The organism is Spirosoma flavus (assembly GCF_054778555.1).
Genome location: NZ_BAAGZL010000008.1, coordinates 1 through 57179 on the forward strand (window position 1 = coordinate 1; position 57179 = coordinate 57179).

General features: G+C 46.3%; 59 protein-coding genes and 2 pseudogenes. 38 read left to right on the top strand and 23 right to left on the bottom strand.

Annotated elements, in window-relative coordinates; translation table 11 throughout:
- Positions 1–139 precede the first annotated feature (139 nt).
- Entirely contained in the window at positions 140–448 is a 309-nt protein-coding gene (locus ACYVF1_RS28520; protein WP_461085439.1) for a hypothetical protein, read from the bottom strand.
- 165 nt (positions 449–613) lie between these two features.
- Between ACYVF1_RS28520 and ACYVF1_RS28525 the strand changes: the two genes are divergently transcribed.
- A complete protein-coding gene (locus ACYVF1_RS28525) occupies positions 614–904 on the top strand; it encodes a hypothetical protein (RefSeq protein WP_461085441.1) in 291 nt (96 codons plus the stop codon).
- Positions 905–1041: 137 nt separating this feature from the next.
- Here the strand turns inward: ACYVF1_RS28525 and ACYVF1_RS28530 are convergent, their stop codons facing one another.
- From ACYVF1_RS28530 to ACYVF1_RS28540, 3 genes are all read right to left on the bottom strand, one after another.
- Entirely contained in the window at positions 1042–1506 is a 465-nt protein-coding gene (locus tag ACYVF1_RS28530) for a hypothetical protein (protein WP_461085443.1), read from the bottom strand.
- Between the two features lie 78 nt (positions 1507–1584).
- A complete protein-coding gene (locus ACYVF1_RS28535; protein ID WP_461085445.1) occupies positions 1585–2328 on the bottom strand; it encodes a hypothetical protein in 744 nt (247 codons plus the stop codon).
- A gap of 44 nt (positions 2329–2372) precedes the next feature.
- A complete protein-coding gene (locus ACYVF1_RS28540) occupies positions 2373–2855 on the bottom strand; it encodes a DUF6624 domain-containing protein (protein WP_461085447.1) in 483 nt (160 codons plus the stop codon).
- Between the two features lie 252 nt (positions 2856–3107).
- On the opposite strand from ACYVF1_RS28540, the gene ACYVF1_RS28545 reads away from it, so the two are divergent.
- The 3 genes from ACYVF1_RS28545 to ACYVF1_RS28555 all read left to right on the top strand — a co-directional run bounded on the left by ACYVF1_RS28545 (position 3108) and on the right by ACYVF1_RS28555 (position 7661).
- On the top strand, positions 3108–5483 hold the full coding sequence (locus ACYVF1_RS28545; protein ID WP_461085449.1) for an ABC transporter permease: 2376 nt from the start codon (positions 3108–3110) through the stop codon (positions 5481–5483).
- Positions 5484–6501: 1018 nt separating this feature from the next.
- Positions 6502–7236 (top strand): DUF4369 domain-containing protein, encoded by a 735-nt coding sequence (locus tag ACYVF1_RS28550; RefSeq protein WP_461085451.1) that lies wholly within the window; start codon positions 6502–6504, stop codon positions 7234–7236.
- A gap of 11 nt (positions 7237–7247) precedes the next feature.
- Entirely contained in the window at positions 7248–7661 is a 414-nt protein-coding gene (locus tag ACYVF1_RS28555) for a TlpA family protein disulfide reductase (protein ID WP_461085453.1), read from the top strand.
- Positions 7662–7723: 62 nt separating this feature from the next.
- Here the strand turns inward: ACYVF1_RS28555 and ACYVF1_RS28560 are convergent, their stop codons facing one another.
- Positions 7724–7951 (bottom strand): helix-turn-helix domain-containing protein, encoded by a 228-nt coding sequence (locus ACYVF1_RS28560; protein WP_461085455.1) that lies wholly within the window; start codon positions 7949–7951, stop codon positions 7724–7726.
- Positions 7952–8012: 61 nt separating this feature from the next.
- Between ACYVF1_RS28560 and ACYVF1_RS28565 the strand changes: the two genes are divergently transcribed.
- Entirely contained in the window at positions 8013–8261 is a 249-nt protein-coding gene (locus ACYVF1_RS28565) for a hypothetical protein (RefSeq protein ID WP_461085457.1), read from the top strand.
- 180 nt (positions 8262–8441) lie between these two features.
- On the opposite strand, the gene ACYVF1_RS28570 is transcribed toward ACYVF1_RS28565, so the two are convergent.
- The gene (locus ACYVF1_RS28570) at positions 8442–8786 is read right to left on the bottom strand and encodes a hypothetical protein (protein ID WP_461085459.1); all 345 of its coding nucleotides are present in this window, start codon (positions 8784–8786) and stop codon (positions 8442–8444) included.
- A 180-nt stretch (positions 8787–8966) separates the two neighbouring features.
- Between ACYVF1_RS28570 and ACYVF1_RS28575 the strand changes: the two genes are divergently transcribed.
- The 14 genes from ACYVF1_RS28575 to ACYVF1_RS28640 all read left to right on the top strand — a co-directional run bounded on the left by ACYVF1_RS28575 (position 8967) and on the right by ACYVF1_RS28640 (position 15725).
- Positions 8967–9302, top strand: a complete 336-nt coding sequence (locus ACYVF1_RS28575) for a hypothetical protein (protein WP_461085461.1) — start codon at positions 8967–8969, stop codon at positions 9300–9302.
- A gap of 48 nt (positions 9303–9350) precedes the next feature.
- On the top strand, positions 9351–9566 hold the full coding sequence (locus ACYVF1_RS28580) for a hypothetical protein (protein WP_461085463.1): 216 nt from the start codon (positions 9351–9353) through the stop codon (positions 9564–9566).
- Positions 9567–9642: 76 nt separating this feature from the next.
- Entirely contained in the window at positions 9643–10248 is a 606-nt protein-coding gene (locus ACYVF1_RS28585; RefSeq protein WP_461085465.1) for a hypothetical protein, read from the top strand.
- 51 nt (positions 10249–10299) lie between these two features.
- A complete protein-coding gene (locus tag ACYVF1_RS28590) occupies positions 10300–10533 on the top strand; it encodes a hypothetical protein (RefSeq protein ID WP_461085467.1) in 234 nt (77 codons plus the stop codon).
- Positions 10534–10615: 82 nt separating this feature from the next.
- A complete protein-coding gene (locus ACYVF1_RS28595) occupies positions 10616–10975 on the top strand; it encodes a DUF3846 domain-containing protein (protein WP_461085469.1) in 360 nt (119 codons plus the stop codon).
- A 51-nt stretch (positions 10976–11026) separates the two neighbouring features.
- Positions 11027–11686, top strand: coding sequence for a PD-(D/E)XK nuclease-like domain-containing protein (locus tag ACYVF1_RS28600; protein WP_461085471.1), 660 nt, complete (start codon positions 11027–11029; stop codon positions 11684–11686).
- A 255-nt stretch (positions 11687–11941) separates the two neighbouring features.
- Complete coding sequence (locus ACYVF1_RS28605) at positions 11942–12346, top strand: hypothetical protein (RefSeq protein ID WP_461085473.1); 405 nt, start codon at positions 11942–11944, stop codon at positions 12344–12346.
- 3 nt (positions 12347–12349) lie between these two features.
- On the top strand, positions 12350–12727 hold the full coding sequence (locus tag ACYVF1_RS28610) for a hypothetical protein (protein WP_461085475.1): 378 nt from the start codon (positions 12350–12352) through the stop codon (positions 12725–12727).
- Positions 12727–13074 (top strand): hypothetical protein, encoded by a 348-nt coding sequence (locus ACYVF1_RS28615; protein WP_461085477.1) that lies wholly within the window; start codon positions 12727–12729, stop codon positions 13072–13074. Before ACYVF1_RS28610 ends, ACYVF1_RS28615 begins: the two co-directional genes overlap by 1 nt.
- Positions 13075–13453: 379 nt before the next feature.
- A complete protein-coding gene (locus ACYVF1_RS28620) occupies positions 13454–13585 on the top strand; it encodes a hypothetical protein (protein WP_461085479.1) in 132 nt (43 codons plus the stop codon).
- A gap of 78 nt (positions 13586–13663) precedes the next feature.
- Positions 13664–13825, top strand: coding sequence for a hypothetical protein (locus ACYVF1_RS28625; protein WP_461085481.1), 162 nt, complete (start codon positions 13664–13666; stop codon positions 13823–13825).
- Between the two features lie 146 nt (positions 13826–13971).
- Positions 13972–14337 (top strand): hypothetical protein, encoded by a 366-nt coding sequence (locus tag ACYVF1_RS28630; RefSeq protein ID WP_461085483.1) that lies wholly within the window; start codon positions 13972–13974, stop codon positions 14335–14337.
- A gap of 29 nt (positions 14338–14366) precedes the next feature.
- Positions 14367–15050, top strand: coding sequence for a recombinase family protein (locus ACYVF1_RS28635; RefSeq protein WP_461085485.1), 684 nt, complete (start codon positions 14367–14369; stop codon positions 15048–15050).
- A 174-nt stretch (positions 15051–15224) separates the two neighbouring features.
- A complete protein-coding gene (locus ACYVF1_RS28640) occupies positions 15225–15725 on the top strand; it encodes a recombinase family protein (RefSeq protein WP_461085902.1) in 501 nt (166 codons plus the stop codon).
- Positions 15726–15967: 242 nt separating this feature from the next.
- On the opposite strand, the gene ACYVF1_RS28645 is transcribed toward ACYVF1_RS28640, so the two are convergent.
- Together ACYVF1_RS28645 and ACYVF1_RS28650 are read right to left on the bottom strand one after the other, a co-directional pair.
- Positions 15968–16753, bottom strand: coding sequence for a LytR/AlgR family response regulator transcription factor (locus ACYVF1_RS28645; protein WP_461085487.1), 786 nt, complete (start codon positions 16751–16753; stop codon positions 15968–15970).
- A gap of 30 nt (positions 16754–16783) precedes the next feature.
- Positions 16784–19162, bottom strand: coding sequence for a sensor histidine kinase (locus ACYVF1_RS28650; RefSeq protein WP_461085489.1), 2379 nt, complete (start codon positions 19160–19162; stop codon positions 16784–16786).
- A 269-nt stretch (positions 19163–19431) separates the two neighbouring features.
- Here ACYVF1_RS28650 and ACYVF1_RS28655 point away from each other — a divergent pair, with 269 nt between their 5' ends.
- The 5 genes from ACYVF1_RS28655 (at position 19432) to ACYVF1_RS28675 (ending at position 21994) form a co-directional block, all read left to right on the top strand.
- Positions 19432–19818 carry a hypothetical protein gene (locus ACYVF1_RS28655; RefSeq protein ID WP_461085491.1) on the top strand — a complete coding sequence of 129 codons (387 nt, stop codon included), beginning with the start codon at positions 19432–19434 and terminating at the stop codon, positions 19816–19818.
- Positions 19819–19929: 111 nt separating this feature from the next.
- The gene (locus tag ACYVF1_RS28660; protein WP_461085493.1) at positions 19930–20058 is read left to right on the top strand and encodes an IS3 family transposase; all 129 of its coding nucleotides are present in this window, start codon (positions 19930–19932) and stop codon (positions 20056–20058) included.
- A gap of 80 nt (positions 20059–20138) precedes the next feature.
- Positions 20139–21155: a hypothetical protein gene (locus ACYVF1_RS28665; protein ID WP_461085495.1), complete on the top strand. Its 1017-nt coding sequence runs from the start codon at positions 20139–20141 to the stop codon at positions 21153–21155.
- 145 nt (positions 21156–21300) lie between these two features.
- Positions 21301–21762 carry a YpsA SLOG family protein gene (locus ACYVF1_RS28670; protein ID WP_461085497.1) on the top strand — a complete coding sequence of 154 codons (462 nt, stop codon included), beginning with the start codon at positions 21301–21303 and terminating at the stop codon, positions 21760–21762.
- Between the two features lie 40 nt (positions 21763–21802).
- Positions 21803–21994, top strand: coding sequence for a hypothetical protein (locus ACYVF1_RS28675; RefSeq protein WP_461085499.1), 192 nt, complete (start codon positions 21803–21805; stop codon positions 21992–21994).
- A 114-nt stretch (positions 21995–22108) separates the two neighbouring features.
- Here the strand turns inward: ACYVF1_RS28675 and ACYVF1_RS28680 are convergent, their stop codons facing one another.
- Positions 22109–22597 carry an FKBP-type peptidyl-prolyl cis-trans isomerase gene (locus ACYVF1_RS28680; RefSeq protein ID WP_461085501.1) on the bottom strand — a complete coding sequence of 163 codons (489 nt, stop codon included), beginning with the start codon at positions 22595–22597 and terminating at the stop codon, positions 22109–22111.
- A gap of 99 nt (positions 22598–22696) precedes the next feature.
- Positions 22697–22939 carry a hypothetical protein gene (locus ACYVF1_RS28685; protein WP_461085503.1) on the bottom strand — a complete coding sequence of 81 codons (243 nt, stop codon included), beginning with the start codon at positions 22937–22939 and terminating at the stop codon, positions 22697–22699.
- 171 nt (positions 22940–23110) lie between these two features.
- Here ACYVF1_RS28685 and ACYVF1_RS28690 point away from each other — a divergent pair, with 171 nt between their 5' ends.
- Both ACYVF1_RS28690 and ACYVF1_RS28695 read left to right on the top strand, forming a co-directional pair.
- The gene (locus ACYVF1_RS28690; RefSeq protein ID WP_461085505.1) at positions 23111–23998 is read left to right on the top strand and encodes a DNA/RNA non-specific endonuclease; all 888 of its coding nucleotides are present in this window, start codon (positions 23111–23113) and stop codon (positions 23996–23998) included.
- A 154-nt stretch (positions 23999–24152) separates the two neighbouring features.
- Positions 24153–26531 carry an NACHT domain-containing protein gene (locus ACYVF1_RS28695; RefSeq protein ID WP_461085507.1) on the top strand — a complete coding sequence of 793 codons (2379 nt, stop codon included), beginning with the start codon at positions 24153–24155 and terminating at the stop codon, positions 26529–26531.
- 88 nt (positions 26532–26619) lie between these two features.
- Here the strand turns inward: ACYVF1_RS28695 and ACYVF1_RS28700 are convergent, their stop codons facing one another.
- From ACYVF1_RS28700 to ACYVF1_RS28710, 3 genes are read right to left on the bottom strand one after another with little or no spacing between them, the layout of a single operon-like run.
- Positions 26620–27900 carry a Y-family DNA polymerase gene (locus ACYVF1_RS28700; RefSeq protein ID WP_461085510.1) on the bottom strand — a complete coding sequence of 427 codons (1281 nt, stop codon included), beginning with the start codon at positions 27898–27900 and terminating at the stop codon, positions 26620–26622.
- A gap of 19 nt (positions 27901–27919) precedes the next feature.
- On the bottom strand, positions 27920–28693 hold the full coding sequence (locus ACYVF1_RS28705; protein ID WP_461085512.1) for a tetratricopeptide repeat protein: 774 nt from the start codon (positions 28691–28693) through the stop codon (positions 27920–27922).
- Between the two features lie 3 nt (positions 28694–28696).
- Positions 28697–29146: a LexA family protein gene (locus tag ACYVF1_RS28710; RefSeq protein ID WP_461085514.1), complete on the bottom strand. Its 450-nt coding sequence runs from the start codon at positions 29144–29146 to the stop codon at positions 28697–28699.
- A 421-nt stretch (positions 29147–29567) separates the two neighbouring features.
- On the opposite strand from ACYVF1_RS28710, the gene ACYVF1_RS28715 reads away from it, so the two are divergent.
- The 3 genes from ACYVF1_RS28715 (at position 29568) to ACYVF1_RS28725 (ending at position 33628) form a co-directional block, all read left to right on the top strand.
- Complete coding sequence (locus tag ACYVF1_RS28715) at positions 29568–30248, top strand: AAA family ATPase (RefSeq protein ID WP_461085516.1); 681 nt, start codon at positions 29568–29570, stop codon at positions 30246–30248.
- A 71-nt stretch (positions 30249–30319) separates the two neighbouring features.
- Complete coding sequence (locus ACYVF1_RS28720) at positions 30320–30637, top strand: hypothetical protein (protein ID WP_461085518.1); 318 nt, start codon at positions 30320–30322, stop codon at positions 30635–30637.
- 1002 nt (positions 30638–31639) lie between these two features.
- Positions 31640–33628 (top strand): tetratricopeptide repeat-containing sensor histidine kinase, encoded by a 1989-nt coding sequence (locus tag ACYVF1_RS28725; protein WP_461085520.1) that lies wholly within the window; start codon positions 31640–31642, stop codon positions 33626–33628.
- A gap of 274 nt (positions 33629–33902) precedes the next feature.
- On the opposite strand, the gene ACYVF1_RS28730 is transcribed toward ACYVF1_RS28725, so the two are convergent.
- The 5 genes from ACYVF1_RS28730 to ACYVF1_RS28750 form a co-directional block, all read right to left on the bottom strand.
- Positions 33903–35006, bottom strand: coding sequence for an alpha/beta hydrolase (locus tag ACYVF1_RS28730; RefSeq protein ID WP_461085522.1), 1104 nt, complete (start codon positions 35004–35006; stop codon positions 33903–33905).
- Positions 35007–35065: 59 nt separating this feature from the next.
- The gene (locus ACYVF1_RS28735; protein WP_461085524.1) at positions 35066–35689 is read right to left on the bottom strand and encodes a cupin domain-containing protein; all 624 of its coding nucleotides are present in this window, start codon (positions 35687–35689) and stop codon (positions 35066–35068) included.
- Positions 35690–35779: 90 nt separating this feature from the next.
- Positions 35780–36607: a helix-turn-helix domain-containing protein gene (locus tag ACYVF1_RS28740; RefSeq protein ID WP_461085526.1), complete on the bottom strand. Its 828-nt coding sequence runs from the start codon at positions 36605–36607 to the stop codon at positions 35780–35782.
- Between the two features lie 372 nt (positions 36608–36979).
- Positions 36980–37450: a transposase gene (locus tag ACYVF1_RS28745; protein ID WP_461085528.1), complete on the bottom strand. Its 471-nt coding sequence runs from the start codon at positions 37448–37450 to the stop codon at positions 36980–36982.
- A gap of 21 nt (positions 37451–37471) precedes the next feature.
- Positions 37472–37906: a hypothetical protein gene (locus ACYVF1_RS28750; RefSeq protein ID WP_461085530.1), complete on the bottom strand. Its 435-nt coding sequence runs from the start codon at positions 37904–37906 to the stop codon at positions 37472–37474.
- Positions 37907–37989: 83 nt separating this feature from the next.
- Here ACYVF1_RS28750 and ACYVF1_RS28755 point away from each other — a divergent pair, with 83 nt between their 5' ends.
- Positions 37990–38229 carry a hypothetical protein gene (locus ACYVF1_RS28755; protein WP_461085532.1) on the top strand — a complete coding sequence of 80 codons (240 nt, stop codon included), beginning with the start codon at positions 37990–37992 and terminating at the stop codon, positions 38227–38229.
- A 137-nt stretch (positions 38230–38366) separates the two neighbouring features.
- On the top strand, positions 38367–39455 hold the full coding sequence (locus tag ACYVF1_RS28760; RefSeq protein WP_461085534.1) for an alpha/beta hydrolase: 1089 nt from the start codon (positions 38367–38369) through the stop codon (positions 39453–39455).
- 517 nt (positions 39456–39972) lie between these two features.
- Here the strand turns inward: ACYVF1_RS28760 and ACYVF1_RS28765 are convergent.
- A pseudogene (locus ACYVF1_RS28765) lies at positions 39973–41379 on the bottom strand (IS3 family transposase); the annotation flags it as partial.
- Positions 41380–42706: 1327 nt separating this feature from the next.
- Between ACYVF1_RS28765 and ACYVF1_RS28770 the strand changes: the two are divergent.
- The 7 genes and pseudogenes from ACYVF1_RS28770 (at position 42707) to ACYVF1_RS28800 (ending at position 51456) form a co-directional block, all read left to right on the top strand.
- Positions 42707–43867 (top strand): zinc-dependent alcohol dehydrogenase, encoded by a 1161-nt coding sequence (locus ACYVF1_RS28770; RefSeq protein WP_461085536.1) that lies wholly within the window; start codon positions 42707–42709, stop codon positions 43865–43867.
- An 11-nt stretch (positions 43868–43878) separates the two neighbouring features.
- On the top strand, positions 43879–44424 hold the full coding sequence (locus ACYVF1_RS28775; RefSeq protein WP_461085538.1) for a hypothetical protein: 546 nt from the start codon (positions 43879–43881) through the stop codon (positions 44422–44424).
- A 137-nt stretch (positions 44425–44561) separates the two neighbouring features.
- Complete coding sequence (locus tag ACYVF1_RS28780; RefSeq protein ID WP_461085540.1) at positions 44562–45590, top strand: SMP-30/gluconolactonase/LRE family protein; 1029 nt, start codon at positions 44562–44564, stop codon at positions 45588–45590.
- 24 nt (positions 45591–45614) lie between these two features.
- Complete coding sequence (locus ACYVF1_RS28785) at positions 45615–46469, top strand: SRPBCC family protein (protein WP_461085541.1); 855 nt, start codon at positions 45615–45617, stop codon at positions 46467–46469.
- Positions 46450–47616 (top strand): zinc-dependent alcohol dehydrogenase, encoded by a 1167-nt coding sequence (locus ACYVF1_RS28790; RefSeq protein WP_461085543.1) that lies wholly within the window; start codon positions 46450–46452, stop codon positions 47614–47616. Before ACYVF1_RS28785 ends, ACYVF1_RS28790 begins: the two co-directional genes overlap by 20 nt.
- Positions 47617–47848: 232 nt before the next feature.
- Positions 47849–50347, top strand: a pseudogene (uvrA, locus tag ACYVF1_RS28795) (excinuclease ABC subunit UvrA).
- Between the two features lie 260 nt (positions 50348–50607).
- Positions 50608–51456: a hypothetical protein gene (locus tag ACYVF1_RS28800; RefSeq protein ID WP_461085545.1), complete on the top strand. Its 849-nt coding sequence runs from the start codon at positions 50608–50610 to the stop codon at positions 51454–51456.
- Positions 51457–51600: 144 nt separating this feature from the next.
- On the opposite strand, the gene ACYVF1_RS28805 is transcribed toward ACYVF1_RS28800, so the two are convergent.
- The 4 genes from ACYVF1_RS28805 to ACYVF1_RS28820 all read right to left on the bottom strand — a co-directional run bounded on the left by ACYVF1_RS28805 (position 51601) and on the right by ACYVF1_RS28820 (position 57125).
- Positions 51601–52428 carry a sugar phosphate isomerase/epimerase gene (locus ACYVF1_RS28805; RefSeq protein WP_461085547.1) on the bottom strand — a complete coding sequence of 276 codons (828 nt, stop codon included), beginning with the start codon at positions 52426–52428 and terminating at the stop codon, positions 51601–51603.
- Between the two features lie 3 nt (positions 52429–52431).
- On the bottom strand, positions 52432–53493 hold the full coding sequence (locus tag ACYVF1_RS28810) for a glycoside hydrolase family protein (protein ID WP_461085549.1): 1062 nt from the start codon (positions 53491–53493) through the stop codon (positions 52432–52434).
- 272 nt (positions 53494–53765) lie between these two features.
- A complete protein-coding gene (locus ACYVF1_RS28815; protein ID WP_461085551.1) occupies positions 53766–56258 on the bottom strand; it encodes an alpha-L-rhamnosidase-related protein in 2493 nt (830 codons plus the stop codon).
- Positions 56259–56312: 54 nt separating this feature from the next.
- On the bottom strand, positions 56313–57125 hold the full coding sequence (locus ACYVF1_RS28820; RefSeq protein ID WP_461085553.1) for a phytanoyl-CoA dioxygenase family protein: 813 nt from the start codon (positions 57123–57125) through the stop codon (positions 56313–56315).
- Positions 57126–57179: the final 54 nt, after the last annotated feature.

A 57179-nucleotide genomic window follows, 5' to 3' on the forward strand; every position in this document is an offset into this window, starting at 1 on the left:
GAAGTGATTAATCAGTTCAGCATTATCTTTGAAGAGCGGATTAACTCCCATCGCTTCGAATAAAATCCTGTTGACACAGTTCAGCGAGCACTCCCAAAAACTGCTATCTTGATTATTAACTTTGTTAACATATTGGCACTTATATAACAACTCTATTTTCGTTAATCTCCAATATTTCTGCCAGCCCAATGGCGCTCTGCGCAGCTCCAATTTCTATAATTTCCCCTATTTGTAAAGTGGTACTAACTGGTCCATCAATCACTATTATATCTATTACCTTCGTTTCTCCTAAACAGATTGCTCCTTCTGGCAACGCTACAATCTTACCTGATGACATATAATGTGAATGTCCTTTCTTCCAGTATGAAAATCGAAATTCTTCGAACGCTGGGCCCAAAAAACGAAGAGAGTTTTCAGTATAGAGAGATGCCCGAACTTTGAGATACATAAATTGAATATTTTGGACAAAAGCGCATTATAGTTCCTTTAGTTCTAACTTGTCTAATTCACATAACATAAGTGTAGTTATATAACAGGCCTAGGTAATATGCTATAAATGAGCCTTTTGTAGTCGTCTTTCTATTATAACTTTTACAACATTATCTTTCTGTAAATGAGCCTTTCTAGTATAGATACTTTGCAGTGTATCATTGGCAAACTCACCGAAAGGTCGATCACACATGAGGTTCATAGCTTTGCCTCAGGTGCGAGGATGCTTGATATTTGGTATGATAACCGTTTCTACGTGATTCAGATCGACTCTGATTTATCTGATTCAATTGGCTTTTCAGAGATTACTGAGGACAATCCCGGATTTGATACAATACCAGATGAGGTATATTATACTTCTGAAGATGCCCTAGAAAAGTTAGAATCTATTCTCATAGTTAGAGAAAAACTCTGAAAACTCTAAAAACTCCCGTTCGCTTTTTTGACCCTTTTATATAAGTATTTTTAGCTCTGTTATATAACTTAGATTATGTAAAGGGATAAAAAAAGTATTGGACTAATTGGCTCCTATCTTTCGATTCTGAAAATAATTTACTTTTGAGCCGAGATAATTATACCTGCCGGAGAAGGAACATAGGTGCTTTTTGATGAGTCAGCAAGCGGAATAAGCAATCCCGCACTTACACTTCGTTCGGTGAATGTGTTTCCTTCTATAATTCCCTGATAACCCGAAGCAACATAGTTAATAGCTGATAATTGAAGCCTGCCACTGGCTTCAGTAACACGAACATCTTTTATAAAACGGACGGGCAAGCTCTTACGGGTGTAAAATGTCCCTACTCGTACTGAATCAGGCCCCTTCCGGTCAACGACTATATAAAAGTCGCTCACTCCAATCTTATTGACACCTCTGGTGGAGTACATTGTGTCACCGAACACAGTGTATGATTGAACTATGTATTTGCCCGAAGCGCGAGCAGTCACGTCTGTGGGTTGATCTTCCGATTTACAGCTAAAAAGCCCCAATAGTGGTAGAATTAGAAATAGCTTGTTCATGAGGTTGAGTGTTTACTAGGTAAACGAACATGTACTTTTTTGTTGTACAAGTGCCATTATGATTACAAACATGATCTTTCATCGTATGCGTAGATACAGCTCGTTGCTACTGATCGACTTAGGTTCGATCATGCTAAACTGACCTACTCTACAAACTGATCCATGTAAATTAATGTCAGGTAACGCCAGAACGATCTTGTAATCGCCTGGCTGCTGGTAAAGAAAGGTAATGTTGGTGAAGTCCTGACAACGTTCTTGGGACTTCATCAGGGTAAATAAGGCGGTTCGCTTTTCTAAGCCAGTCACTTGGGTAAAGTGCTCTAGGTCCGTTTCACTGATAGTTTTGGCATACTGGGTATTGTTATAATCGTAATTGTACCACAGTGAATCATCCCGAACGAACTGTTGATATAGCTCAGACTTTGCATTATAATTCTGTTGGCCAAAGGAATCAACAATTGACCCGGTTGTCCTATATAGACTATCTTTCAAAGCCCTTTCCTGCTCGAATTCCTGATCAAGAGGGTGCTTAAGCTCAATGTATTGGTTAGTGAGTGGATTCCACTTATAATACTTGACGTGACGTATCAGGCTACCCCTAGGCGATGGCGTGTACAGCCCTACATCGTGTTCTGATTGGTTCTTAGCCTCGAGCAGAAGCCCCACATCTTGACCAGTCGTGCCTGAAGCTTGTCGGCAAACGATAACCAACTGAATAGAAATGCTTTTTTGAGCACAGGCTGTAGCGCTAATCAAAAGCATAGCCAGCAGCCATTTTGAGCCAAGAGAGCTAACAGTCCTATGAACTAATTCAATCGACATCTTAGGAGGTTTCTTTCCTGTTGTATAATTGGGTATATGTAAAGTTAATGCTTAAGTCGCTCAGCTAGCTCAAGAGGATTATCCGTAATTGTTCCCCTTTCAAAAGACTGCTTAATCAGTGGGTAGTATTTGCGCCGATAGGTAACATCGGCATGCCACACAATCAAATAGGCCGTTTCAGAGCCCTGTTTTCCATACTGTTTAATGGTAGGCCAGCCGTAACGGGTAATGATCTTAGTAAGTAAAGCCTGGTTAGTTTTATCGTTGGCTATAATTTTTCGCCAGTAGAAATTCTGTTTCTGTTTCGTTTGGGAGCCGTTGATAAGGCTGTCCCTGTAGCGTTGATCATTCTCATAAAGCCGGTTAAGCAACTGTTTGCAATCAGTTAGCGAGTAGTGCTGAACAGGCAGTAAACTATCCATGTCCGCAACGCGTCCTTTATCAGCTAGGTAAGCAGCCCACTCCACCATTAATTTGTTGCTGCCTTGAGGATGGGCTGACTGAGCTTTCAGTGTGGGCAAACTCATGCCTAGCATGGCTGTCACTATTGCCAGTAAGCGCAGAAAGGGCCATATAGTTTTGTGTTGTATAATCTCAGTGGCTGTTGCAAAAGTCAAAACTGCTTCAGATCAATGATCAATATTCTTATTTCGATGGAAAGTTAAAGTGTTTGTAAAACGGAGACTTCGATCATTCCCAGATTATTTTGCTAGATAAACTATTCTGGCCGTTGAAAATTTCTTTAATTGATCTGTTTTGAAAACTCAACCCCTGCCTTTATGCTTAGAAGTTACGTAAAAATAGCCTTTCGGAATTTAGGAAAAGAGCGGTTATTTACGCTCATTAGCATCGCTGGGCTAGCGGCTGGACTTGCTGGTTCAATCATCATTATCCAGTTCGTGTTTCATGAATGGAGCTACGACAAATTTCATGCAAATCAAGACCGCCTATTCCGTATCTTAACCCGCAACCAACGAAGTTCTTATCCGGGCTCTTCGTCAAAATTGGCGCCACAGCTTAGTCAGGAAAATCCAGACGTTAAAGGGTATACCCGAATTTATAGAACTTGGTCAACAAGTATTAAACGGCCAGAAAAACCGACATTGATCCATGAAGAGAAGGGCTTTGTCTTTGCTGATCAGTCCTTGTTCTCCATTTTTAGTTTTCCACTAACCCGTGGCAATGCGACAAAGCTCCTCCAAAAGCCGTTTACAGTGGTTATTTCGGAGAAAATGGCGGATAAGTATTTCGGGGAACAGAATCCAATCGGGAAAACGATCAGCTACAATGGACAACAACTGCTTGAAATAGTCGGTGTCGTTAAAAATGTCCCGACCAACTCTACGCTCACATTCGATTTTGTTTCCTCGCTGAGTACGTTACAAAAAATCAATCAATTTGCTTTTGACAACCTCCCCAACTTCGAAACGTTCCTGCTAATTGACCGAAAAGAGTCAATTCCCAAGATTACCAGGAATATCAAAGTCGCTAGTAAATTAATTGCCACGTTAAACTACAACGAAAGTGACCATTACGAGCTTGAACCTTTAGGTGAGTTGCGGTTTGGCAATAGCTATACCTTTAATGAAAAGTCAGGCCTCAAACTTCTGTATATCCTATCGGCTATTGCGCTGCTGATCCTTTCTCTAGCGTTGTTCAATTATATTAATCTGGCAACAGCGCGAGCTACCATGCGGGCAAAAGAGGTTGGCGTCAGAAAAACAATCGGTGCAAGCCACTTCAGCCTGGTTAAACAGTTCTTTTTAGAATCTACACTAGTTACTTTTCTTGCTTTTCTGGTAGGGATTGGACTGGTGTTGTTGCTAAGGGAGCCGTTTAACACTCTTTTCGGGCTTAGCATCGAGCTGTCTTTGCTAACTAGCACTCCGTTTATAGGCATCCTGCTTGGGTTGTTTGTGAGCAGTACGATCTTAGCTGGGCTCTATCCAGCGTTGATTCTGTCGGGCTTTTCGCCCATCAAGGTTCTCAAGGGAAACTACATCAGTGGAAGTAAGGGTAAAAAAGCCCGTAGTACCATGATCGTTTTTCAGTTCTGCGTCTCGGCAACACTTATATTATGCAGTCTGGTAATGCAGCAGCAGATCAATTATATGAAAGGCCGAGACCTTGGATTTGATCGAGAGCAGGTGTTGGCCCTCACGTTAAGTGACAAAGTTGCCCCAAAAAGTGATGTTTTCAAGCAAGATGTTAGGAGTCAAACCGGACTTGAACAGCTGAGTTTGTCAGATACGCCGTTTTTCAAGACCTACGGAACGCGTAAGTTTCAAAGCCATTTATCGGGGAAAGTGACGGATCTGGTAACCCTGAAAGTAGATGCGGATTTTGTATCGAATCTTGGTCTTAGCTGGCAGGCGATCCCAGATAAAGATGCACCGGCTAATGACGAGGGTTTCTATGTTACGCTGAACGAGATGGCGGTTAAGACATTAGGGTATACGACTGGTACTGTGATCGGGCAGCGCTTGTTGAATGAAGGGGGGCTAGCATACGGAAAAATAGTAGGCATCGTGAAGAATTTTAACCTGACAAGCCCGCAGGCGGAAATTCAGCCGATGTTGTTTTTAGTCAAGAAGCCCCTGTTGGCGCCTAGCGGATTCCGAATTATGCAAGTTCGCCTTGGTAGGCAGCAGCCAATAAGTGACCAGATCGCGATGCTGGACAAAATTTATCGTGACTATGATCCTGATTCACCGTTTCAGTATTCATTTTTAGAGGCTGATTTCCAGAAAGCGTTTATAACCCAGACCAGGATTTCCTATATGGTTCAAATTTTTACAGCCGTAGCGATTTCATTAGCTTGTCTGGGCTTATTCGGACTGATAACGTTTATTGGTCAAACGCGCTCCAAGGAAATTAGTATCCGGAAAGTTATGGGTGCCAGTGTTATCACTATTTTTTCTCTTCTGTCTAGGGACTTTCTAGTTTTGATGCTTCTTTCAGTTCTAATAGCGGTACCCAGTGCTTACTATTTAATGGATCAGTGGTTGCAGGACTTCGTTTACCGTGTCAACCTGAGTTGGGGGGTATTTGCTGGCGGAGGTTTAGTTAGCCTGCTAATCGGGCTGCTCACGATTAGCTACCAAGGGGTTAAAGCTGCGTTATCGAATCCGGTGAATGCTTTGCGCTCGGAATAAGTGGAGGTATTTTTTCAATTAATTCAACTTATTTCCTAGCAAGGCAATAGGAGAACAGCGGTTTTTTCTTCCCAGTATGGACCAATGCCGACTTTTGCAACAACCACCTCAAATATGTTAAATAGTATTATTTCGATCAATCCCTTTATAGACACAAACCAAAAAGGTACTTGTCGAAAAGCCTAGCAGGACGTACCTGAACGGTCCATCAACGAATGCCAATAGTAAAGCGGCCAGAGCTAGTAATAAGAACAATCGATCCTTCTTCATCAGCTGGTCTTAGCTGACGGGGACGGAGATGTCAGACTAATTTGAAAAATAAGCGGTCATATTAGCCAAATTTCAAAAAAATAGGCCGCCCCTCAAACAATTGACTCCAGGCTTAGTTTATAAAGTGTATTTCGCTCGAAGTAGACATACATGCACTTAAAACGCAGCCGTACGCCTGCACACAGAGTGAAACCAGAAGCCAGGTGACTTTCCCGTCGTCTGGCTTTCTTTTTATCCTCTTACAAAAGTCCTATATCTTCATTTCATACTATAAATTTAATAATTACATACCCGAATCCTTAGAATAAGTCAATCCTGTACATATACCATTTATCGCCGTTTTTAAGCGATTCATCACTTAAATTCAACGCTTGACCAATTCTTCGTTGACAGCTGAGTACGCTCTCCATTATTTTTGTAGCACATTCACAAACAACAAAGACGATGAACACTAAATTAATGCACATCAACCGCCCGGCTCGGCCCCGCATCATTGAAGTCGGTGGCCCTCTAGTAGGTCTGCGTGGTCGGACGATCTACCGGATGCGGGCTCGCTAAGCGAGCTCTTCCCGAAGCGGTAAGCTCCCCTGAGTGAGAGCTTTTTTTATGGCTAATCGTCGCTGTCAAGGTTCGTAAACACTTATCTCATTTCAGTTTTTTACATAATCGATTCAGCCTATACGAATAAATATTTTGCGAATCAGCGTTACTAGAGCAAAGTGTTAAGCTTACGAAAACAGGGCTTCTGATGAAACGTGTCACCCAACAATTCAGCCATAAAATCGACGTATCGTTTCAAACTAGTTGCCTTCTCGTTATTCTTATCTGCCTGCTTATAAATCCGCTACTAGCCAGTGCCCAGTTGACTAGCCGAATCGAATGCTACGTACCCCTGGCTCAAGACAGTACTGAATGTAAACTAGTCATCAAGCGCCCTGAGAGCAAGCCTATTATTAAATCGACCTTGGCATTGGATGGGCACGCCATCTTCGTGGTTACTGTCGCTGAGCCATGTCCGGCCTACATATGGATCGAGAACCGAAAAAAGGATGTGAACCTGTTCATTGACACGGCCGATATACGTATCACGTTCAGTGACCACCTATCAGCACCTCCTCAAATCGCTGGTTCATCCGCTTCTGAACTCTGGAATCATCAAGCCAGCTTGTTAGCTCAACTTCAGGAAAAGCATACCGAATTAAGTAGTCAATTTCAGTTTAGCTCAATAGAGCCCCAAAATTCTCTTTCAGGTAAATCGCTTCCTGACGTCATGGAGCGAATGGAGCAACTACAGGATTCATTACATACCGAATACGTAGCGGTGCTGGCTAACCTGATTGCTACTAATCCCAAGGTTATCTCAAGCTGGTATCTATTTAGATCTAGATTTCTGGCTTTCCCGTATCAGACACGAAACGAGCTATTTGCCAAACTACCTACTTTTCGGGAGTATGCGTCTACCAAAAGATTCAGCGGGAACTAACCGCGAACCAGGTGGGTCAAAGAGCATTAAATTTTGAGTTATCTACTTTAACAGAGAAGCGGTTAAGTTTAGCGGATATTAAGGCGAAGTACATACTATTGGATTTCTCCAGCAGCTACGTACCTTCCAACAAACGCCGACACGGGGCACTCCAAAAACTCTATGAACGCTATCACTCGCTAGGATTCGAAATCATCACCATCTCTCGAGAATTTGATAGTCAGACGTCCAGAGCTGCTTTACTGAAGGAGAAATTACCCTGGCCAGTACTGATTGATCTGGAAGAAGAAACAGGGGTTCACGCTACATACCAGATTGGGCGACTTCCGACTGCCATCTTATTGAACAGCAGTAAAAAGATCGTGGCTCAGGATATTCAAATCCGTGATTTAGAAGAGAAATTGGGTAAGTTACTGGCTCGATAATAAATGTACTGATTGTTATAATCTTACTTACAGTTTAAATTGATTTCCGAGTTTTTGGGAATTTATTCGATCAAAACTGCTCCTTTACCCCGCATCAGGTACTCAGCCGATACGTTCGGAAATTTCGACAGGATTTTATCAAGCGTTTCCCAGGCGGGAACAGACTGGCCTGACGTATAGCGGTACATCTGCATTTTATTGATTTCCAGTTCAGAAGCAAAATCCTGCGTTTTCAAGCCGAGCGCACTGACAATGGTTTTGATACGTAACGAGGACACGTCGCTAGTCATACTTTATACTATTTCGTGCAAATTAATGGTTCGAACTGGCTCTATGAAATAAAATTCGTAGATGAGAAACCAGCCAGTTCGCCCGGTCGTGCCCGGGGCCAGCGGCTTCGCTACGCGCCAACCGCCCGGCCCCGGTCGCGTCCGGTCGTTGTGGCCCCGTCCGCTACGTACCGCGCCCCTTCGATCAGGCGGTAGCTTGTGGCGCGGGTTAGGTTGCACAAGCCCACACCCGGCAGTAAACCTCTTCGCGTTCAGTAGGTTTGTGGTGCCGGGCGTGGGCTTGCGTGTCGTATGGCTGACGCATCAGTAAAGAGTGCCGACGCGGGCCACTCAGGCCGTGGGGCCAAACGAATAAACGGGGAAAAGTCCGCGCCGGGATTTGGTGGGTCAGGGAAGTTCGCCGAGTCGCGGACAGTATCAAGCGTAAGTCAAATTGGGATATTATTCAGTGGTCATCTGGGTTTGGGTGGTTTGGGCATCAAACTAGTTTTTAAACGAGTATCAGCTGCACCCGTTTTCCCTGTCGTTTGGCCTCCTTCAGTTCGTTAGCCGTTCCGGTGCTTTTGCCATCCCATAACGCCAGTACGTTGTCGGCGTCGCTCACCAGCTTTTTACCACGTATCGGCCCGGCGGCTCGGCCGTGCTCTTTCCAGTTCGGGGCGTAACCAGTTTCTGGTTTTCCCGTTTCGGTTGCCCAGGTCTCCGCATGCTGTTTGCCGGCGCCTTCGGCGCCGTGCAGCAGGTGCGTTGTCCCCAGTTGGTCAAGTGCGGTTTTCACCTGGACGTAGTGGTCGGCGCTGGTTAGTTGGCGGCTAGCCAGTAGTGCTGTTTTCATACTAGTATAACTAATAGTTCTGTGTTCCAGTTCCATAATTTTATACCATTTAATATTATTTTTTATACTGTATAGTATAATATATCACATCTTTTGCGTATCTTTAAGTGTTGGAATTGAGCAGGTGAAAGCGCAACACATGACAACAATAGCATATTTAACACTTAGAAAATTAGAACCATGAATCAGATTCACTATTTTAAAACCGCGAACCGTTACGTAGCAGTTGCCCCCGGTCAGTTCACAGAAACTATCACGTTTAGCCAGACGCTGAATGAGCGTTATCCCGTTTATGCATCTATTATATTTCAAACGGGTAGCTTTTTAAATCAAGAATATTACGAGCGGGTAGAAAGTGGCTACAGCCCTTCAAATTATGCTGAATACGTAGCAACTCGCTATAAAGCCCAAGCCGCCACCGCTGAATTTTTCGGTGAGTATGAGCAATTCCGCACACCACCTGCGCAAGTAGATGAAAGTCTTATGCAGGGTTTTCTGGCGTTCGTAAACAAATAATTCCCATCTGGCCCGGCCAGTGGTGCCGGGCTTAATCCCTCACTTCCTATGCGATTTTCCGAAACCGTCCGGCTTCATGGCGTAGCTATGTCCATAACCGGCACCTACGAACGCGCTGAACGCCCAAGCCGCGATTATCCCGGCTCCGGTCTGGAAATCTATCCAATCACGGCCACCATTAACGGCACTGACGTACTGCCGCTGATCAACGCGGTCGACTGGTGGGACGAACTAGAAACGGCCATCCGGGAAGCGCTTTGCTGACCCAACATAAAACCCGATCGGCCGGGACGGGCCAAGCTCCCGGCCATTCTCTACCTACATTCAAATGCCTACAACTATGAAATACACCACGGTAAACGAAGAAACCGGCGACGTAACGAGCCTGATCAAATGCCTGGCACCGGGACGCCCCCGCCAGTACCGTTTCAATGGCCAGACCGGACGCTTTAACATCGACGGAACCCGCGACATGGGCACCAGCCTCACCCTTCAACCCGTTGCCTGGCGCATCTTTGAAGAAAACCTATTTGCGCGCGGACGTAATGAAATCTGGGCCGAACTGTTTTTCGTCGATGCGACCAATGCCCTCAGTTCGATCATGTTCAATAATTCATCGGTCAATGAATTATACGGGCTGATTGAACCGCTTTTCTACGATGATCTGACGCTGGCAGACGTCGTGCTGACCATTACCAGCGAGAAGAAGAAAAACGAGAAGGTGCAGCCCGCCGGTACGTGGTTTCTGGCCAAATTTTCCTACACCGAAGCGAACGCGGCCGACGTAGCAGAACTGCGCACATACGCCCTGAACATGCCGGTTTACCGAGCTGATACGTTGACAGCCACCGCCGTTTACGCTGTTGTATCCGATACGTTCGCCGTTGGCCACGCTTTGCCCGCTCCCGTTACCGCAGCCGAGTTACCTGCCCCCACCGAAGCCTAATCCCTCACGGGTCCCGATGCTAACGTATCGGGACCACAAACACCCGTATTTATGGAACGACTGTATGCTCACAAGAAAGCGACGTTTCGCTTCTGGGATGAGATCGTTGAGGAACAGAAGAAGACAGCCTTCACCGCTGACGCGGCTCAATTGGTGGCCAGCGCGGTCGAATGGCTAGGAATCTACGCCAACCAGATTCCGAACGTAACACCCGCCGATGCCTGGCTGATTCTGTATGACTGGCAAACACTCTGGTTCTACGAACGCTGTGGCGTCATGATCTGAACCATTCTAATTACTCACTTTCACAAACCGGCCCACTGTTTCCCCAACGTAGCAGTGGGCCACAAATCACCTGACAAGACTTATGAAGATTAACGCCATAGAAATCGACGTAGTGACTCAGACGGTCGCTGACATTCAACTCGATAACGGACTCCAGGCTATGTATGCCGCCATTGGCTGCACGTGTGTTGACCGGGTGGTTCTGGATGATGAAACCGATTTATGGATCGACGATGAAGGGCTGTTACACAACCCACAGCCCGCCAAGTTTATGATTGCCGGATTTGATAATCGCTTTGCCGGAAACGGTCTGATTTGCGGCTATAACGCCGAAGGTGAAACGATCAGCACAGCTCTGACGGCCGATCAGGTGCGGCCATTGATCACCTTTTTAGGCGACGTAGCACTACCCATCGAACCCGCTTTTGTGATTTCATTCTAAACCCACCGACCGGGGACACGTAGCGGTTCCCGGTCTTCACCAAACACGTATATGGATTACCGTTCATTGCCCCGAATATCTAATTCCGACCTCTCTGAATTCCGCGATCATATTTTTGGATACCGCCCCTACAAACCCGCAAAGGCGATGCAATTCGGTTCGGCCCTGCACGAGCTGATTCTCGAGCGCCCTGGCCAGCAGATTGAACCCGTTCCCAACGTAGCGGACACCCTCGACCGGAAATTGTTGCACAACCTGGCGAATCAGGTGCACCGTGATAAATTCTGCCGCTGGGCGCTGCGGTTCAGTCGCAAGGAAACCGTTCAGCTTTGGGAAGATGCCGGCACGGGTTTACTGCTGAAATCCAAACTGGACGTAGTGCACAAGAATCACCTGGTCATCGACTTTAAAAGTACGAGCCAGCCAACCTTTGCCGGTTTTCTGCGGTCGCTGACTACCTACAGCTACGATCGACAGGCCGCTTTTTACCTGGACAGTTTGGGCGCCAGCCGCTTTGTGTTCGTGGGGGTGCAGAAAGTGAAACCGTTTCATATCTGGACGGTCGAGTACCGGGCCACTGGTACGTTCATCGAAACCGGGCGCAAAAAGTACCGCGCGCTGCTGCGCGAATGGAAACGTCGTGAGGAGGCCGGTCAGTCGTTTATACCCTCATCCTGGAACGTAGTAATTCAATCGGAACTATGCTGCTGATGAGTGGATACGTAGCAAAAACCCTTGTTCTGTTTGCGCTGATGATTCTGGCCGGTTGGTTGCTGCGGACGGATCGACACGGGAAGAATTTTTGAGGATTTTGGGGCCGATAACGAAATTCTCCGTTATTGGCCTCACTTTCTAACGTAACATGACGTAGCACCGACGACGGATAACAAACGTAGTTGACAGGAATCGTTTATTTTTACAAATCAAGTTGGGCTTTTTGCTTGGGCGAACCTTAACTTTTGTGATATGTCAGACAGCTCCCCCATAGTTGACACATTCAAAACCGTGAATCCTGATCTTCACTTACTCACTGTACTTAAGCAGATGGTTGCCGACTATTCCGATTCGGACTGCCATTATATGGTTTCGGCCAGTTACTTTGATTTTGTTGATAGTGAGAGACAGCATACTCGGCAATATATGGCTCCTATATATGTCCATCAGGATTCGGCAGCTAACATTGACTTTGATGAGCAGGGTGTTTTGCTGGATACGTTCTTCAGCCCGGAGCAGGATACTCCTGCCGAGCGCATACGAATACCCTACGACCAAATTTATCGAATAGCTAGAAGTAGTACCGGAGGTCTCTTTACCAATGAGGATACTGTATATAATGAACCGTCACGCTTTAAAATGCCTCCCCTGCGTTAATCTATGCGACACCCAATAGAAAAGTACAATCAGCAACAGGCAGAAACGCTGGCCAGTTTACCCGAAGAAAACCGGGAATGGATGGCCCGAATGTTTCGGATTGGCAATGCTACGTATTGCTACTATAACCGCGCTAAGGAGTTGGCAGCCTACAGCAACGAAATCCTACAGGTTTACTTTGAGGAATACCTGAGCGGTATAGAACACGAGGGGCTACGTAGAGCCGAGGAGCGGGAGGGACTCCAGAAAGCAAAAAGCAGCTTTGGTTTTCGTCGATATATACTCGAACGGCACGACATCGGTATGGACGAATTTTTACGGTTACACCTCAGCGAAGAAGACTACGCTTTTCACCGATCAAACGCACCTGACGCGAAGTAATGGAACGGTATCGGCTCAACTTCAAGGCCACGAACGGCTACCCTAGTTCGTGCGACCTGACTATTTACCCGGAGATTCAACTGGTCGTAGTAAGCGAAACCGGCGAAGGCATGAGCGTGACCAACGCGGCCGAGACAATAGCCACTGAGGTAGTGAAGCGGTTTGGTCTGGACCCTAAGCGAATGTTGTTTGTAGAGCACTATTCCGAAGAACAGCGACCAATGCCCTATGGCGAATCCTACGACCTTGTTACATTCACTTGGGACAAATACGGAGCCAGAAATCCGGAATGGCGACACTTGCCTCCAGCCGAATTTCACGACATTATAAACGCAGTAAACGGCTAATGGTAATAATATTCCCTCTAAATCGCGCGGATATCGGTGTTTTAGTAAAGCCTAACGACCGCCCCACTTACCTTTCCATATCATACCGGATTAACATACACATTTAGTGGAACGTGGGACACATTAAATGATTATCATAGAAAAATTCTTATCCCTTACTTTGACATATTATGATGATTTATAACGACGTTGACCACCTGACCGACGAAGAGAGAAATTGTATTTTAGGTGCACATTGGTACTCGTACACCCAGGGCATTGGATCAATTCTTCTATCCAACGGTTCATGGCATTGTAATGACACCGTTGGCGCAAAACAGTACCTTGATAATTTGGGTGTCACCGAAACTCACTTGGACAATAAAAATCAGTACCAATAATGACGTTTGAATGGGACGAGGGCAATTTGTCGAAACAGGAACAGGTTCAGGAAAGGAGCCTATTCATCGACGTAGCGGAAATCGAAACGTTACTCGATGACCCATACAGATTATCCGCCAACGTAACGTAGCACTTTCTGTTCAGACGGCCCAGCGACCGGATCCGACCGATTACTGTTTGGAGAACCAAGCAAACCAACTGAACGAGCATGCAAACCAAGCCAACTAAATCCGACAATCCGAAACGTGGAATGGCCGAGGCATCCGAAATGGAACAGACCTATTTCGAAAGCCATCCTGACGGGAAACGGGTGACGCTCCAGGAAGTGCTGGAACGTAGCAAGGCGAAGGCGAACGTATTGGTCAAATAAGTATCCGGGAACTGTAACAGGTTCCCGGTTCTGTTTCTGGCCGACAGGTAAATTGTACAAATGATTTCCTTTACAATACCATGACGCACGTTATGATATTGTAAAATAGGAATATATAAGCACAATAACAATAACACTTTAGGCGCATGGAAACAAATTCAATTCAAGACATGCCTTTCGATGTGGAATGGTCTGATGAGGCTAGACTAACTTTTAATCGCCTGCCTGTTGACGTACAGGCTGGCCTGATCAAGCAGCTACCTGATCTGGTTAAAAACTATGCGGATTTGTACCAGCGCCGGCCAGCCGAAAGTGTAAGTGTCGGTACAACGTCCCATATGCAGGTTCCTGGCTGGAGTATGTGGTTACGCTTGGAAACAGAGTATCACGAAGATGAGGTAGGCCCCATTCTATTTATTCATGGGTTTGATGAGCTATCGAGTAAAGAGTTTGAGCAATCCCTATCAGCGGCTAAATCGATGCCGGGACGAATTAACCCGTCAAATTCCTAGGCTAACCAATCTATCAATCACTAATTGCGATGAAGTACGTTCTTTATTTCCGGGTATCGACCAAAAAGCAGGGGGAGTCAGGCTTAGGACTGGAGGCTCAACGGTCCTACATCGAACACTACTATACGGGTAAGGAGTTGATTGCTGAGTTTACCGACGTCCGCTCAGGCAAGACCATCCACAAACGGCCCGAATTGCAAAAGGCTATTGCTCTCTGCAAAAAGGAAGGTGCTACGTTGGTAGTGGCAAAGATTGACCGATTGAGCCGTAATACAGAGCAAGCGCTGAGTATCTATCGGGATTTAAACGAGCGGCTAGAGTCCTGTGACATTCCGAATCTGGATAAGTTCACGCTCACGCTGTTTATGGCTATCGCTGATCGGGAGCGAGAGCTTATTAGCATCAGAACCCGTCAGGCACTTGAAGCTAGACGGAAACGTCTGGGCGAATGGAGAGCCAGCGGACCAAACGAGAAGAAAGCAGCAGCTTCGGTGCTCGGTGTTCGGCTTAACAAGGAAATGGCTGCGGAAAATGATAACAACCGACGTGCTACGTCGGTGGCCCAGATGATGAGTAAAGCGGGTAGTAACTATACCGAAATAGCTGCTCATCTCAACGGATCGGGATTCAAAACCTCTAGGGGATGCGAGTTCCAAGCTACTCAGGTGATGCGACTGTTACATCGAAAGCAACTAGAGAAAAGTCAAACATAAGGCTGGCACAGGTTCATCTCAATACGTAACGCACTAGCACCTGTTGATCAGAGATAGGATCGGCCTCTACGCACAACGTAACGCGGTGGCCGGCTATGTGAAAGGGGTTATCGTTGCGGAATACACGGAAGTATAATCCGAAAAAAAGACAAACGTGAGCAACTGGCAGCCGCGATTGAACGTAGTAAGAAGGAAGGCGTTACGTTAGTCATTGCCAAACTGGACCGACTGAGCCGCAACGCTTCGTTTATTTTTACACTACGTGATTTAGGGGTTAATTTTCAGTGTGTCGATATGCCCGATGCTAATACGTTGACCATTGGCATTTTTGCTACGTTGGCGCAGCACGAACGGGAGCTGATCAGCAGTCGGACCAAAGCGGCTCTGGCCGCGAAAAAGGCTAAAGGTGCTACGTTGGGCAAACCGGAAAACTTGACGGATGAGGCCCGACGTAGCGGTACGGCCGGCAACCTTCGACGAGCGGCTGCCAATGAGAATAATCGACGAGCGACTTCGATGATTGCTATGATGCGTCAGGCGAATAAGAACTATACGGAGATTGCGGCTGAACTGAACCGCGCTGGCTTTCGAACGGCACGAGGTGGCCAGTTTCAGGCTACGCAGGTCATGCGGTTGGCTCAGAAAGTATCCAATAGTATACGCCAAACAGGTTAGCAGAACAGTTTATCAGGACGGACTAACCTTTTCTAAAATTACTTAAGACAGTAAATAGCTAGTCCCCCAATACCAGCAATTATCCTTTAAGCGAAAGTCTTAAATTACCGAAAATACTGTTGTTTTATTATTAGAGAAAAAGCAAGACAAGACTACTCATTATCAATAAATTATTTAAAACTAAACTCAGAAACATATACGCAATATCGCACAAAATCCTTTTTTCGATAATGGATTGGCTGTTACCGAAGTCGCATCATTTTATCTTTAATAGATTCCATGAACGAACTCCTGAACGACTCCCCGAGAGGTATCCTTGTTTCATCATCAAGGTATAGGCAATCCGTTTCAATTCGTTCTATGCAATCAATGGCAACCACATGACTCTTATGAACTCTGACAAATTTTCGGTCAGGTAATCGCTCTAGGAAGTTTTCTAATGTATTTAGTGTAGTTATCTTTTTTTTCTTAGTAAAAATGTCTACATAATTACGATCTGGTTCTATGCGTCTAATATCAGCAAAGCGAACTCGTACCTTACTTCGTCTGGACTCTCCGCGCAGCGTGTCTGTAACATCTATAAAAAGAGAGTCATCGGAAGAAGCGTCGGGTTCACCTTGTACGTTGTATGTCTTCTCCCTACTCACATTATCTCTATCCATTGAGATAAATACTTTCTGAACAGCCTGTAGAAAACGATCATAAGGAATAGGCTTAAGCAAATAATCAACAACGTTATATTGATAGCTTTCCAACGCGTATTCAGTACGCGCAGTTGTTAGGATAACTTTGGCTTGCCCACTGAGTTGTCGGACAAAATCCATCCCAGACAACTCATCCATCTGTATATCAAGAAAAATAAGGTCAACTGGCTGTATCATATTTTTGATCAATACATTTTCCAAAGCGATGCGCGGATTTGTATAAGCACCGACAATCTTCATCGGTGGGACGACTGTTTTTGAAATATATGTAGTCAGGATGTCGAGAGCAGACTGTTCATCATCGACAAGCATTACATTGATCATAGCTTAGATTTTATCTTTTGTAACTCTAATTTATGCAGCCTGATTATGAAAATAAATCTCCATTTGTACTGTAAAAAACGCGGGCTCATCCTGAATAGTCAGACTGTGCTTATTGGGATAAGCTGACTCTAACCGTTGTCGCGTGTTAGCCAATCCAATACCCGTGGATTCCTCTTGGCTGCTTGTTCGTTTTTTATTACGAATCCAAAACGTTAATTGATCTTTTTCGATGTTGAGCCTCATATGTACGGGATAAGCAGGATCCCGTAAATCACCATATTTAAAGGCATTTTCCACAAAAGTCACCAGCAAAAGGGGCAATATCGTATGTCCAGCCGGTTTACCCTCTACTTCAAAACGTATTTCGAGCTGCTCTGAAAAGCGAAATTGGTTCAATTGAATATAATTTTGTAGATGCCTGATTTCTTCATCGAGTTGAAACTGAGTCTGCGGCCCCACATTTTTCAGGCTATATCGCATTGTCTCGGACAATTTCATGAGCGCGTCTGCCAGTGGATCAGACACTGTTAGTGCTTTAGCATAAAGAAAATTAAGCGTGTTGAAAAGGAAATGAGGATTAATTTGATACTGTAACATTTTGAGACGGCTTTCTGAAAGCTCAAGCTGGTTTTTTAGCAGTGCGTTTTCTAGTTCTTTCTGGCGGACTAGCTCACGTTGTTTTTCTTCCGCCAGCCGGACCGAATCCCGTCGGTACTTTGTTGCTCGCCTAGAAAAGCCCAAGACAAAACTTAATAGCAATAAAAAGGCGTCCTCACGCCAGAAAATGGTCCGTAACCGGTCATAATTAATGGTATACAGAATTTGTTTATCCGCTCTAGTGGTAATATCAATAGCTGAATCAAATATACCTCTGCTCATTAGTCCAGGCATACCAAAATAAGTTTGAAATAAATTAAACAAGACAACTTTCGCCATTCCTAAAAACAGCCACAACAGAAAAGTCCAGAACAGGGCGGGGAACGGCTTATTACGGTCAAGCAATCGAAAGGTAGTTCCGGCATTGACATAAAAAATGACAAGGGTGGGTATCAATAAAGTGGGTATGTAATATAAGATCGCAAGGACCGAAATTCGGTGTCCGGTCCGTCCTATCATAAAATGGAGCAGAAGCCAAATTGCCCAGCCTGCTATTATCCAAGCATTAGCTGACCTAAGACCAGCTAATCGTAAATTAATCCACGCAGGCCAGCCCTTGATTTGGAGCCAAAAACCGTAACCAATACTTAAGAGAACCAGTCCAATGGTATCCAAGAAACTGTAGACAAGTTCAATCATAATACCAATTATGGTTGAAAAAAAGTCTTTACCGCTTTTACCAGCACCTATTTTTCTCAATAAGGCTATTTGATCAACATCCTTATTTTTTTCAGCACCAGTCATCATTACCTGTATTACCGAATTTGAATCAAGTAAAGCAATCCAACTAATAACCCGTATTAAAACAAGCATGGCAAATAAGAACCCAAGTCGGGATAAAGCTTCCAAGAACTGCCTATCGCGTATAGAGGGTACGTTGCTATACGTGTGAATCCAAAAAAACAGAACTCCAGTCAATATTTGGATACTAACAAAAGTGGGATCTGTCTGGGATTGAAAGGTTGTAACAAAATCTTTGCTTATACTGTACAGGCCCGTTACGTATAAACCTAAAATGAACCATATTACAATGTTGGCAAAGGTTGTCGACCGAAGAAATGTAAATGAAAAAGAAGTAAATGGTTTGAACTGAATAATTGACAATTTAGCATAGGTGATGCGTAAGGTATAAGTAAGGAGGTTCGTTGTTATCAGCGTTTTAAGAGACGGGTGAATTCGCCCAGCTAGTCTGCGTATCCAGTTAGGCCAGCCCTTTACCCGTGCGTAACTGCCGTAAATCAAACTTGCGGGAAGCATGGCAAGTATACCGAATAAGCTCACAATACTATTCGTGAAGAGACTCAAGCTGGCGCTAATAAATGTGATAGCTAAAGAATCATCTTTATGTTGATTTAGCCAAACCGCACGTTGGGCATCCGAAGGAAACTCACTGAATCGCTTTAATACATAATCGTATGCTTTACTATGATCACCCAGCGCAAGCCACAAAATAAGACGAGAGACTACAACCCCAATGTACAGATAAGCTAACCAGCCTAACGCTTTCGAAACCTGTTTTTTCTGAATAAGCGGTACAGCTGTAAACGTGTGTACCCAAAAGAAAAAAATACCGATCGCAGCGTAACCGATATTAAAGGCTAGCCCTGGATGTATAAATGAACTAAATGTGGTTAATGAAAAGCACCATTGGGTATAAAGGAGTAGAAACAACCAGATTAATATGTCTGCCAAAAGTTTTTTTTGAAACCAGCGTCTTACTAATTGGGAACGAGCGGATAGGCTAGAGTTCATAAACGGCTTTGAGAAAACTATCTTATTCAAATGTAAGGAATGGTGGTCCTTTGTAGGGGAATAAGTGTCCAACAACTGCTTTAATAGGATAAACCGGTCTATTGAGCGGATGAAAGCCTAATATCCCTCTTAATAAGCCTATTCTGCTTGTTTATCAACTATTTAAGGTTGTTAATCCCGTACGTAAACCTGTTTGCATATTCAATCATGATGCCCTGAAAAGCTCGCTGTAGGTTTGGCTCAGTTTTCACCTAAAATCACCCAAGTCAATGAAAAGCTCAGCCAAAATAGTACTGATGATTGTGATGACAATTGCTCTCTCCATGACTCAATCGTGCGTAAGTGAATCTCAGGAAGCCCAAAATACGGCCCCCTTGTATCAGAGTTCAGAATCTGGTTTACCCTGTTCATCTACCCGACAGGAGTGTTTGGGTTTGATCAACCAGCATTCATCCGAAATTGCCCGAATCGTTCGAGCTCAGGCTCAGGAACAGGATCCCGAAGTTACAGATGTTCTGTCATCCCTGTACTACGCGTCGGTACTACAATCCAAAGAAGAAGAAATTAAACAGAATTGTCCATCTGCCTTCGAAGAATACGAAATGGAGCGTAACACGTTGATTACCCTACTGATTGCTCGAGAGGTTATACGTTAAGTATAATTCGTACTTCCTTTAAGAACTATATGCAAGCTGTAAAAGTAACATGTGCTAATTGAGTTCTGCCTTAAAAGGCTTAATTGGTACATGTTACTCATCTGGGTATTTATGAACCTAGAGGATGCACGTTCGAAAATCTTCAATTACATTGAGGTATATTATCATCGGGAGAGAAAGCATTCGTCGCTGGGCAATAAAAGCCCTGAACAGTTTGATCGGACCGCCAACGAGACGTGAATATTATACCTATCTGACAAATTTAGTGTGACGTTAAAATGGACCACCTTAAAATACTTCAATCATTAGCCGAATAGAACATGAAAAGTTTCACAAACCTAGTTTCGCCAAAAGTACTTTGGGTAATATATGTCTTGTCTTTCTACCTATATAGTTGTTCAAGAAATAAGGATGATTTTGCAAGGCAGTTAGCTGTTGACTTTGTGGATACAATAAATCAGGGTTCCGCCACGAAAGAACGAACGCTCATCAGCCCAGCCTCTTACGAAAATGAGAGCAAAGGACTAAGCATTGCACTTAATGGTGTTAATATGTTTGATATACCTTTCATAAGGGATGGGCTAATTGATGGTTACCGCGTTGGAGGACAAGTATTTCTGAAAAATTACCCATCAGCTTACGGACGTTTTACAGCTCAACAACTGGATATTGAGCAGTTATTACATGTAAAACCAAAAACAACTAATCAAATAGATTACATTGTTATTCACTTAAAAGGTCAGTTACAGACAAATGAGGGTCCTATTGCGATTGACTACAAATTTAGTTACAGTAATCCATCAACATCCGCTCCTTTTGATTTGAATACAATTGAACTTGTTTCCGGTACTATTCAAGCAGGTACTGATATATATGATGTCAAATTAGGAACGCATACGACTTCATCCGAAGTTAGTGCCACTCCTGATTCCATTGATGCAAAAAATTCGTCTGGAGTATTCGACACAGTAGCGAGATTCTTCAGTGATTTCTTTTCAAGCGAAAAACATATAACTGTTGATTCGTCCACTCAGCACACAAATATAGAATTGACAGTCGGCGACAAGATTACATTTAGGGCTAATGGTACTATTTTGCTTGGGCTATTTGCTGGATCAACCGGTCCTGACGGAATAGATGGATTTGGAAGTTACAGTAAAGTGCCAGAGTTTAAACACGGTTCGCTGATTGGCAGAATTGGAAACGGAGATTGGTTCATTGTTGGTTCTAAACAAGAGATTGTCGCTCAGACCGCCGGAGAATTACAATTGCAAGTTAATGACGACGATTCATCGAATAATAGTGGAAGTTTTTCGGTTGATTATCAAATAGAATAAACTAGATCCTAGAATTATAATGACAGGTTATCCTAAACCGACTAAATATTACTTATTGAACTTTTAATCAACTATAAATTAGGCGTTTATATAATTTAATCCTAATTAATTAAGATGTCCACGACAGTATCGACATTATAATTCTATGCCACAACACTCGATTCAACGTATTATCTCCGGTGGCCAGACGGGCATCGATCAACTTGGTTTGGAAGTTGCCCGATCACTAGGCATTTCAACCGGTGGTGTTGCTCCGAAAGGCTATCTGACGGAGAACGGCTCCGATGAGCGACTGCGGGATTATGGACTTACGGAACATACCTCTACGAAGTATCCACCCCGTACCCGCGCCAACGTAGTACAATCCGACGGGACGGTGATTTTCGGCAACGTAGCAGGGGGCACGAAACTAACACTCGATACGTGTGTACAGGAAGGAAAGCCTTATCTGGTCAATCCGACACCTGAGCAGCTGCGAACTTGGCTGAAGGAGTACCAGATCAGAATACTGAACGTAGCCGGAAGCCGAGGGCGTAACGTAACACCAGAACAACTTGAGCAGTATCGGCAGATATTAACCAAAGCACTACGTTCATCCGATATGTAACGAATGCCAGGTTGCTACGTCTTAGGCAAAAAGCAACTGCATGACGACTACGCTGAAAGCCGGCGATCGGGTACTCGTAAACGCCGGAATCAAGCCAACCCTTACGTTTACCATTACCGGGATTATTACGACAGCCGATCAACTGCTGGCCTGTGGGGAATATGGCTGCTTCGCCATCGACCTGCTTCAAAAAATAGAAACTGAGCCGGCACCTGACTCCCCTATCCAATGAACAGCCAACCCATTCAGTCCGATGAGGACGATTACACGCAGATTCGCGACGAATTATTTATACCCTACAGGCCGGCCATCCAGAAACAACGTAGCAATGATCAACAGGTCAAAATTATCGAGCAGACAGCAGATCAATCTCAAAAACGAGGATCGAATTGGCCGGAATATCCCGCTGCTCCTGATCACCATACGCCAGCGAAGGAGGGAGATATAGCGTAATACGTCCACCGGGGGCAATCAACGGAATACCTTCCTGCCAGCCGACAATCAGTTGAAAGAGGCCAAATCTGATGTCATTTCCACTATCGAAGCGGGTGCCGTTGGTTAGCTTTCCATCATAGTTAACGCTGACGGTTGAACAGACGGTTGGCTTTGCTCCGCTTCCCGGATTCTGGATTGCGTAGTAAAAACCCCGCTTATCAAAAGTCGCCTTAATCCGGCCTGCCTCAATGAACTGTTTGAGCTGGGCGATTTCCTCGTCGGGGGCTTTGGTGGTGACGGGTTTCGCGTCACAAGGGGTGTTGTTTCCAGACTGACAAGCCGTTAGGAGCCAAAGGCTGGCCAGGATCATTAATGCGGTTTTTGATAGGATCCGAAACATAGCCGCAAAGTTAAAGTCTTCAGTCGTGCAACGCGTAGTTCGTGTTCAGTGAACAGCTGATTTCAGAAATTCTGAACTGCATTTGCAGGCCTGAGCTGACTAAATAGAGTTGATCTGAATGATTTCCAGATACGGTTCCAGCGGAACCAGACTGCGGAACGAGCGACAGGCGGTAACCTCCCGTAGATCCTGATCAAAGCGAATCTCCACAAAAAAAGAATTCACGGCGAAGAGCATCAGATACAAGCGTCCCACATCCCGGCGCACCAAAAACGTGCCTTTCTCCCAGACCCAATCCACCTGCCGGGCGCTTGGTAACAGATTAAATTCGTAGAGAGTCATTTGGTAAAAAACGAGAGTCTAATGTACGCATTTCCGTTGACGTAACGAGCACCTGCTTCCCTCCTGTCAGAACCATTGCTTCGATAAAGTCGCTGTCCACTAGCCGAGTCGTATTGCTCCTGTTTACCTTTGCCATAGGCTTACGGCCTTTTCCTCTTACCAACGATACTCATGAAACCGACTTTCCTTCGGCTGCTGGCGTATGGCCTGCTGCTGGCTACGTTGCTTCACTGTAAGCAAACACCGGATTTGGCTCCCAACAATACTACGTCCACGCGCGACGATAACCTGACACTGGGCAATCCTGACGGAGCACGTAGCAGCGAATCCAGTCCAAATGCCTACCTGATCAGCCGTGCTACGTATAGTCTTTCGTATAATCAATCAACGGGTATTGCCAACTGGTGCAGCTGGCATCTGAGCTCAGCGTGGAAAGGATCGGCTCCCCGCTACGGGGGTAACTTTATTCCCGAAACCGGTTTACCGGCGAGCTGGTACGTAGCGCGTCATGCGGATTATACCAATACCGGCTTCGACCGTGGCCACCTCTGCCCGAGCGACGACCGCGACAGCACAGCCGAGGAAAACCGATCTACGTTTATTCTTTCGAACATTGTCCCTCAGGCACCTCAATTGAATCGTCAGTCGTGGCAATTGCTGGAAGCGTATTGCCGGAGCCTGGTAACGCAAGGGAACGAGCTTTACATTATTGCTGGGCCGTCGGGCAAAGGTGGCCAGGGTGACAATGGAACTGCTACGTCGCTGGCGGGTGGAAAGCTGACCGTGCCAGCTGCGCTTTGGAAGGTGATTGTGGTACTGCCCGGTGGCTCGAATGACCTGAGCCGCATCAATGCGCAGACTCGCGCTATTGCTGTACGGATGCCCAATACCAACGTAGCAGGGGATGCGAAGTGGAACACCTTTCGAACGAGTATCGATGCGATTGAAGCGGAGACTGGCCTTGATTTACTATCCAATGTGCCAGCATCGATCCAACAAGCGCTGGAAGCTGATATTGACCAAATTACGGTACAGTCATTATTTTTAATTAGTCAATAAGCCGCATTTGGTAATCTTAAACTTAATAGCTTGAGCTATATTAGAAGTTTTGTTTGATGAACAATTACTTTACTCAAACCATAAAAATATCAGTATAAAAGTCAATAATTTACTTTTATATCTATATATAAACAATAAACAGAATATAGTTTTTATGCGTAAGACCATACCAGAGATTCGTGAAAGATTAAAATTAATGGATGAAAAAGAATTAAGAAAAACTCTTTGTGTCTTATTTCAATCTATGGGTTTAAGTGAGGTGGTAGAGTCACATGGAACTCAGGAGTTTGGGAAAGACATAGTCTTTTATGATAGCGATAAATTGAATAACATAACTTGGTATGCATGTGTTGTTAAAGTAAACGATATAAATCAAAGTGGTTTCGAGACTGTTGTTAGACAAATAAACGAATGCTTTCGAAAAAGCTATCCTAGTACTTCACAGGGTAATGTTAGCATAGATCAAGTTTACGTTATAACTAATGGATCTTATAAAGATAATGCAAAAGTGCAAATTGCTGAACAAATAGATAAGAAGACTAAAAATATAATATTTTGGACTGATGGAGATATTGCTAAAGCAATTGAGAAAAGTGATTATATATTAGGAATTCTCTTCGGCAATCAGGATTTAATACAGAGTATTTATAATGAACACATTATAAAAGTATTATCATTAGACAATAGCATCAAATTATTTGAATCTGATTTTGACGTAAACCTCCATTCAGTAGAAAACTTCCGAATTAAGATAAAAGCAAAAGCTAAAAGCCTTGAAAACGAAACTGGTGAATATTTGAAGACAGTAGATCCAAATTTTCACAGAATTCCAGTAAAGCCTCTACCAGACATTGAAGATATTCTTACCAACAAGAAATTCATACTTCTCCATGGAATAGCGACTTCAGGAAAAAGCACAACTCTTAAAACTTTAGGCAAGGATTTTATTGCCAAAGAAAATAAAGGATTTGTTTTTTACTATGAACTAAATAAAATTGCAAATTTTCTTAATGAAAACGATATCGCTTCACTTTTAAGAGATGAGTTTAAAAAAGTTACAAATACAGAGCTTTCGTTAGAGCCATTTGATGTAGAGAAGGATTATCTTTTATTGTTATTAGATGGTTTAGATGAGATACCTACAGAATCTGCTAGAAATAGTATATTGGAAAAAATCATCGCTCTTAGATCTATTAAAAATGTTAGAATTGTACTAACATCTAGAACTAGTGATTATTTGAAAAATAACCCACAAATAGAAAATAACTTCGAAAGTTACGAGTTATTGCCATTAACTGTAAACGATATCTTAAATTTAGGTTCTAAAATCTTAGGGGAAGATAGTAAATTATCAGGATTCGTAAAACTTGTTAAGCACAGCGAACTTATAAAATCTTTTCCTAAAACGCCGTTAACAGCTATATTGCTCGCTATACTATTTAAAGAAGATCGACTGGATGTAAAAGAGCTACCCAAGAATATAACAGAATTATATAAGAAATTCACTGATGTTTTTTTAAATAGGTGGGATAAGAATAAAGGGATTTCGGAGCAATATCTAGTCAAAGAGAAGGAGTTTGTATTACAGAAAATTGCCGAACATTTACATAAGAAAGGTTATACTAGTATCTCAGAAATTGAATTAACTTCCTTTTTAGAGGCTTTATTTGATAAAATACCTATGACAAGTTTTAATAAGCCTGAACAATTTTTAGAGAGTATAAAGCAAAGAACTAGTTTACTCATAAAGGAAGAATTTGATAGTACATATAAATTTTTTCATCTTACAATTCAAGAATACCTTTCAATAACTCTCTTTGATCATAATGATGAAGATTTATTGGTGGAAAATTTTTATGACAATTGGTGGATAAATCCAAACATTTTTTATGCAGGCACTAAAAGTCATTCATCAAACGTATTAGATAGAATTGCAAAATTAGAAATATATCCATCTGATATAGGGTCAAAGGCATCATATATAATTCATTCATCTAAGGTTTTACAAGCAGCACATCTTTTAGAAAATAATAAAAGGCGTAATGTTTTAAAGTCTATGATTACAATCTTTGATAGCTTACTGAGAGATTTGATCAATGATATTATTGTCGATGATGATATAAAAATCAGAAAGAGGACTGTATTAGAGATTATTTTATGGGCAAGATCTTTCTTTTTTGAGTTTTTTGGTTCAACTCAATTTAAATCTGAATTAGATATTTTAGTTAAAGATATGCTTGAAGAAAGTAACAGTTTGACAGATATTACAGTTTATTGTGTTTCTTACACACTAGCTGTTATCTCCAAAGACTCTGATTATTTATACAACTTTCTCATAAAGCCGAAAAATATCAATCCTCGCTGGTATAGAATTATAGATGTTGACATTAAAATCAAGAATTTAACTGTAACGAACAAAAAAGTACAGTCAAAATTTCAAAGTAAAGCCTTTAGAAATAGGCACTATATTCATCAACAATTTTTTGATAAATTGGAAAAACATTATAATAGTATTACATGTATAAATGATTAGATACAGTGTTTTATTTTACCATATTAAGCTTTTTGTGATTAAAATGCGAGTAGTATTTATAATTCAATAGGTTTAATAAGTTAATTTGTTATTTCACCCGTAAAATATCGCCCCACTTCGTCGTATAACACGGCGATAAAAATTCCCGTTTGTGATGCCAGGTCGGATTATACCCGACATCAGCAATACGTACCTTGTCCCGTCCGTATCGATAATTCAGTTTATCGACGACCTTCGACAGTTTCGCCATTCGACGATCAGGCCCAGCCGTAAACAGAGTCTCCTGCTGAAAATCGCCCGGCACCAGATTCGACAGAATGACGCCCACTTTCTGATACTCGTAGCCAAATCGATAAATTGCTTTCAAGGCTGCCTGCGCATAAGCGACCAGTTCCGACGTACTGGCGGTTGGATGTGGCAGTTCAACGGTTCGACTGTTATAGTACTGCTTGGCCAGTTCCCCATTGGGCGACCGTTTGTACCGATTCGTATGAATGAAAACGGTCAATGTGCCGGCAGCCGAATCCTGCTTCCTCAACTTCTCAGCCGCCCGGCTTACATGCGTGGTCAGGGCCTCGGTAATCGTGGCCAGGTCGGGAATGAGTTTCCCAAACGAAGGCGCTGTACAGATGGTCTTTTTCGGCTGCGGTTCCAGCTCCAGCATTTTGCAGGACGTACCACGTAACTCATACGCCAGGCGCAGCCCGTTCACGGTCAATTTATCCCGTAGCCAGTCATCCGGCGCATTTCGGAGTTGCCACGCGGTACGTATCCCATTCCGTTTCAGCATGGCCGCGTAACGCCAGCCGATGCCCCACAGATCCGCTACGTCGTAATCAGTCAACGCTTCCTCAATCTTCGCGTCCGTATCCAGCAGCAGAACCCCGCCGTGTTCAGGTCGGCGCTTCGCATAGAAGTTGGCTACTTTACAGAGCGTCTTTGTTGGAGCCATGCCAACGGATACGGGTATACGTGTCCACTGATCAATCGTCGAACGTAGCGTTCGGGCAAACTGGGTCAGGTCGGGATAAACCGATTCGTAGCCGGTCAGATTGAGAAAGGCTTCGTCGATGGAATAGACTTCGACCTCTTCGACGTAGCGGCCGAGCGACGCCATCACCCGTGCGGACATATCGCCATACAGCGTGTAGTTGCTACTGAAAACTGTTACGTTATGCTCCTTGATTACGTCGGCCATCTGGAAAAACGGCGTTCCCATTTTTATGTCCAGCGCCTTCGCTTCATTCGAACGAGCGATTGTACAGCCATCATTATTGGAGAGCACAACAACTGGACGCCCGTTTAGTGACGGGTCGAAACTACGCTGGCAGCTTACGTAGAAATTGTTGCAGTCGACAAGGCCCACCATATTTCCTAGAATCCAGTTGTTATCGACACACCTTTTTTAAGTAAGGCTTAATCGTAGTTAGCCCAAGCTCGTAGCTTTTTGTCCAATCCTGACAACACCCTTCTTTGTCCCCCAGTGACCGTTTGGCTTCTCCCCTATTTTGGTAAGCCCAGACATAATTACTATCCAGCGCAATTGCTTTGTCAAATTGTGAAATTGCCAGCTGGTATTCTTTCTTCATTAAATAGATCTTCCCCTTGCCATAATATCCCCGTTTATCATTGGGGTCAATTTTCAAAAGCCCTTCCAGCTCTGAGTACGCAGAGTCGAGTTGCTTGGACTCCAAATAACTATACGTTAGGTTGAAATAAGGTCTTACATCTGTTGAGTCCCGTTTTTTGGCTATTTTCGAATAGTATACAGCTTGCTTGAAATCCCTCAAGTTATTGTAAGTGGCTCCTAGGTTATGATAGGCCAGAAATAAGGAAAGACTGTCAACGTTTGCTGCATTATTTACCAGATGCTTCGAATCATCAATACTACCTTTATAATCTTTCAGACCATACCGTGCTTTACTACGTAGTAAATAGGCGTAGTAAACGGTCGGATCTCTAGTGATAATATCAGTTAAAAGCTTGTACGCTTCTGCATGTTTTTTTTGAGCAATCAATTCTTTACTCTGCAATAGAGCTTCTCTTTCATTACCCACCCCTGTTACGTCGTCCAGTTCATTCAGTTCATCCGGAAACTCCTGAGCGAAACCGACTGAGGAAGCCACGATAATCAGGAAGATAAATTTTATTAAATGCCGCATTATTTAAAGTGGTTTCTGAATAATGTACGTAACGACTCCGAACACACGAAAATCCTCGCCAGTATGAATATAAATGGGTTCGTATTCCGGGTTAGCGGGCATTAAAACAACCATATCCCCGACGTAGTGAATACGCTTAACGGTGTGTTCACCATTATACCATACGACAACAATCTTGCCATCGACGGCTTCACGTGAACAATCAACAATCAATACGTCGCCAGGCTCAATACGGTCGCCAGTCATACTGTCACCGGTAACCCGCACGAAGTACGTAGATTCAGCATTCGTGATACAAAGGTCGTTCAGATCACAGACCCGCTCTACATAATTGTCCGCAGGACTCGGAAAACCGGCCTGTACCAATGACTGAAAGAAAGGAATCTGGAAGCGGGTTTTGATAACTGCTTTAACGAATTGATGAGAGCGTTTTCGTTTACCTCTTTCTGACATGGCGGTTCATACATAACCCAAAACTGCTATATTAAACTTTTGTTATATACAATACAATTATATTATAAAATTACGCTACACGATTTCGCTTTCTCGTTCACTTTCTTCCCACGAAAATCGCTGGAAGATTTACCATATGGTACCCGCAATCAGCCAGATTTGACGTACCAGGATCGCAACGAACTGAGTGAATTTGTGGTTTGATCCCCTACCCTACCCGTATCTGTTTTGATACCAGCAAGTATCTTCTTTATCTATAAATATCTAATGATCAAGTATATATTAAAATTGACGTTAAATTTAACGTTAAAAATAACATCAAATTTAATGTCAATTTTAACGTTAAATTTAACGTCAATTTTAATGTTAAATTTAACACTATATTTGACACTAAATTCACTACTAAAAGCAACGCTAAATTATGATTTTTACCGTAGGCGGAATCAAAGGTGGAAGCGGCAAAAGCACGATCGCTACCAACCTTACAGTCTGGTTGTCCAAGCGAGGGTATGACGTTCTGCTCGTTGATGCAGACGAACAGGAAACGGCTACCAAGTTCACCAAATGGCGGGAGCACATTACCCAAGGTGATAGTGGCTACACGGCTACGGTATTAACAGGCGATGCGGTCCGGCAACAAGTAACCAAATTCAAGCCCAAGTTCGATCATATTGTTATCGACACGGGAGGACGCGATACGACCAGTCAGCGGGCAGCTCTGGTTGTATCTGATGTGTACTTGGTGCCCTTCAATCCACGCAGCTTCGACTTGTGGACAATCGCCGACGTAGAGAATCTGGTAAAGGAAGTACGGGCGATCAAACCCGATGAACTGTATGCCTTCTCTATTCTCAACCGGGCTGACCCTAAAGGCTCCGACAATAAAGACTCGGCAGAACTACTGAATGAGAGTACGGTCATTGACTACGTTGCACCGGCTATCGTCAGTCGCAAGAGTTTTGCGAATACGGCATCCAGTGGGTTAGGTGTGATTGAAGGGAACCCGGTCGACGAGAAGGCAGTAGCGGAAATCGATCAGCTTTTCCTAAACATCTCGGAGAGAATTAACGTCAATTTTAACGTTAAAATTGACGTTAAATAAGACACTAATTTTAGCGTTAAAATTGACGTTAATTTAGACATTAAATTTGACACTAAATTCAGCACCAAATTATGGCTATTTCCAAAATGCCGGCGGCAACGAAACCGGCGGAAGAACCGAAACCGGCTTCGGAAAAGAAAATCCAAGAATACATTAACAAAGGCGGGAAACCAACGAGTCGGGGAGAGGAAGCTACGGATCCTAATCAGACTAAAGCGATCAAGATCATTTTTAAAAGCACTGAGATGGACGCTATCAAACTATTACGTGATAAACGTCCAGCTGGCCGCAATCGCAAGCTTTCGATTTCGGTCCATGACTGGGTTATTGAAGCTGTGCAGGAAAAGATCCAGCGGGATCAGGAAAAGTACGGTTTAACGTTAATTTAGACGTTAAATTTAACGTCTAAATTAACGTTAAATTTAACGCTAAATTTGACAAACTTCTGAAATATAGAGCCTTATAATCAAGCTATAAGTTTATACTCTTAAAAATGATTTGTATGAGTTCTTATTCTTTTCATTTTTTCAGCATGTCAATGTAAGCGTAAGTTCATAACCGCCTGATCCAGCTTCGTCAAAAACATGACCTGCCACTCGTCAATATAGGCAGCCTGCAATTCCTTATAGAGCGCTTTAGCCACAGGCAATGGCAAGTTCAGGGTGTGCGTTTTTGTTGGGACTTTATGCTTCCAGGCTACTATTTTACCTAGTTTCAGACTCAGTACGTATGGTTAACACTACACTGGCCAGAGACTGTTGGGGTAGGGGTACTCGCCAACTGATCGAAAATCCTTGCAGGAAACGGATCATACCAAAGAATTCAGCGGGGTAAACTTTTAGTTTGAGCTGGGTCATAACTACTAAAAAATACCAAATTTACAAAGCTGACACATGAAAAACTCTTCGTCTCACATGGGAGCGTTTTAGTAAGATTTTACAATTAGTGGCAAAAAATACGCATCAAGGAATAGTATACAAAACGGGCAAGTCCAGTGTGCCGCTAAACCGGACCACCTCTAAGCCCTGAACAGTTAGAAAATGAGTATTATCTAAATTTGTCAAAAACGAAGCACTAAACGGTCCCGCTAAACCGGACCACCCCAATCATCTCATAGATGTGGAATTGTGAGCCAACTGCACATTACCTATCTTTAATGGGCTAGATCTTTTCGAAAGTCATCCGGGGCCTACTCCTATAATTAAAAAGTATACGATCCGGCCAGAATTGCTCATTCTCTACAAATAACCGTATAGTAGCTATTTAGGAACCAGACGAATATAAACCGGCAGAATATTGCTAACCAAGTAACCTGTAAATTCTAAGGGCAAAACATTCCCAAAATCATTCACTCAAAACAGCACCAGCTAGAAGGGACACCCCTTTACCCGATGAAATCATTGGTCTACACACTCGTTCTTAGCTGGGCACTTTTGCTGTCAGCTGCTAGCCTACAAGCCCAGACGCCCAGGCTTGACTCGCTGGTAAAAGTACTGGCTACTCAAAAACAAGATACCAATCGGATCAATACCCTTCTTTTGATGAGTAGTTGCTTTGGCATCGACAGGCTAAAAAACGCTATTTTGTCTGCAAATGAAGCATTAACCTTGGCTAAAAAGCTCAATGCCCTCAAGCATATCAAAAGGGCCTATTGGCAAATTGGGTCCACGTATTTAGAGCTCAACCAGGATTATGAAACCAACCAGAAGGCACTTGATACCTTCCTTATCCTATTAAAATTAAGCCAAACTACGGATAAGGACCGGGATAAAGCCTGGGTGCACCGGGCACTGGGCACTGTCTATTCAAGGCAAAATAAGCTACCAGAGGCACTCACCCACCACTACAAAGCTTTATCCCTGTTTCAGAAAGAAGATAACCAGCAACTCCAAGCCGAGGCATTACAACTGATTGCGGCCACGTTTATTAGCCAGGGTGATTATCAAGAGGCCTTAAAAAACCTACTTGAATCACTGAAAATCCGTCGGAGGCTTTCGTTTAAATCCGGCATCGTTCAGTCCCTGAACACTATTGCCACTGTCCACCACAATCAGGGGCATCACGCCCAAGCCCTGCACTATTCGTTGACGGCGTTGAAGCTGGTAAAAGAGCCCAACTTTGAGGGACCAGCCTGGATGTTGCCCTTTACCTATTCTACATTGGGGGAGATTTATGAAAGCCAAGGAGACAAAGCCCATTTGTCAGGCAATAAACCGAAAGCCTTCATCCATTACCAAGCAGCCCTGAAGAATTTTTTGACAGCGCTAGCGTTGTGGAAAAAAATGAAAGCTCAGGATGGAATCGTTGAAGCAACATTGATGGCGGGCAATCTAAACCGAAAATTGAATCAACTTCCGACGGCTGAGCGGTTGTTGCACCGTGGTTTGAAAGGAGCCGTAGCCCTTCAATACAATGATTATCTGATGCGGGCTTACCGTTTTTTAACTCAACTTGATAGTACACAAGGAAATTATTCCCAGGCGTATTGGCATTATAAATCCTTCATCGTATACCGAGATAATATTTATAACCAGCAGAAGACTCAGCAATTAACGGAGGTAAAAATGCAGTATGCCTTCGAAAAGAAAGACGCTCTAGTCCAGGCCGAGCAGCAAAAGAAAGCGGCCCAGATCCAATTGTTGCAACAGAAAACCCAACAAGCTCAGTTCCGCAGTACGGCACTGCTGGTCATTGGGGGGTTGGTCTTGTTGCTGGGAGCAGCCGTCAGCGTCTGGTTGTTAAATCGGTCCCGACTTCGGCGGCTTGAGGAGGCTCAGCAACTGCGCACCCAGATTGCTCAAGATCTGCATGATGAGGTTGGCAGTACGCTAAGTAGCATTTCTATGCTAAGTAGCCATATTGATACTTTGCTCAGGCAGAATAGAGCGGAATCGGCTCAAAAGGTGATCCAAAAAGTGTACAGTGACGCCCGGCAGATTCTTGAATCGATGGATGAAATTATTTGGACCATCAAGCCAAGCAATGATTCGCTGCAACGGATTCTGCTACGCTTACAGACCTATGCCCAACCCCTGATGGAGTCAAAAGGGATTCAATTCTCGTTTCAAATCACTACTGAGGTAGCCCAAGTTCCTATTCCCATTGAGCATCGGCGAAATGTCTATTTGATTGGCAAAGAGGCCCTTACTAACTTAGCCAAGTATTCCCAGGCCACCCAGGCGTTGGTCCGCATTACTAAAGCGGATCACCAACTACAAGTTTGGATTGAGGATAATGGTCAGGGCTTTGATCCGACTCAGCCTAGCCAGCGGACCGGCCAAGTCAGTATGCAGCAGCGTGCACAAGCTATGGGCGGCCGCTTACGGATTCATTCGGCGCCAGGCCAGGGCACCAGACTTGAGCTACGGGTAACGATCTAGTGAGCAACGAATCCATCTGGAAGCAGCGCTGGACGGGTTATGATAAAGTGAGCGAACGAAAATCGCCTGTTCTTGTCAACCCGATTAGCAAAGTGCTTGTTGAGGTATACTTGATAGTAAGTCACTTGAAGCTTCTCCTGCCCACTTATTTCTAGTAAATCGTCGTGACAACGGCTTGAATTAAGAAGCAGATACATGAACGCGTCGTCTCAGATGGGAGGGTATTTTGATACACTTGTTAGTTATAATTTACCCCTGAAAATATTCGCCATGTCTAGCGAACGGTTGTTCGTTCTTTTGACGCCGTTTGTAAATAGGTATTAAAGAAGATCAGCATTTCGGTATACAGTCGGCCATCCAGACCAGCTAATCTATTGATATGGGTACCATTATATTCTTCGGCAATATGCTTGATCCCATGGGCCTCTAGCTTCTTACTCAATTGTAGGCAGGTGATAGGAATATGAGCAAATTCTTCATTGCGGCCCCAATCTATTTTTAAGGCATTCAATTGTTTTAAGGCGGCTCCATGCTGGTCAATCATGTTCATCGGAAAATTAGCTTCCCACTTGGCGACGATCTCTTTATTGACTCGCACACTATCACCAACATAGGTTACGGGCATGGCGGCTGAAAGAACGTTTTTTCCCTGATCAGGCGAATAAGTTCGAGCCAGATCGGCCAGCAAGAGGGTGTAAAATTTCTCTCGTTTCCCCTTATATAAGTCAGCCCTTATCTGGTCGGCACTGAATTCATTCCGGAACGAATCCATTCCCCTAAAGACAGGATTGGTCAAGCTAAAGTCAGCCGCCCAAGACAAGGTTGCCGGGCTGAGCGCATACACAGCGCCAAAGACATCCGGATACAGCATCCCCACTTTTAACGCACCGTACCCGCCCATGGAATGCCCACATAGTCCTCGGCTGTTCCGGTTGGCTAGGGTACGATAGTGGCCATCGATATAGCTGACTACATCTTTTCCGATATAATCAGACCAATTACCCGTCAGGGTTGAATTGGTATAATAACTGCCACCAAAGGCTGTTTCGCTATTGGGCAAGACTAAGATCATGGGGTGCAACTGACCGCTTAGAATGGCCGTATCCATCAATTCCTGGAACCGATTATAGACCATCATTAAACTATCATTGACCAAAAAACCATGCAAAAAATAGACAACAGGATAGCGTTGCTTGCTTTCCTGATAGCCGGGCGGCAGGTAAATGGTTAGCTTGCGCATGGGGTCTTCACCACCCCGACTACCCTGAATGGATGGGGCGAAGAATTTTGTTATCACTACCTTCCCTTTTTTAGTAGCTTGTGCCGAGAGATCACCCAGCGAAAGAAATACGAATAAACAAAGTAGAAACGTCTTCATGAATGTAAGTTTAAGCAGACAGAATGATGAGTTGCTTTGGGTCGTATAGGGTTAAGGAATTACCCTTTTAACCCATATTTAGCCATGAGGGGCTGCCGCTGCTCCTCGAACATGGTGATCCCATAGCGCATATACAAGGCATCCATTTGGGATGTGGCCTCTTTTGAGGTCAAGGAAACACCCCGCTTCATCAGGTCAGGAATCAACCGGACAAACATCGCTTCCAGAAAGTTTTCAAAATCCTGGTTGAAAAACATGTCCGTATACCGGACTGGTTTATCGGTGGCATTCCAAAACGTATGGACAATACCGTGGGGACGCAGGTGCCATCCGCCCGCTTCGACTTCATAGACGGTATCGCCAACCAATATGCTAACGGTACCTTCCTGCACAAACATCAGTTCGTCCAGATCCTTGTGAACGTGGGGGGCCGGTCCCATCCGTTTAGGCCCCATAATTCCCTCCATGCAGGAGAATTGTCCGTTGGTTTGGCTACTGCGGACGGGTATTTTGAATCCGAGGCCATTGGGCCCTACCTGAATGGGCTCGGGGGGCGTGTAAAAAGGTTTTAAAGGGCCCCTGTCGGTAGGAGTAAGTTCGGGTAGAAGTCGCTGAATAAGCGAGGAGGAGGGGTAGTCTAAGCCAGCCAGTAGACCGGTAGCCAGGAAATGCCTGCGTTCCATAACAAGACGTTTGTTAGGCAAAAATGAAGACCTTCCTATCGTGATTAGTGGTACAAAAACGACTTTTTGCATCTGACCGACTGGTGCACATTATTCGTGTAAGCCCAGGAGTCGTTCGGGAGCCTGATTGTCCAGCTGAAAAAATGAGGGGGGAGTAAGCCCGGTGATGAGTTTATAGTCTCTGACTAAGTGCTGATAGTCATAGTAGCCACACTGAAGGGCAATGCTTAACCAGTCTTTTTGGGGCTGGGCATTTTTCAGCAGGAAGGCTTTATCAAAGCGGGCAATTCGGGCCAGTTGGGGAGCGGGTACGCCCATCCGCTCCTTAAACTTGCGTTCGAATTGGCGGGCACATAAACAGGATTGACTAGCCAGCCAATCCATCGAAATAGGTGCGGTATTGTGCAACAGCAGTTGAGCTACTTTATCAATACCATGGGCATCCTTTTGGGATCGCCTGATGAGTCTGACGACAAACGCTTCCGCCCATTCCAGCATTTCAGCATACGAGCCTGCATTTCTTAACTGTTCAGTTAGCGTCCGTATATCTGGTGAAAAAACAGCTTCTGCATCGATATAGGTGTTAGTCAGTTCGTAGGAAGGAATGCCCGTTAATCGAAATAAAACACCGGGTTGAAATTTAATATTGAGGTATAAAAACTCCCGTCCTACATTTCGATTGGTCACCAGTGTATGTTGGCCATGAAGGAAGGCCACGGGTCTCTTGATTTTAGTGGTTTCTCCTGGATATTGAACGTATTCGGGGTCCCGGAGAAAAAACTCAAGGGAGTCGCCGGTTTTGGGGGTATAAGCTTTGACGGGAATCGGTTCATCGGGGGGAAATACCAGATGAACAATACCGATATTTTCGATGTACTCCCGCAAGGCTGGGCTGGGCAGGAAACCTTTCAAGAGCATAGGGCATAACTAGTTGTTCGATCCATTAAAGTTAATGAGTCAATTCCACTTATACCAATCTGTTTATCAGAATTATAAGGGAGGTTTATTCATTCCTTTAGGCTCATTGTTAGTTTTCCTGCACGTATAGCTTCGAATAAGTTGAGTCGATAAGTTACGTATTTAGCATCTCGCAAAACGCCCGTTTCCCAACACCACGTAAAGATCTTATTAGAAGAAGCACCCTACTTCAGTCAAGAGTCTCAAATTGTCATCTCTTGAATCAAGGTATCTTTTATTTGTAGCGTCCTAAAATAAGTTTACAGTTTCAAAGTGAATTTGGTAGTTCATGCTTATAGTCCTACCATTGGTTTACAGTATCTCAACTAAACATCAGCTAGCGATTTCCAGATTTACTTCCCGTTTCTTGTAGTAGTTCTTCCAGCGCCTTCGCAAATCGTCCCTTTGCTGATGGGCTTGCTGTGGGGTCAGCATGTCACAACTGCTATGGGGGCGTAATGAATTATAGGTCAGCACAGCCTGGGCAATCCCTTTTTTGGCTACAGCCAGGCTAGGATAGTGATCGGCTAACAGCTCCTCTTTCAAGATACCATTCACCCGTTCCGCAATAGCGTTTTCCAATGGATCTCCACTTTGCGTCATGCTGATTTGGATGGTATTATCCTTTAAAAGATTGACATACTCCAGGCAACAATACTGCACGCCCCGGTCGCTGTGGTGAATCAATCCACTCGTGTCCGGGCAGTCTTTCAAGGCCATCGACAAGGCTTTTAGACTGCCCATCGCACTCAGTGTTTCCGATACACAATATCCGACGATTTTTCGGCTATAAGCATCGGTCACTAAGCCGCTACGGCGGACCGTTCAGGTAAGCAAAGCCATCACCGACCAAAATATAGCGGGGCCGCACGTGCGGTTATATCGCTCACCCACAACAAGTTGGGCGCCTTTGGTACATACTCCCGTATTAGATTCAGGTACTTCCGCTTCGGCGGTCCGATTCTGCCAGTGATTCGAAAAGGTAGTCTGAACCTTACGTCGACGCTTTTTTACTAATAGGTTGTGAGCTCGTAGCAAATCAAATAACGCATCTCGCCCCATCTTTAACTGATGTTCTTGGACAAAACCCTGCATCAGCACGAGTAACTTTCTGGTGCCTAATCGGGGTTGCAGCGAGCGGTGGAGCAACACTTGCTGAATAACCAGCTCGGCTACGAAGCAGGCCTGGCTATTATTTTTTTCGAATTGATAGAATGCCTGCCTACTATAACCAATCGGACCGCCGATGCGGCAGTGCACACTGGATAAACTTCTTTTCAGTGTACGAAGAAATCCACGCTACTAAAAAGATCGTATAAGTAGACTAATCAGCGCTAGCAAAGGTGGGTCCGGTAGTTGAACAAGTAGGTAAATTAAAAGGCCCTTTTCACGGCTTTAGAAATCAACAAACTCTCTTTACTTTTTCAAACGGGGCCGTTTGGCAGCAAAACGAACTTAAATATTTTTATTTCTATGCAGCCAATCCCCGTGCCCGAGTTATTTATAAAAACGGCATTTACCTCCTGGAAATAGATGGTACGGATGAAACCGTAGAAGTAATACGCCGTATTCCTCTGAAATAGCCTGACACTGACTCTGTAATTTGTTTTTAAATGAGGAATTGACTCGTTAAATCCAGTTCCATTAGTGTGTCTGATTAATTCATTGAAACTATCAATTGTTCTACCAGTTACAGTACTTAATATAAACTCAACGCCAAATGAAGAACGCACTGTTTACCTGCTTACTAATTTGCATAGGATTCATTAGCTTACTGTCCGCCTGCCAGGACCACCGCCTGCCTCTGCCGGGTCAGGGCATTCAGTCTATAGGGCCAAAACCTGATTATGCCCCTGATATTACCCCGCAGTCACTGGCCATCATTGAGGAACTGGGGCGACTCAATCCAACCCCACTCTATCAGCTTACACCACAAGAAGCTCGCATGAGACCATCGGTGAAAGACGCTGTAAATTCCCTGCTGGATAAGAACCGCATCGCCCCTCCCATGGCCAATGTTAGTCTGAGCAAGCGAATGATTCCCACCTTCGACGGGTCATCTATTGAAATTGCCGTTTACACACCTTCAGCTGTCGCTGGCCCTAAGCCCGTTATTGTTTATTATCATGGTGGTGGTTGGGTTATTGCCAACTCGGACGTCTACGAAGCCTCAACGGTAGCGCTGGCTCAGAATACGGGAGCCGTTGTTGTTTCTGTCAATTATCGACTCGCCCCTGAGTTCAAATTCCCTACCGCTCATGAAGATTCCTACGCAGCTTACGTCTGGGTTCGGAATAATATGGCAGCCATCAATGGAAACGGAAAAATTGCCGTAGCGGGCGAGAGCGCTGGCGGAAATATGGCCGTAACTACCGCTATGCTGGCTCGCGACCGGGGTGTAGCTCAGCCACTTCATATTATATCGGTTTACCCCGTAGCCAACAATGATCTGAATACGCCCTCTTACAATCAGTACGCCAACGCTATGCCGCTGAACCGTCCGCTCGTTATGTGGTTTGTCGACAAATATTTCCGCACGATGGCGGACGGCGATAACCCCCTGATTTCGCTGGTTGATGTGGCTAACCTGACGGGCTTACCGCCTACAACCATTATTGGGGCTCAAATTGACCCTTTACAAACAGAGGGTATGCAATTGCGGGATAAACTTCAATCACAGGGCGTTTCGGTTACCTATCAGCTGTATCAGGGAGTGACCCACGAGTTTTTTGGTACATATGCTATTGAGCCTAAAGCGCAACAGGCTCAAGTGCTGGCGGCCACGCAGTTAATCAATGCCCTTAAATAGAATACACGTATTTCCTTGCCGATTGGGCGTATGGAATTGATTTCTGTATACAGTAAGATTTGGCTATGTATTTTCCCTGGTATGAAGCTTACTTAGCTCCCATTCATTTATTTTTTTCTTTGCTAAGGCTATGGCCTCCTCTTGGGTTTGTGCACCCACCCACAAGATAGGCTTGTGGTCCCAGTTAACTAAAGCCTGTTCATCAGCGGATTGCTGATCGGATGGCACTAAGTAAAATCTAGGGCCGTCTTTGACAATCGCTATTAAAACTAATTTCTTTCTCACTATTTGATGGTTAACCAAGTGATTAAATTCTTATAATTTTCGCCATCCCTGCGAATCTGTTCACTGCTCAGGGAATTGAGTTTCAACACGACTTCTTGCGCGCTAATCAGTGTATATCGTCAACCGAAAGTGGACAGATGCGGCCGGGCTGCCGGGGCAGTGAAAAGAGAAGAGACGGTTTTAAGCACTTTGAACTCGCTGAAAAATATGACCACAGCGGTGGGCCGCTTTTCCGCCGTTGGGCCATCGTTAGCTGCTTGATTTTTTGCCGTTCGGCTACGATTTGCTCTTGGCGGCCCCAGTAGGCATCGGCGGGACGTACATTCTCCAGCGATTCATGATAGCGTTGGTGATTATAATAATCGACCCACTCGGTTAAGCGATGCCTCAATTCATCCGGACTGTAGTAGTGCTCCAACAACAGCACATTTTTCATCGACCGGTGCCGCGACGGCGTACCGTTAGCGCTCAATCTTACCTTGAGTCATGGGGTGAAACGGCGCACTGCGAATATGCTCAATACTTTCCCCTTTTAGATACTCCTTTAAATACCGAGACACATAGGCCGACCCATTGTCTGACAACATGCGGGGCCGTTGACCGCTTTTCAGACTGCTCGCTTTCAAAGCTGTTTGCATGGTGCGCTCTACGTCCGTTGCTTGCATACCTGGACACAATTCCCAAGCTAAGATGTAGCGTGAATAGTCATCCAGCACTGTCGACAGATAATACCAGCCCCAATTCTTGATCTTAAAGTAGGTAAAGTCAGTCTGCCAGAGCTGGTTGGGTGCCGTAGTGGGATTATAGAACTCATCAGCCGCTTCCATCAATCGGTAAGCTGGGGTCGTAATTAAACCCCGGCTTTTCAGGATACGATAAACCGTAGACTCGGACACAAACCGCTCCGGCGGCCCGGCACCCTTCATTATCAACAATATAACAGGCTAGTTCCCGACAAGATAGATCAGGGCGTTCGAAAGCTAGTTCAACAACGCGCCCTTTTTCAGCGGGTGGTAACTGGTTCCAGGCACTGGTGCGACGATAAGCTGGATCAGCCAAGCCATCAAAGCCGTCACTTAAATAGCGTTTGTACCACTCATAAAAGGTAGATCGATTGATACCTAACTCACGAAGGGTGGCTTTGACACTTAAAGATGACTGCTCGACCAGCGTGATGATTTCCGCGCGGCGGCCGCCATTTTCTCAGACTGAGTCATGTGATGGTAGCGATTAGTCGTCGGCTTTAAGCCGCGGTGGCGGATAACACCCGATTCTCCAGGATTAACTCGGCCACCAGTTGTTTGAGAGCCTCATTTTCGGACTTGATCGATTGTGCTTCGGGGGCGGTAGCCTCTCGGGTGGTATCACCTGCCAATCGCTTTTTACCAGCTTCGAGAAAGTCCTTACTCCAACGGTAATAAATATTGGTATTGAGCCCTTCTCGCCGACAGATTTCAGCAACTGATTGTTCGCCTTGCAATCCTTCTAACACAATACGTATTTTTTCTTCAGCCGTGTATTGGCGTCGGGTCTGTCGCTGGATGTCTTTAATGATAGATAGCGCGGGTTTGCGCTCAGAGGAAGTGGCTTGAGTCGTTTTAGAACGGCTAGGAGGAGATTTTTTGGTTGAATTGGACATAACCAAGGTGATTTAGGTGAAACAACCGGGTTGCCGGTGCGATTAACAAATTGTCTCTTCCCATTTCCACTCTTTTTGTCCACTTTCATTTGACGACGTACACCAAAAAATGGAATAACGCAGGTCCCCTGTTCCGTGATCTATTAGTGAGCTTAAGGCTGTTGCGTCAAGCCCAGCAGCAAAAACGGTCGGCACTTAGACTTGCCCAAGCCCAACAGATGCACATCCTTCAACAGCAGTTGGTTCAGCAGGGGAAAGGCAATCGGTTTGTCTGTTTTGAGCATCTGTCCGTTTTGAGACGATCCTAAGTGAGATAATTGATTGGGCCCTTGCCTTGTAGAGGATATAGGTGCCGTTCCCAACCTGGCGCTTACCTAAACTATAAATCGGTAAGCAGTAAGTCAGAGCCGTCCAATCCAATGGATGAACGAAATGCCCCTGTAAGCTGAGCAGGACTTACGCTGAATAGGCGAATCGATACGGTTTAAATTTCTGAACAATTCAGTCACAACGGTCCCTGGGTCGGAGCGGGACCGCTTCTTGCCTTCATGCCGTGGCCTAGCCAGCGGGCTTGTGGGTGATCAAACTACCAAGCCAACTAATATCACGCAAGCTACGATTCGTTGTTAGAAGCTGGTAGCTGGCACGTTGCCAAGATTGGCTGACAAATCGTATTCATTAGCTTGTTGAGGGCTTACTCGGATCACCTTCCCACAAGGCAGCGTGTTAATCAGCCCTTCCAACTCCCTTCGGCAGGTAGGTCCAATACCTCATTATCTATTCGGATTCTTAACTGCCTTAAAGACAAAAGAGTCTTTTGGGGACAAGTCGAGGGCTTGACTGATGCGGCTCGCTCGGTAAGTAAACCTAAAAAAACTTGCTGATACCGCCTGGACGATGCTGATAGCCACCTATCAGAACAACAATGTGCAGCTTACAGCAGGAAGACCATGCTGCTGTATGGCGACAAGATGAATAGGCTTGCTGACAGCTCATACGACAAGTCTGTCAACCAAGCTACGGTGAGGTGATGTTGCTCCGTCTGAAGGGAAAATGAGTCATAACGGGTGGTCTGGTTTGCCCGATCCCACGACATTCTCTTCTGAAAACCCAAACGATTCACGCCACAAGCGTGGGCGTGGGTGCTTGCCGGAATACTTACTGGTGGATGTTGCGCCTTTTTAACCCACGGCTCAGATAAGTTTCTACACCTGTCATGAGCGCTGAAGGGGGCGTTTTGCCGGTATGGCAAGCGCATAGGTTGGCTTCTCAATTCGGCTTGACGTCTTCAGTCAATTCGTTTACTCACGTTTAATCCCAGGTTGCTATGATAGCAATGAATTTTCGCGGGGCCCGGCAAATCCGGGTAGACCGGAACAAGCCTGAACCCGAGATCAAGCATCCGTATGATGCTATTGTCCGGGTCACCCGATCCCTGGTGTGCGGATCCGACCTGCACCTCTATCACGGTCGCGTGCCCGATACCCGGGTAGGCATGACCTTTGGCCATGAGTTCACCGGCATCGTCGAAGCCATAGGCTCGGGCGTGCAAAAACTAAAAGTGGGCGACCACGTGCTGGTGCCGTTTAACGTGGCCTGCGGCACCTGCCCGCATTGCAAGCAGGAACTCTATGGCAACTGCCATGAGTCCAATCCCGAGGCCACCGCCGTCGGCGGCTTTTTTGGCTATGCCCACACGGGCGGTGGCTACGATGGCGGACAGGCCGAATACGTTCGGGTACCCTACGCCGATGTGAGTCCCACTGTAATTCCCGACGGCATGGACCTGGAAAACGCCGTCCTGCTGACGGACGTAGTGCCGACGGGCTACCAGGCTGCCGAGCAGGGCGGTATTCAGAAAGGCGATACCGTGGTGGTGTTTGGCGCTGGTCCAGTGGGGCTGATGGCGGCCCGTTTTGCCTGGTTTTTCGGGGCTGCCCGGGTCATTGTGATCGACCACGTAGACTACCGCCTGGAGTTTGCCCGCAAGTTTTCCTTTGCCGAGGCTTATAACTTCCGGGACATGAAAGACCCGGTGTTGTTCCTGAAAAAAGCCACTGATTACTTTGGCGCTGATGTGTGTATCGATGCGGTAGGCTGCGATGGCACCGGCAGTGCTTTACAAACCATTACCGGGAAAGGACTCATGCTGCAGGCCGGCGATGCCACGGCCCTGCACTGGGCCATCAACTCCGTAAAAAAAGGCGGCATTGTGTCCATCATTGGCGTATACGGCCCTCCCTGGAACCTGGTCCCCATCGGTAGTCTGATGAACAAAGGCATTACCCTGAGGGCTAACCAGGCTTCGGTCAAACGGCTGCTGCCCAAGCTGATTGACCATATCATGAGCGGCCGCATCAATCCCAAGGAACTGATTACCCACCGGTTGCCCCTGGAAGAGGTGTCGGATGCGTACCGCATGTTTTCCGGCAAGATGGACCACATCATCAAACCCTTACTCATTCCGCCACGCGCCAATGTGGCTTAACCCCTTGTCTTATGCAACCCGTATTAGAAGACACAATAGCCGAATTTGAAGACCGTACAATTGCGGACCGCAACCTGGATACCCGCGTGAAAGACATCCCCGGCTGGGGCATGGATGCCGATCCGGAGAATGATCCCACCTACCCCATGAAGCATTGGAACGGGGCGGACCATGAACGGCTCAATTATGTAAAAGCGCCCCAGCAGCCCATCGACATCGAGGTCTTTCATTCGGTGGAGCGACCAGGCGTTACGCGCGTCTTTGGTACGTCATCACCGCCTTCGGGCCTGAGTGGGGCTCTCCGTCGCTACGCCTATCAGTATAGTGAAGCGACCGCTACCCACTGGATGACGCTGATCTTGGCCGACCGCATCAACGCCATTGAGGGAAAGCTAACGGACTTAGTTCACGGCGTTCTTCCAAACCCCTGGCTTGAACGGGGCTGGCGAGCGGAATGGACCTACAACCGTCCTGCTTTCATCCGAAAGGCAGCGACGACGGGCTTACTGATCACGGCCGGCATCCTGCTGCTGAAACGGAAGGCCAAGCGTACGTAGGTTTCAGCAAGCGGGTGGGATTGATTGGATCAACCCAGAAGAGGCCACAAGCTGCACACGTTTGGGTTGATCCGTTTTCCCCATCTAGTGAATAGGTACCCATTTAGAGGTACACTGTCAATTAAATCGATTCAATCATGAATACAAGCAGTCAGCAACTGGAACAAGTCTTTTCAGACGATACCTACCAGTTAACCGGGGTGGCAATCGCGAAAGACGGTCGTTTGTTTAGCTGTTATCCGTTATGGCCCGGACCACACCGGTACAGTGTTGTCGAAATCTTTCCGAATAACCAGGTGAAACCGTATCCAGACGAGCAGTGGAACAGCTGGCAGGAAGGGGACGTCGGAACGAATAAATGGGTTTGTGTGCAGGCCGTTTATGTGGATGCGCAGAACAACCTGTGGGTAGTGGACCCGGCCTGCCCGAACATGGAACAGGTGTATGACACTAGTTTTAAGCTGGTCAAGTTCAACCTGGCGACCGACCGCATCGAAGACGTGTATCGGTTTGAGGGCGTACTAAGCAACAAAAGCTACATCAACGATGTGCGGGTCGATACCCGTAGAAACGTAGCGTATCTAACGAATTCCAATGAAGGGGGGATTGTAGTGGTTAATCTGGAAACGGGAACAATCCGGCAGGTATTGCGCAACCATCCGTCGGTGAAACATGACCCTTCCTTTACGCTGATTGTGGACGGGAAAGAATTCAAAAAGCAGGGTCAGCCGGTACATCTTCAATCCGATGGCATTGCCTTAACACCGGATGGCGAATGGCTGTATTACAAACCGCTCACCGACAATAAACTCTACCGCATCCGAACGGAATTTTTGCGAAACGAAGCCTTGTCGGACGATCAACGGGAGGCTGCGGTGGAAGATTTGGGCAGGTTTGCGGTTACAGATGGGATGATCTTCGACTCAAACGGCAACCTGTACCTGGGCGATTACCAGAACTACAAACTAGTCCGAATAACGCCTGAGCACAAACTGGAAGATGTTGTGTCCGATGAAAGGCTGATCTGGCCGGACAGTTATTCCATGTCGACGGATAACTATTTGTATATCAGTTGCTCCCAGATCAACAAGCAACCCGATTACAACGAAGGCGAAAACAAACGAACCACACCCTATGCCATTTACCGAATGAAGTTGCCTGCTTAACAAACCTTATATCTCCCTAAAATTATGGCAAACAAAAAGCAGCCCGTGTCGAGTGTACTGGGCATGGGACAGATTGAACCGGACGCCAGCGGTTCGGGTCGAATCAATGTTGGCGATACCGAGCGAATCTGGTCGGCGGCTGGTGGAGCGTTATTAGCTACGTACGGCTTACGACGGGGTTCGTTTAGCGGGCTAGTACTGGCCACACTGGGTGGATTTATGGTCTACCGGGGAGCGTCGGGCTATTGCCCTATGAATCAGGCGCTGGGGCGAAATACGGCCGAGCCGAAGGCTGAAGACAAGGCGGTTGATTCGATTGAAATCGCCAAAAGCCTGACCATTAATAAACCCCGCGAAGAGGTATATGCCTACTGGCGGCAACTGGAGAACCTGCCCCAATTTATGTTTCATCTGAGCGAAGTTCGACAACTCGACAACAAACGGTCGCATTGGGTAGCGAAACTCTCGGATGGTCTCCTCGCGAAAACACTGGGAACGGTGGAGTGGGATGCGGAGATCCTTGAGGAGGTGAAAAACGAGCGGTTGGTCTGGAAATCAGTCGCCGATGCCCGGATTGACAACGCCGGTGAAGTCAGTTTCATCGATGCGCCCAATGGTCAGGGTACGGAAGTTCACGCGGTGATCCAGTATCGTCCACCAGCCGGGCAATTGGGCGGTGCGATCATGAAACTGTTCAACCCGGCTTTTGAGGAAATGATCAAACAGGACCTGCGTCGGTTCAAGCAATTGCTGGAAACCGGCGAAATCACGACCATCGAAGGGCAGCCGTCCGGTCGGAAAAATGAGCAACAATCCGATAAGAAACCTGTATCTGAACACGCCAAAATAGACGAAAAACATGAAAGCGCTATGTTATAACGGTGTTGGCGACCTGCGCACAGAGCGGGTTCCCGACCCAACCATCATCAATCCCAAAGATGCGATTCTGCGGGTTATTCTGTCATCGGTTTGCGGCTCCGACCTCCACCTGCTCAACGGCTACGTACCAACGATGCGCGAAGGCGACATCATTGGCCATGAGTTTATGGGCGAAGTAGTCGAAATAGGCTCCGAGGTGAAGAATCTGAAAAAAGGCGACCGCGTAGTGGTGTGCTCGATTCTGGGGTGTGGCGAGTGCCAATATTGCCAGAGTACACAATGGTCGCTCTGCGACAACTCCAATCCCCACGCCTGGATACCGGAAAAAGTCTACGGCGATTCGCCAGCGGGGATTTTCGGGTACTCGCACGCCTTTGGCGGTTATGCCGGTTCGCATGCCGACTATATCCGCGTACCGTACGCCGACCGGGGCTGCTTTGTCATTCCCGAAGGCTTGCCCGACGAAGCCGCTGTGTTTGCATCGGATGCCCTCCCGACGGGCTTTATGGCTGCTGATTTAGCCGACATCCAGCCGGGCAACGTAGTGGCCATATGGGGATGCGGAGGAGTTGGTCAAATGGCCATTCAAAGTGCTTTTCTGCTGGGCGCGTCCCGCGTGATTGCCATCGACCGTGAGCCCGACCGGCTGCGGATGGCGAAAGACATCAGCGGAGCCGAAGTGCTGGATTTCTCGAAAGTCGATATTCAGGAAGCGTTGCGTGAGATGACCGGTGGGCGTGGCCCCGACCGCTGCATCGACTGTGTGGGCATGGAAGCGGTCAGCGAAGGGCTGGATTATTATTACGACAAAACCAAGCAGTTTGTCCGCCTGGAATCCGACCGGCCGATTGTACTGCGGGAAGCTATCTTAGCCTGTCGGAAAGGCGGAACCGTTTCGATTATTGGCGTTTATGGCGGCCTGGTAGACAGCATCCCGATGGGTGCGGCTATGAACAAAGCCCTGACCTTCCGAATGGGTCAGCAACACGGGCAGCGGTACATTCCCCGGTTGCTGGAGCATCTGCAAAAAGGGGAGCTTAATTCAGGTTTCATGCTCACGCACAAAATGTCGCTCGATGAGGGCATGAAAGGCTACGATCTGTTCAATAAGAAAGAAACCATGCGGGTTGTTTTTGCTCCGCAATAGCAGATTTGATTCCTTGTAAGGTGGTTGTACACCTGCCTTGCAAGGAATCAAATCTAAACTAATGAAGCTGTCTTCGTCATTCCGACTGGTCCGCCGGTACGGAATGACGAAGCAGCTACTTTCTGACTTGACTGGCAAATGTTTAAACTATATGCCGAATCAGAAACTCGATTCGCCATCTAACAACGACTGACCAGCAACAGTTACCCAAGAAAAGCCACCCACGAACAAAGTGAATTCTCCGTCTGAACAGGACCATCAGGGTTTCATCCGCATACGCGGAGCCCGGCAACATAATCTTAAAAATATCGACGTAGCCATTCCCCGGGATGCCCTGGTAGTGTTTACGGGCATCTCCGGTTCCGGTAAATCATCCCTGGCTTTCGGTACCCTCTACGCTGAAGCCCAACGTCGGTATTTAGAGTCGGTATCTCCCTACACCCGGCGGCTCTTCAACCAGATGGCCGTTCCCGAAGTTGACGCTATCGAAGGCTTACCCCCGGCCGTTGCCCTGCAACAGCAGCGAGGTACACCAACTACCCGCTCATCCTTGGGCAGTGTCACTACGCTCAGTAACCTGGTGCGGATGCTGTATTCCCGAGCCGGAAACTACCCGTCGGGACAGGGAATTCTCTACGCCGAATCTTTTTCAGCCAATACGCCCGAAGGAGCCTGTCCGACCTGTCACGGGCTGGGCAGCGTTTATGAGGTTACCGAGGCATCGATGGTGCCTGACCCCTCGCTCACCATCCGGCAGCGGGCGGTGGCAGCCTGGCCGCAGGCCTGGGGCGGTCAGAACCTGCGCGATATTCTGGTGTCGCTGGGCTACGACGTCGACAAGCCTTGGCAGGAGCTTCCCCGGCAGCAACGCGATTGGATTTTATTCACCGAAGAGCAGCCCGTTGTTCCGGTGTATCCCGGATATACACCTGAACATACACGCCGGGCCATTGGCCGAAAGTAGCCGCCCGATTACATGGGTACGTTCAGCAGCGCCCGGCGGCACGTACTGCATACGTTTGCCAATAGCCAAAGTCAGTTGATGAAAAAGCGGGTATCGGCGTTTATGCTCCAAACTCGCTGTCCAACCTGTCACGGGAAACGGCTACGGCCCGAATCGCTAAGCGTTACGTTTGCTGGACTGGATATTACGGATCTGTCCGAATTACCCCTCAAGCGCCTGACGACTATTCTCCAACTCTATACCGATGACCCGAACGAAGCCCAGCCCGAGCGGGCGGAAGTGATTCGCCGGATCACCACCGATTTGGTTGCCCGTCTACAGGTGTTGCTTCAACTGGGTTTGGGATATTTGTCTCTCGAACGTAGCACACCCACGCTATCGCCGGGTGAACTGCAACGGCTGCGGCTGGCCACCCAGCTTTACTCGAATCTGTTTGGGGTGGTGTACGTACTGGATGAACCCTCGGCGGGCCTGCACCCTTCCGACACCGAAGCGTTGCTTTCTGCGCTGGCTGGCTTAAAACAGGCCGGTAATTCCCTGTTCGTTGTTGAACATAATCTGGATGTAATCCGGCAGGCTGATTGGCTGGTCGATGTCGGGCCGGGGGCGGGTGAGCAGGGCGGGCAGATTCTTTACAGTGGCCCAGTGGCGGGGCTGGCCCACATCACCGCATCGCAAACCCGACCCTATTTGTTTGCCTCGAAAAAAAATGCCGTAGCACCACCCCTTTCCCCGTCGGACTGGCTTCGGTTGGTCGGAGTAAGCCGGAATAATTTACAGGCGCTGGACGTAGCCATTCCCCTGGGCGTGCTGACCGCGGTGACCGGTGTGTCGGGTTCGGGCAAGTCCAGTTTGATTAGTCAGGTGCTGGTCGAGCTCGTCGCGGACCATCTGGGGCAATCCTTGACCGATGAGGACGAAGGGGATTCCATGGAGGAGGAAAAGCCGGTTACGACGGGCGGTCAAATCATCGGCGGCCTGGAACGTATCAAGCGCCTGGTTCGGGTTGATCAGAAGCCCATTGGTCGCACGCCCCGCTCGAACATGGCGACCTACACGGGCCTGTTTGATGCCGTCCGGAAACTATTTGCCGCCACGCCGTTGGCCCGCGAGCGCGGCTACGATGCTGGCCAGTTTTCGTTCAACGTGGCCAAAGGTCGCTGTCCACACTGTCAGGGCGAAGGGTTTGTGATGGTCGAGTTGTTGTTTCTACCCAGCGTGTATAAACCCTGCCCGGTTTGCCACGGAGCCCGCTACAATGACCAAACCCTGGCAGTCCGCTATCGGGATAAAACCATCGCTGAGGTACTGGCCCTCACAGTTGACGAAGCGCTCGCTTTTTTTGGGGAAGAACCACCCGTTTTGCGTTCGCTGAGGACGCTGGGCGAAGTAGGGCTAGGGTATTTGCGATTGGGTCAGCCTGCCACGGAGTTATCCGGCGGGGAAGCCCAGCGGATCAAGCTGGCGACCGAGCTGCAGCGACCCAACAACGGCTCCTCGCTTTACATCCTCGATGAGCCCACCACGGGTCTCCATCCGGCTGACGTGGATAGGTTAATTGGCCAGCTCCGCAATCTGGTGGCGGGGGGCAACACCGTCATTGTGGTAGAGCATACCATGCGGGTCGTTATGGCCAGCGATTGGGTAATCGATATGGGGCCGGGCGCGGGCGATGAGGGCGGTCAGGTGGTGGCTCAGGGGCCTCCGAGGGAAGTGGCTCAACAGCCCGCCAGCCGCACTGGGCCGTATTTGAAGCCGTATCTGTAGTGGGTGGCCGTTGAAAGCAGGATTGTATAGGTAAAGGTGTCTACATTTTATGGATCTGACCAGATTATAGACGTGTTTTATATTCGTATAAAGTACAGAACTTTGTGCGAACCACTCTTGTCTTACCCGTTTCATTTAACGCCCCATTTTTAAAGCAGACACATGAACGCTGCTTCGTCTCAAGTAGGAGCCTTTTTGTGAGAAAACTTCGTTTGTTGTAGCTTGCTGGGTAATGCGTAGATTTGCCAATCCACTTCCTGATGACCAACCTACAAACACTCAGCCGCTTCTACCTTACCCTAATTCCCTTTTTAGCCGCTGGGGTGGCTTTAGGCATCGGACACAGCAAACCCCAACTCTATCTACCTATCTGGCTGGCCCATGCCCTGCTGATGGCATTCGCCGTTTGGAGCTTGGGAAAGAACTACTTCACCAATCCCCATCCTGCGCAAAAGCAACTCGGCACCATTGCCCTGTTGATCATCATTCCCTGGATCGGGTTTACTGTTTTTGCGGGTATGGGACCTCCCCCTACGTCCATACCCGAATGGGTCGAAACGGCAACCGAACAACAGATTCGTTATGCGTTATTAATAGCAGGAGGGATTTCAATCACGGCTGGATTGGCCTTACTGGCCAATCAACTTCGTCAAAGCGGTGAGAAGACGTACTGGTTACTTGGCTCACTGGCTATGGGTATAGCCCTGCCTTTATTTACCCTCAACATGGCGTATTGGGGGAGCTTTTTAGTCGAATCGTTCACCAACTTTTCGGCCGCTTCAGTGACCAAACGGCCCGATTGGTACTTGTCCATGCGCGCGCTTTTTAGTTGGATTAGCGGTGTGGAGGTAGCTCTTTTGTATTCGGCTACGGCTGCTTTTGGGGTAGGCTTACAATCGGCGGGCTGGTTCAAAACCGGTGCTTGCCGGGTCTATATCCTCTTGAGCCTGGTGGGCGTTTTATTGAGTATATTACCCTCCTTTTCGTTGGAACCGTTAGTGATTGCGACCTACTTAGTGTCGATCCCTGCTTTCCCCTTCATCATGCCCTATCTGATGGCGCTCAATTTGTTGAACTTAGCCAATCGCAATTTTAACACAACTCCATGAACGCTCTCGTCTCACGAAGGAGCCTTTTGTGAGAGGGAGTATTTTTGACTAACTTATAAGTTCCGAGAATACAATTTACTTGAGACAGTTTTTACTTGCCCTTTATATTGTCAGAATGCTTTCGAGTAATAAAATGCGACTAAACTATGAAGTCATTGCAGCAATATATCTGTCAGTGAGCAATTGTTTCATAAAGCAGTTGATCTCAAATTGATTAGCCATGGGCTTACTGGTAAAAGGAACCTGTGGCATATAGGGAAAGGGTCCGAACTCGGTCGTGATTGTTAACAAATCTCTGTTCTTGCGTTTATTCACTTCCACAATTGCATCCCACCAGGCTAAAAACTGGTTGAGGGCGTAAGCCCATGCCGGGTCTCTGGGATCAGCTACCTGAGGGCCCTGCTCGAAACCCACGCGGGCGTGAATGTGTCGAGTTCTGGAAATTGCCTCATTGACAATCGGTTTGAAACGAGCTAACATACTCTCAGTCACACATACCCAGTGCGAAAAATCGGCCGTTACCTCCATTTCTGCTCGCTTTGTAAACAGATAGTCGATGGACTGAGGTGAATACCCCATTCGGCCACGATGAGTCTCATGCACAATCGGAATATTCGTTTGGGCTGAAATCTCCGCAGCAATGTCGACTAGAGCCAGATTTTGTTCCGGCGTAAAATAATCTCTACCCGTATGTGAATTGATGAGCACGGGCAATGCGTCTGCACACGCCTTCAGGTTTCGCTTAAAACTGGCCTGAAATTCCGTAAACGTATTACCTGCCGCTTCATGCTGATGAGCAACAAAGACAAGCCGTTTTTTTTCGATACTATTCAAAAACGTTCTTCTCGATTTCTGATCCCTTGGCAACCACGTATCAATGCCATCATAACCAGCATCAACGATTTTATTAATAAAGTCATTCATGGGCAGGTGCTCATGGCCCCACTGTGGACTGAGTATCTTAATTTCCATACGTCAATTGTGAATCTGGATGGGTAGTGAAATCCAGGCTAGCCCAATATTCCGTCTCATATGACTTATGCTTTCGCCGGACGCTGCGTCGTAGAGCAGCGCCAACCTGTTTCCCGTTTGAATGACCGTAGGCATACCAATCGCTCCTTTGGACCAACTACAGTTTTGTTTGTCCAGGACGATGGCTTTATCTTTTTTTTGCCAGTGAAAAATATCTTTTGTCCAGTACACCCAGATCGCGTCTGTGAACTCGACCCCTTCTTTGGTAATACCAATGTGATTGGTGAACAGATACCACGTTTTTTGACTCTTATCATAATAAAGACTTGAGTTTTCAATCTGCTCCTCCAATGGGAAGGCAGGCGTCTCGATGATATTCCAGGGGCTATTAAGATCCCTGGTTCTTGCCAGACCAATCGTTCGTTTCACAACCTTGTTTTCATTCGCCGAACCACTAAAAAATTGTAAAAACTCATCTTTATATTTGATAATAAACCCTGGGCTAGCCGTCAAGGCGTAGAACGTATTAGGCTTTGTCGTAAATGGCTGCACGTCATACTGTTTTATCCAGGGCCCTTCAATCGACGAAGCTTTGGCTTTCATGGTCAGATAGGGAAAGGCGGGAATCCGATCAGGGGCAGGGGTTGCGTTTGGCGTACCCAGATAAAACATGTGCCAGGTGTTTTTATCGTTTATGACCCAGGGCGATGACGCGCTTTTTGCGTCGTTTTCTGTCGAATTACCCAGTTCGAGAATGGCACCTTTTTTCGTCCATGTTTTTAAATCTGCGCTGGTGGCCAGGCAGGCTTTCCAGCCATCTTTTCCAGCTCCGTCATAAAATAGGTAATACGTATTGCCTACTTTATTTAATACAGCTTCTCTCGCCCCATACACATCACAGCTGTCTTTTCCATCGCCATAGTGCAGCACTACACCCTGATCGTTACAATCAATTCGATGACGAGCCGCTGGTCTTCCATCGACGTAGCGCTCATGTTGAGAAAAGGCAGCTTGTGATCCTAAAAAACAGATGCAACTCAATAAAACGGATAGGTGGTTTTTCATTTGAGTATAGTGCTGAAATAGGAAAAGAAGAAGCTTCGTGTTCATTTCCTATACCTCATTGTATTTTAGATTGTTTTGTACGTTTCTGCCATGTTTTAACCGCTATATTTTCTGATCAATTAGATTCTTATTGTGATAAATTGTCCGGCAGCTAATCTGCCGGACATTTACAAAACCAACCTATCTATGCTGAAAATGCATTGATTAAACTCTAAAAGTTGTAGTCATTCAAAACGCCGAAAACGACAATGTCTCTACGTAAATATTATGCATTAGCTTAACTTCGTTACGGTAAACGTCGTTGTGTTCCGGCAATCATGGTTTAGCTTTATTTCGCCATCTGGGTTTGCTTTAATGACTTTTGCCTGGTTGTTGATTTTGATTCGGTAACGCGCATTCGGACGTAGATCGGTGATTGTGAACGTATGTTGAGCCGTTGATTTGGTTGTCCAAGCACGTAAATCGGGCTTCCAAGAATTAATTTGAACCAGAACAAATGTATTAGCTGGGGTATTAATCTGGAGCCGAGAACGTTCGTCGTTGTTGTGAAAATAGGTTAGCGTATTGACCACATTGCTAACGCCAAACCGCTCGCGGCTGATAACCGAAAAGTCTTTGGTACTCAGCTTATAGTGACCAACCTGTAAATCAACTTGATACGTTGTGTCTCGTAAGGTATACGTAAATTTCGTACCATCGAGTGATTTGCTCATATTCGGCTCAAGTCCCATCCGGTTCCACTTTGGCCGAATTCCGTAAATATCCCGGTACAAGGCGGTTATCGTCGTGCTGATTCCCGCCAGAATATCGTCGCCCAGACCCTGTTGGGTTTTTCGGCTATAGCGCTGGGACGATAGCCCGTCTTTTCGGTACTGGGCCAGCAAATTATTAACGTAGCGCAGAGCCGTCTGGTTATTGTACGTAGCGTAAGCCCGGATTCCCAGGTAGCCCCAGGTTGGGAAAATATCGCCATTCTCGTATTTAGGAAAAGGCCAGTTTCCACGCTGAACTTCCTCGCGCTTAAACGAGTCAAAACAGAGTGGCCAGTGAAACAGCTTTTCGTTAGCCATTCGCTGCTCGATCTGCTGAAGAATCTGGCTGATACGCCGTGGATCATCGCAGAGGCCAAAAGCAATAGCGGCAAAATTTACCGGCGTGACCAGATTGTCCCCATGCACCGAGCCATCCTGATCCCGCCAGTAAACGTATTGCTGGTTGGCCTCTGACCAGAAACCACCTTTCTCCACGGGTTGATTGAACGCCTTTTTCAATCGGGCGGCAATAGCTACGTAGTAAGCAGCCTTCTGAGGATTACCCAGCACCCGCTCACAATCGGCCCAAAGCGTAAGCGATTCATACAACTGAGCGTTTACAAACGCATTTTCATAACTGGCCCAAACAATGTCCACCCAGTCACTAGCCTTCTGTTCAGCAATACCCATATTCATCATCTCGAAAATACCATTTTGATTGGCATCCCGCCGAATCAACCAATCCAGTGCTTTTTCGCAGCTATTCTGGTGTGTACGGAGCCAGGCCAGGTTACCCGTCTGGGCAAATTGCTCACTGGTATTAATGACATAACCCGTCTGTGAATCAATGGTGTATCCCCACATGGCTTCATAGTAACCCGTTTCTTTGTTGTAGGTCCCCGGTATTTCGTCACCCGGTGCGTTATGCCACCGCGACAGCACCCGCCCGTCAGCCAGCATTGCCTGATCCCGCTCCTGATCGAGCGTAGCGGACAGGTTTCTGGTATAATTGGGGTCATTTACCGCCAGGCCTATCTGGGCAAAAAAAGGTTCATGTAAGCACTTCCAATTGGTTAGCCAGCCATTCCCCCCGACGATGGCATTGTCGACCACTCCGTAGCGTCCTGTCGTATTGAGCAGCTCACGAACGGCCAGACTATCGATACCGGGGAGTCTGCCACGGGAGTATTCTTTCGTATAGTCTACGTACTGCAGTTCGAATTGAACCGTCGCTACCTGATTTTGCGTCGTAAAACCCGAGAAGATGTCCGCTTTACCACCGACAAAGCGGCTTAGGCCATACCTCGGCAGTAAATAAGAAGGGGTTACCGAATGCGTACAGGTAAATTCATCCTGCGGGCTGTGGGTGTATTTCGTGGCAAGTGCGTCTTTCGAACTAGCCTGAATACGCAACCCATTGCCGCTGCGATCATTCCAGAACGTAACGCCACCTGTGTGAACCCCATACGAATCCTCCCTTTGTTTAAAGTATTTACACCAGACTACCCCTCCATTGTCCAGTATGCCTCCTTTCCACTGAGCCATTCCGCTAAAATTCCATTGTGGAAAAGCGGTTTCCTGAAGATCTAACGGCCTACTATATACGCGAATTATTGACCAAATGATTTTATCACTACGTAAACGGAAATGCCAGTCCTCAGTAACCTTATTCGCTGAATCACCATAGGTTACACCTTGGATAGTTAGACCAGAAGAATCCTCACGTACGTAAGGCTGACCCAGCAGTTTTTGGGAGCTGTATTGTTTGTTCCCGCTTTTGATTCCTGTAAAAATCCCCGCTTTTGATAACGTATTTTCTGTATTGATTCGTAGCTCTTTCACGGTGCAGCCAGCAGCGTAGTCAATCACCAGGACCAATTTCTTATCTGGAACGGTAATCGTAATGGTGCTGGTCGTGGGGTTATGGTCAATGCCAGGAATTTTAGCCTCTACGACCAGACACGCCAATTGGAAAAAACTCAGCCAAAAAAGAAATTTCAGTCTTAAAAACATACACGTTCTATTCTGAATAAAGCGGCCCGCTGCAATACTACCAATACATACGGACTATGAATGGGAATAAATCAAAGGGGTTATTGCTTCATTATTAAGTAGACTACCGATCGATAATTTAGCCACTTCGTCATCACTCAGGATGTTCTGGGTGCCATTGAACGTATTGCCATCGGGCATATAAGCACAGGTCATTGCCCGTCGGTAGCCGGGCGTCATATTCGCGTGGGCTCCGTGGATGGTTAGCCCGTTGTGAAACGAGCAACTTCCCGCTTTCATGGGCACAGCTACCGATTTGGCTTTATAAAATTGCGGATAGGTCGTAAAAATAGCGCCCATATTCTTACCGATCCCAGGATTCTCGAAGGTAGTTTGCTGGTGCGATCCTGGGATAAAAAACAGGCAGCCATTTTCCAGTGTAGCGTCATCCAGCGCTACCCAAATCGATAACGCCCTCCGGTCGGTAAACGACCAGTACGGGGTATCCAGATGCCAGGAGGTTGGATTGGCCCAGGGTTTTTTGATGAGCGCCTGATCGTGCCAAATCCGTATTCCCTCCACTTCGGCCAGTTGGGCCGCCATTTTTCCGATCCGCTCGTCGAGCATGAGTTTTCTGATGCCCGGATTGTCCTGCCAGAGATTAAGCAATTGGTCAAATACGTTGTCGTAGTATGATTTATCGGCATCATCCCCTTTGCCGTACACCTCCTTCCGGTCCGGCAGTTTATTCCCTTTCCGGTTTGCCAGCGCTTCATCCAACGCAGTTCGCCACTCGGCTAATTCATGCGCTGACAGGAAGTCTTCGAAAACAATAAAGCCATCCTGTTGGTAGCGGGCAACGTCTTGTGGAGTAATTTCTGTTTTCATAATAATGCTATTCGTTTAAATAGATAGTCCCGTTTTCAGAATGACGATTCTATA

Coding starts and splice junctions, on each gene's coding strand:
- ACYVF1_RS28655 (WP_461085491.1), top strand. CDS start 19,432: ATGAAAAGCTCAGCCAAAATAGTACTGATGATTGTGATGACAATTGCT.
- ACYVF1_RS28550 (WP_461085451.1), top strand. CDS start 6,502: ATGAAACGTGTCACCCAACAATTCAGCCATAAAATCGACGTATCGTTT.
- ACYVF1_RS28635 (WP_461085485.1), top strand. CDS start 14,367: ATGAAGTACGTTCTTTATTTCCGGGTATCGACCAAAAAGCAGGGGGAG.
- ACYVF1_RS28780 (WP_461085540.1), top strand. CDS start 44,562: ATGAATACAAGCAGTCAGCAACTGGAACAAGTCTTTTCAGACGATACC.
- ACYVF1_RS28610 (WP_461085475.1), top strand. CDS start 12,350: ATGCGACACCCAATAGAAAAGTACAATCAGCAACAGGCAGAAACGCTG.
- ACYVF1_RS28785 (WP_461085541.1), top strand. CDS start 45,615: ATGGCAAACAAAAAGCAGCCCGTGTCGAGTGTACTGGGCATGGGACAG.
- ACYVF1_RS28690 (WP_461085505.1), top strand. CDS start 23,111: ATGAAACCGACTTTCCTTCGGCTGCTGGCGTATGGCCTGCTGCTGGCT.
- ACYVF1_RS28730 (WP_461085522.1), bottom strand. CDS start 35,006: ATGAAGACGTTTCTACTTTGTTTATTCGTATTTCTTTCGCTGGGTGAT.
- ACYVF1_RS28700 (WP_461085510.1), bottom strand. CDS start 27,900: ATGGTGGGCCTTGTCGACTGCAACAATTTCTACGTAAGCTGCCAGCGT.
- ACYVF1_RS28585 (WP_461085465.1), top strand. CDS start 9,643: ATGAAATACACCACGGTAAACGAAGAAACCGGCGACGTAACGAGCCTG.
- ACYVF1_RS28525 (WP_461085441.1), top strand. CDS start 614: ATGAGCCTTTCTAGTATAGATACTTTGCAGTGTATCATTGGCAAACTC.
- ACYVF1_RS28580 (WP_461085463.1), top strand. CDS start 9,351: ATGCGATTTTCCGAAACCGTCCGGCTTCATGGCGTAGCTATGTCCATA.
- ACYVF1_RS28675 (WP_461085499.1), top strand. CDS start 21,803: ATGACGACTACGCTGAAAGCCGGCGATCGGGTACTCGTAAACGCCGGA.
- ACYVF1_RS28520 (WP_461085439.1), bottom strand. CDS start 448: ATGTATCTCAAAGTTCGGGCATCTCTCTATACTGAAAACTCTCTTCGT.
- ACYVF1_RS28820 (WP_461085553.1), bottom strand. CDS start 57,125: ATGAAAACAGAAATTACTCCACAAGACGTTGCCCGCTACCAACAGGAT.
- ACYVF1_RS28740 (WP_461085526.1), bottom strand. CDS start 36,607: ATGCTCTTGAAAGGTTTCCTGCCCAGCCCAGCCTTGCGGGAGTACATC.
- ACYVF1_RS28705 (WP_461085512.1), bottom strand. CDS start 28,693: ATGCGGCATTTAATAAAATTTATCTTCCTGATTATCGTGGCTTCCTCA.
- ACYVF1_RS28805 (WP_461085547.1), bottom strand. CDS start 52,428: ATGGAAATTAAGATACTCAGTCCACAGTGGGGCCATGAGCACCTGCCC.
- ACYVF1_RS28540 (WP_461085447.1), bottom strand. CDS start 2,855: ATGAGTTTGCCCACACTGAAAGCTCAGTCAGCCCATCCTCAAGGCAGC.
- ACYVF1_RS28800 (WP_461085545.1), top strand. CDS start 50,608: ATGACCAACCTACAAACACTCAGCCGCTTCTACCTTACCCTAATTCCC.
- ACYVF1_RS28590 (WP_461085467.1), top strand. CDS start 10,300: ATGGAACGACTGTATGCTCACAAGAAAGCGACGTTTCGCTTCTGGGAT.
- ACYVF1_RS28815 (WP_461085551.1), bottom strand. CDS start 56,258: ATGTTTTTAAGACTGAAATTTCTTTTTTGGCTGAGTTTTTTCCAATTG.
- ACYVF1_RS28710 (WP_461085514.1), bottom strand. CDS start 29,146: ATGTCAGAAAGAGGTAAACGAAAACGCTCTCATCAATTCGTTAAAGCA.
- ACYVF1_RS28715 (WP_461085516.1), top strand. CDS start 29,568: ATGATTTTTACCGTAGGCGGAATCAAAGGTGGAAGCGGCAAAAGCACG.
- ACYVF1_RS28530 (WP_461085443.1), bottom strand. CDS start 1,506: ATGAACAAGCTATTTCTAATTCTACCACTATTGGGGCTTTTTAGCTGT.
- ACYVF1_RS28660 (WP_461085493.1), top strand. CDS start 19,930: ATGAACCTAGAGGATGCACGTTCGAAAATCTTCAATTACATTGAGGTA.
- ACYVF1_RS28600 (WP_461085471.1), top strand. CDS start 11,027: ATGGATTACCGTTCATTGCCCCGAATATCTAATTCCGACCTCTCTGAA.
- ACYVF1_RS28575 (WP_461085461.1), top strand. CDS start 8,967: ATGAATCAGATTCACTATTTTAAAACCGCGAACCGTTACGTAGCAGTT.
- ACYVF1_RS28545 (WP_461085449.1), top strand. CDS start 3,108: ATGCTTAGAAGTTACGTAAAAATAGCCTTTCGGAATTTAGGAAAAGAG.
- ACYVF1_RS28595 (WP_461085469.1), top strand. CDS start 10,616: ATGAAGATTAACGCCATAGAAATCGACGTAGTGACTCAGACGGTCGCT.
- ACYVF1_RS28775 (WP_461085538.1), top strand. CDS start 43,879: ATGCAACCCGTATTAGAAGACACAATAGCCGAATTTGAAGACCGTACA.
- ACYVF1_RS28680 (WP_461085501.1), bottom strand. CDS start 22,597: ATGTTTCGGATCCTATCAAAAACCGCATTAATGATCCTGGCCAGCCTT.
- ACYVF1_RS28625 (WP_461085481.1), top strand. CDS start 13,664: ATGCAAACCAAGCCAACTAAATCCGACAATCCGAAACGTGGAATGGCC.
- ACYVF1_RS28810 (WP_461085549.1), bottom strand. CDS start 53,493: ATGAAAAACCACCTATCCGTTTTATTGAGTTGCATCTGTTTTTTAGGA.
- ACYVF1_RS28665 (WP_461085495.1), top strand. CDS start 20,139: ATGAAAAGTTTCACAAACCTAGTTTCGCCAAAAGTACTTTGGGTAATA.
- ACYVF1_RS28685 (WP_461085503.1), bottom strand. CDS start 22,939: ATGACTCTCTACGAATTTAATCTGTTACCAAGCGCCCGGCAGGTGGAT.
- ACYVF1_RS28560 (WP_461085455.1), bottom strand. CDS start 7,951: ATGACTAGCGACGTGTCCTCGTTACGTATCAAAACCATTGTCAGTGCG.
- ACYVF1_RS28605 (WP_461085473.1), top strand. CDS start 11,942: ATGTCAGACAGCTCCCCCATAGTTGACACATTCAAAACCGTGAATCCT.
- ACYVF1_RS28670 (WP_461085497.1), top strand. CDS start 21,301: ATGCCACAACACTCGATTCAACGTATTATCTCCGGTGGCCAGACGGGC.
- ACYVF1_RS28720 (WP_461085518.1), top strand. CDS start 30,320: ATGGCTATTTCCAAAATGCCGGCGGCAACGAAACCGGCGGAAGAACCG.
- ACYVF1_RS28620 (WP_461085479.1), top strand. CDS start 13,454: ATGACGTTTGAATGGGACGAGGGCAATTTGTCGAAACAGGAACAGGTT.
- ACYVF1_RS28570 (WP_461085459.1), bottom strand. CDS start 8,786: ATGAAAACAGCACTACTGGCTAGCCGCCAACTAACCAGCGCCGACCAC.
- ACYVF1_RS28650 (WP_461085489.1), bottom strand. CDS start 19,162: ATGAACTCTAGCCTATCCGCTCGTTCCCAATTAGTAAGACGCTGGTTT.
- ACYVF1_RS28630 (WP_461085483.1), top strand. CDS start 13,972: ATGGAAACAAATTCAATTCAAGACATGCCTTTCGATGTGGAATGGTCT.
- ACYVF1_RS28565 (WP_461085457.1), top strand. CDS start 8,013: ATGAGAAACCAGCCAGTTCGCCCGGTCGTGCCCGGGGCCAGCGGCTTC.
- ACYVF1_RS28790 (WP_461085543.1), top strand. CDS start 46,450: ATGAAAGCGCTATGTTATAACGGTGTTGGCGACCTGCGCACAGAGCGG.
- ACYVF1_RS28695 (WP_461085507.1), top strand. CDS start 24,153: ATGCGTAAGACCATACCAGAGATTCGTGAAAGATTAAAATTAATGGAT.
- ACYVF1_RS28645 (WP_461085487.1), bottom strand. CDS start 16,753: ATGATCAATGTAATGCTTGTCGATGATGAACAGTCTGCTCTCGACATC.
- ACYVF1_RS28725 (WP_461085520.1), top strand. CDS start 31,640: ATGAAATCATTGGTCTACACACTCGTTCTTAGCTGGGCACTTTTGCTG.
- ACYVF1_RS28535 (WP_461085445.1), bottom strand. CDS start 2,328: ATGTCGATTGAATTAGTTCATAGGACTGTTAGCTCTCTTGGCTCAAAA.
- ACYVF1_RS28615 (WP_461085477.1), top strand. CDS start 12,727: ATGGAACGGTATCGGCTCAACTTCAAGGCCACGAACGGCTACCCTAGT.
- ACYVF1_RS28760 (WP_461085534.1), top strand. CDS start 38,367: ATGAAGAACGCACTGTTTACCTGCTTACTAATTTGCATAGGATTCATT.
- ACYVF1_RS28770 (WP_461085536.1), top strand. CDS start 42,707: ATGATAGCAATGAATTTTCGCGGGGCCCGGCAAATCCGGGTAGACCGG.
- ACYVF1_RS28735 (WP_461085524.1), bottom strand. CDS start 35,689: ATGGAACGCAGGCATTTCCTGGCTACCGGTCTACTGGCTGGCTTAGAC.